This is a genomic window from Hymenobacter sedentarius (genome assembly GCF_001507645.1).
In the GTDB taxonomy this organism is placed as follows: Bacteria; Bacteroidota; Bacteroidia; order Cytophagales; family Hymenobacteraceae; genus Hymenobacter; species Hymenobacter sedentarius.
The window spans coordinates 1,778,707-1,835,552 of sequence record NZ_CP013909.1 but is presented as its reverse complement, the minus strand read 5'-3'; the positions used below and the strand labels follow the sequence as shown (position 1 = coordinate 1,835,552).

Annotated in this window: 50 protein-coding genes and 1 tRNA gene (1 of these 51 running past the window's edge); 24 read left to right on the top strand and 27 right to left on the bottom strand. The window is 60.9% G+C overall.

Annotation, left to right across the window (positions count from 1 at the left end):
- A protein-coding gene (locus AUC43_RS07535) for a hypothetical protein (RefSeq protein ID WP_068191567.1) crosses the window boundary here: on the bottom strand, positions 1-135 show its 5' end (the start). The gene continues 591 nt to the left of window position 1, outside the view; 135 of the gene's 726 nt are visible here — the first part of the coding sequence; its start codon is at positions 133-135; its stop codon lies off the left edge, out of view.
- Positions 136-337: 202 nt separating this feature from the next.
- Complete coding sequence (locus AUC43_RS07530) at positions 338-802, bottom strand: GNAT family N-acetyltransferase (protein ID WP_068191564.1); 465 nt, start codon at positions 800-802, stop codon at positions 338-340.
- Between the two features lie 404 nt (positions 803-1,206).
- Between AUC43_RS07530 and AUC43_RS07525 the strand changes: the two genes are divergently transcribed.
- Positions 1,207-1,527, top strand: coding sequence for a hypothetical protein (locus tag AUC43_RS07525; RefSeq protein ID WP_068191562.1), 321 nt, complete (start codon positions 1,207-1,209; stop codon positions 1,525-1,527).
- A gap of 668 nt (positions 1,528-2,195) precedes the next feature.
- Here AUC43_RS07525 and AUC43_RS21235 read toward each other — a convergent pair.
- From AUC43_RS21235 to AUC43_RS07505, 3 genes are all read right to left on the bottom strand, one after another.
- Complete coding sequence (locus AUC43_RS21235; protein ID WP_068191557.1) at positions 2,196-2,936, bottom strand: hypothetical protein; 741 nt, start codon at positions 2,934-2,936, stop codon at positions 2,196-2,198.
- 102 nt (positions 2,937-3,038) lie between these two features.
- The gene (locus tag AUC43_RS07510; RefSeq protein ID WP_068191555.1) at positions 3,039-3,785 is read right to left on the bottom strand and encodes a hypothetical protein; all 747 of its coding nucleotides are present in this window, start codon (positions 3,783-3,785) and stop codon (positions 3,039-3,041) included.
- A gap of 58 nt (positions 3,786-3,843) precedes the next feature.
- On the bottom strand, positions 3,844-4,368 hold the full coding sequence (locus tag AUC43_RS07505; RefSeq protein WP_082684971.1) for a thermonuclease family protein: 525 nt from the start codon (positions 4,366-4,368) through the stop codon (positions 3,844-3,846).
- A 130-nt stretch (positions 4,369-4,498) separates the two neighbouring features.
- Here AUC43_RS07505 and AUC43_RS07500 point away from each other — a divergent pair, with 130 nt between their 5' ends.
- Both AUC43_RS07500 and AUC43_RS07495 read left to right on the top strand, forming a co-directional pair.
- The gene (locus tag AUC43_RS07500) at positions 4,499-4,693 is read left to right on the top strand and encodes a hypothetical protein (protein WP_068191551.1); all 195 of its coding nucleotides are present in this window, start codon (positions 4,499-4,501) and stop codon (positions 4,691-4,693) included.
- A gap of 720 nt (positions 4,694-5,413) precedes the next feature.
- The gene (locus AUC43_RS07495) at positions 5,414-5,821 is read left to right on the top strand and encodes a hypothetical protein (RefSeq protein ID WP_157780978.1); all 408 of its coding nucleotides are present in this window, start codon (positions 5,414-5,416) and stop codon (positions 5,819-5,821) included.
- Positions 5,822-5,903: 82 nt separating this feature from the next.
- On the opposite strand, the gene AUC43_RS07490 is transcribed toward AUC43_RS07495, so the two are convergent.
- From AUC43_RS07490 to AUC43_RS07450, 10 genes are all read right to left on the bottom strand, one after another.
- Positions 5,904-6,959, bottom strand: a complete 1,056-nt coding sequence (locus tag AUC43_RS07490) for a site-specific integrase (RefSeq protein ID WP_068191547.1) — start codon at positions 6,957-6,959, stop codon at positions 5,904-5,906.
- Between the two features lie 460 nt (positions 6,960-7,419).
- Positions 7,420-7,493, bottom strand: a tRNA-Asn gene (locus AUC43_RS07485).
- A gap of 110 nt (positions 7,494-7,603) precedes the next feature.
- Positions 7,604-8,077 (bottom strand): Rieske (2Fe-2S) protein, encoded by a 474-nt coding sequence (locus tag AUC43_RS07480; RefSeq protein WP_233254127.1) that lies wholly within the window; start codon positions 8,075-8,077, stop codon positions 7,604-7,606.
- Between the two features lie 10 nt (positions 8,078-8,087).
- Entirely contained in the window at positions 8,088-8,939 is an 852-nt protein-coding gene (locus tag AUC43_RS07475) for a 3-hydroxyacyl-CoA dehydrogenase NAD-binding domain-containing protein (protein WP_068191543.1), read from the bottom strand.
- A 79-nt stretch (positions 8,940-9,018) separates the two neighbouring features.
- Positions 9,019-9,990, bottom strand: coding sequence for a signal recognition particle-docking protein FtsY (gene ftsY / locus AUC43_RS07470; RefSeq protein WP_068191541.1), 972 nt, complete (start codon positions 9,988-9,990; stop codon positions 9,019-9,021).
- A 188-nt stretch (positions 9,991-10,178) separates the two neighbouring features.
- Positions 10,179-10,343 (bottom strand): DUF4295 domain-containing protein, encoded by a 165-nt coding sequence (locus tag AUC43_RS20020; RefSeq protein ID WP_071885836.1) that lies wholly within the window; start codon positions 10,341-10,343, stop codon positions 10,179-10,181.
- Positions 10,344-10,351: 8 nt separating this feature from the next.
- Positions 10,352-10,534 carry a 50S ribosomal protein L33 gene (rpmG, locus tag AUC43_RS07465; protein ID WP_046245291.1) on the bottom strand — a complete coding sequence of 61 codons (183 nt, stop codon included), beginning with the start codon at positions 10,532-10,534 and terminating at the stop codon, positions 10,352-10,354.
- Between the two features lie 347 nt (positions 10,535-10,881).
- Entirely contained in the window at positions 10,882-12,582 is a 1,701-nt protein-coding gene (locus AUC43_RS07460; protein WP_082684970.1) for an aminopeptidase P N-terminal domain-containing protein, read from the bottom strand.
- A gap of 206 nt (positions 12,583-12,788) precedes the next feature.
- Positions 12,789-13,028 (bottom strand): 50S ribosomal protein L28, encoded by a 240-nt coding sequence (rpmB, locus tag AUC43_RS07455; protein ID WP_044003635.1) that lies wholly within the window; start codon positions 13,026-13,028, stop codon positions 12,789-12,791.
- Between the two features lie 85 nt (positions 13,029-13,113).
- The gene (locus AUC43_RS07450) at positions 13,114-13,296 is read right to left on the bottom strand and encodes a DUF5522 domain-containing protein (RefSeq protein WP_068191539.1); all 183 of its coding nucleotides are present in this window, start codon (positions 13,294-13,296) and stop codon (positions 13,114-13,116) included.
- A gap of 205 nt (positions 13,297-13,501) precedes the next feature.
- Here AUC43_RS07450 and rocD point away from each other — a divergent pair, with 205 nt between their 5' ends.
- The 4 genes from rocD to AUC43_RS07430 all read left to right on the top strand — a co-directional run bounded on the left by rocD (position 13,502) and on the right by AUC43_RS07430 (position 17,565).
- Positions 13,502-14,752, top strand: a complete 1,251-nt coding sequence (rocD, locus tag AUC43_RS07445; RefSeq protein ID WP_068191537.1) for an ornithine--oxo-acid transaminase — start codon at positions 13,502-13,504, stop codon at positions 14,750-14,752.
- An 88-nt stretch (positions 14,753-14,840) separates the two neighbouring features.
- On the top strand, positions 14,841-15,983 hold the full coding sequence (locus AUC43_RS07440; protein WP_068191535.1) for an NAD(P)/FAD-dependent oxidoreductase: 1,143 nt from the start codon (positions 14,841-14,843) through the stop codon (positions 15,981-15,983).
- A gap of 76 nt (positions 15,984-16,059) precedes the next feature.
- Positions 16,060-17,046 carry a porphobilinogen synthase gene (hemB, locus tag AUC43_RS07435; protein WP_068191533.1) on the top strand — a complete coding sequence of 329 codons (987 nt, stop codon included), beginning with the start codon at positions 16,060-16,062 and terminating at the stop codon, positions 17,044-17,046.
- A gap of 12 nt (positions 17,047-17,058) precedes the next feature.
- Positions 17,059-17,565, top strand: a complete 507-nt coding sequence (locus tag AUC43_RS07430) for a GNAT family N-acetyltransferase (RefSeq protein WP_068191531.1) — start codon at positions 17,059-17,061, stop codon at positions 17,563-17,565.
- 39 nt (positions 17,566-17,604) lie between these two features.
- On the opposite strand, the gene AUC43_RS07425 is transcribed toward AUC43_RS07430, so the two are convergent.
- Together AUC43_RS07425 and AUC43_RS07420 are read right to left on the bottom strand one after the other, a co-directional pair.
- Complete coding sequence (locus tag AUC43_RS07425; RefSeq protein WP_068191529.1) at positions 17,605-18,312, bottom strand: phosphatase PAP2 family protein; 708 nt, start codon at positions 18,310-18,312, stop codon at positions 17,605-17,607.
- Positions 18,313-18,419: 107 nt separating this feature from the next.
- Entirely contained in the window at positions 18,420-19,775 is a 1,356-nt protein-coding gene (locus AUC43_RS07420; RefSeq protein ID WP_068191527.1) for an APC family permease, read from the bottom strand.
- Between the two features lie 121 nt (positions 19,776-19,896).
- On the opposite strand from AUC43_RS07420, the gene AUC43_RS07415 reads away from it, so the two are divergent.
- From AUC43_RS07415 to AUC43_RS07400, 4 genes are all read left to right on the top strand, one after another.
- Positions 19,897-20,844 (top strand): cation diffusion facilitator family transporter, encoded by a 948-nt coding sequence (locus tag AUC43_RS07415; protein ID WP_068191525.1) that lies wholly within the window; start codon positions 19,897-19,899, stop codon positions 20,842-20,844.
- A gap of 30 nt (positions 20,845-20,874) precedes the next feature.
- A complete protein-coding gene (locus tag AUC43_RS07410; RefSeq protein WP_068191523.1) occupies positions 20,875-21,825 on the top strand; it encodes a cation diffusion facilitator family transporter in 951 nt (316 codons plus the stop codon).
- A 94-nt stretch (positions 21,826-21,919) separates the two neighbouring features.
- Positions 21,920-23,131, top strand: coding sequence for an amine oxidase (locus tag AUC43_RS07405; RefSeq protein WP_068191521.1), 1,212 nt, complete (start codon positions 21,920-21,922; stop codon positions 23,129-23,131).
- Between the two features lie 28 nt (positions 23,132-23,159).
- A complete protein-coding gene (locus AUC43_RS07400; protein WP_068191519.1) occupies positions 23,160-23,651 on the top strand; it encodes a methylated-DNA--[protein]-cysteine S-methyltransferase in 492 nt (163 codons plus the stop codon).
- A gap of 259 nt (positions 23,652-23,910) precedes the next feature.
- On the opposite strand, the gene AUC43_RS07395 is transcribed toward AUC43_RS07400, so the two are convergent.
- Positions 23,911-24,795 carry an alpha/beta hydrolase gene (locus AUC43_RS07395; protein WP_068191517.1) on the bottom strand — a complete coding sequence of 295 codons (885 nt, stop codon included), beginning with the start codon at positions 24,793-24,795 and terminating at the stop codon, positions 23,911-23,913.
- A gap of 197 nt (positions 24,796-24,992) precedes the next feature.
- Here AUC43_RS07395 and AUC43_RS07390 point away from each other — a divergent pair, with 197 nt between their 5' ends.
- Complete coding sequence (locus AUC43_RS07390) at positions 24,993-25,763, top strand: tetratricopeptide repeat protein (RefSeq protein WP_157780977.1); 771 nt, start codon at positions 24,993-24,995, stop codon at positions 25,761-25,763.
- An 80-nt stretch (positions 25,764-25,843) separates the two neighbouring features.
- Positions 25,844-26,581 carry a hypothetical protein gene (locus AUC43_RS07385; protein ID WP_068191513.1) on the top strand — a complete coding sequence of 246 codons (738 nt, stop codon included), beginning with the start codon at positions 25,844-25,846 and terminating at the stop codon, positions 26,579-26,581.
- 92 nt (positions 26,582-26,673) lie between these two features.
- Here AUC43_RS07385 and AUC43_RS07380 read toward each other — a convergent pair whose 3' ends face one another.
- The 3 genes from AUC43_RS07380 to AUC43_RS07370 all read right to left on the bottom strand — a co-directional run bounded on the left by AUC43_RS07380 (position 26,674) and on the right by AUC43_RS07370 (position 33,034).
- Positions 26,674-28,689 (bottom strand): M4 family metallopeptidase, encoded by a 2,016-nt coding sequence (locus AUC43_RS07380; protein WP_157780976.1) that lies wholly within the window; start codon positions 28,687-28,689, stop codon positions 26,674-26,676.
- Positions 28,690-28,874: 185 nt separating this feature from the next.
- Positions 28,875-31,271 carry a M4 family metallopeptidase gene (locus AUC43_RS07375; RefSeq protein ID WP_199243511.1) on the bottom strand — a complete coding sequence of 799 codons (2,397 nt, stop codon included), beginning with the start codon at positions 31,269-31,271 and terminating at the stop codon, positions 28,875-28,877.
- Between the two features lie 446 nt (positions 31,272-31,717).
- A complete protein-coding gene (locus AUC43_RS07370) occupies positions 31,718-33,034 on the bottom strand; it encodes an amidohydrolase (protein ID WP_068191507.1) in 1,317 nt (438 codons plus the stop codon).
- A 153-nt stretch (positions 33,035-33,187) separates the two neighbouring features.
- Here AUC43_RS07370 and AUC43_RS07365 point away from each other — a divergent pair, with 153 nt between their 5' ends.
- Complete coding sequence (locus AUC43_RS07365; protein WP_157780975.1) at positions 33,188-33,895, top strand: phosphatase PAP2-related protein; 708 nt, start codon at positions 33,188-33,190, stop codon at positions 33,893-33,895.
- Here the strand turns inward: AUC43_RS07365 and AUC43_RS07360 are convergent.
- Both AUC43_RS07360 and AUC43_RS07355 read right to left on the bottom strand, forming a co-directional pair.
- A complete protein-coding gene (locus AUC43_RS07360; RefSeq protein WP_068191503.1) occupies positions 33,877-34,659 on the bottom strand; it encodes an SDR family NAD(P)-dependent oxidoreductase in 783 nt (260 codons plus the stop codon). The genes AUC43_RS07365 and AUC43_RS07360 overlap by 19 nt on opposite strands.
- A gap of 112 nt (positions 34,660-34,771) precedes the next feature.
- Positions 34,772-35,587 carry a phytanoyl-CoA dioxygenase family protein gene (locus AUC43_RS07355; protein WP_068198373.1) on the bottom strand — a complete coding sequence of 272 codons (816 nt, stop codon included), beginning with the start codon at positions 35,585-35,587 and terminating at the stop codon, positions 34,772-34,774.
- A gap of 492 nt (positions 35,588-36,079) precedes the next feature.
- Between AUC43_RS07355 and AUC43_RS07350 the strand changes: the two genes are divergently transcribed.
- Together AUC43_RS07350 and AUC43_RS07345 are read left to right on the top strand one after the other, a co-directional pair.
- Complete coding sequence (locus tag AUC43_RS07350) at positions 36,080-37,618, top strand: hydroxymethylglutaryl-CoA reductase (protein WP_335340914.1); 1,539 nt, start codon at positions 36,080-36,082, stop codon at positions 37,616-37,618.
- A 472-nt stretch (positions 37,619-38,090) separates the two neighbouring features.
- Positions 38,091-38,819: a hypothetical protein gene (locus AUC43_RS07345; RefSeq protein ID WP_068191498.1), complete on the top strand. Its 729-nt coding sequence runs from the start codon at positions 38,091-38,093 to the stop codon at positions 38,817-38,819.
- A gap of 77 nt (positions 38,820-38,896) precedes the next feature.
- Here AUC43_RS07345 and AUC43_RS07340 read toward each other — a convergent pair whose 3' ends face one another.
- Complete coding sequence (locus tag AUC43_RS07340) at positions 38,897-39,418, bottom strand: hypothetical protein (RefSeq protein ID WP_068191496.1); 522 nt, start codon at positions 39,416-39,418, stop codon at positions 38,897-38,899.
- A 147-nt stretch (positions 39,419-39,565) separates the two neighbouring features.
- Here AUC43_RS07340 and AUC43_RS07335 point away from each other — a divergent pair, with 147 nt between their 5' ends.
- Entirely contained in the window at positions 39,566-42,907 is a 3,342-nt protein-coding gene (locus AUC43_RS07335) for a S41 family peptidase (RefSeq protein WP_071885834.1), read from the top strand.
- Positions 42,908-43,217: 310 nt separating this feature from the next.
- Here AUC43_RS07335 and AUC43_RS07330 read toward each other — a convergent pair whose 3' ends face one another.
- Both AUC43_RS07330 and AUC43_RS07325 read right to left on the bottom strand, forming a co-directional pair.
- Positions 43,218-44,423 (bottom strand): homogentisate 1,2-dioxygenase, encoded by a 1,206-nt coding sequence (locus AUC43_RS07330; protein WP_068191494.1) that lies wholly within the window; start codon positions 44,421-44,423, stop codon positions 43,218-43,220.
- Positions 44,424-44,709: 286 nt separating this feature from the next.
- Positions 44,710-46,386 (bottom strand): S41 family peptidase, encoded by a 1,677-nt coding sequence (locus AUC43_RS07325; protein WP_068191492.1) that lies wholly within the window; start codon positions 46,384-46,386, stop codon positions 44,710-44,712.
- A gap of 433 nt (positions 46,387-46,819) precedes the next feature.
- On the opposite strand from AUC43_RS07325, the gene ruvX reads away from it, so the two are divergent.
- The 6 genes from ruvX (at position 46,820) to AUC43_RS07295 (ending at position 55,131) form a co-directional block, all read left to right on the top strand.
- Complete coding sequence (gene ruvX, locus AUC43_RS07320) at positions 46,820-47,245, top strand: Holliday junction resolvase RuvX (RefSeq protein ID WP_068191489.1); 426 nt, start codon at positions 46,820-46,822, stop codon at positions 47,243-47,245.
- A 153-nt stretch (positions 47,246-47,398) separates the two neighbouring features.
- Entirely contained in the window at positions 47,399-48,007 is a 609-nt protein-coding gene (gene def / locus AUC43_RS07315; protein ID WP_068191487.1) for a peptide deformylase, read from the top strand.
- Positions 48,008-48,577: 570 nt separating this feature from the next.
- Positions 48,578-51,787 carry a SusC/RagA family TonB-linked outer membrane protein gene (locus AUC43_RS07310; RefSeq protein WP_068191485.1) on the top strand — a complete coding sequence of 1,070 codons (3,210 nt, stop codon included), beginning with the start codon at positions 48,578-48,580 and terminating at the stop codon, positions 51,785-51,787.
- Between the two features lie 19 nt (positions 51,788-51,806).
- Positions 51,807-53,384: a SusD/RagB family nutrient-binding outer membrane lipoprotein gene (locus AUC43_RS07305; RefSeq protein WP_068191483.1), complete on the top strand. Its 1,578-nt coding sequence runs from the start codon at positions 51,807-51,809 to the stop codon at positions 53,382-53,384.
- Between the two features lie 37 nt (positions 53,385-53,421).
- A complete protein-coding gene (locus AUC43_RS07300; protein ID WP_068191481.1) occupies positions 53,422-53,985 on the top strand; it encodes a hypothetical protein in 564 nt (187 codons plus the stop codon).
- A 168-nt stretch (positions 53,986-54,153) separates the two neighbouring features.
- Positions 54,154-55,131 carry a zinc dependent phospholipase C family protein gene (locus tag AUC43_RS07295; RefSeq protein ID WP_068191478.1) on the top strand — a complete coding sequence of 326 codons (978 nt, stop codon included), beginning with the start codon at positions 54,154-54,156 and terminating at the stop codon, positions 55,129-55,131.
- A 205-nt stretch (positions 55,132-55,336) separates the two neighbouring features.
- Here AUC43_RS07295 and AUC43_RS07290 read toward each other — a convergent pair whose 3' ends face one another.
- Entirely contained in the window at positions 55,337-56,251 is a 915-nt protein-coding gene (locus AUC43_RS07290) for an ion channel (protein ID WP_068191476.1), read from the bottom strand.
- Positions 56,252-56,436: 185 nt separating this feature from the next.
- Here AUC43_RS07290 and AUC43_RS07285 point away from each other — a divergent pair, with 185 nt between their 5' ends.
- Positions 56,437-56,811: a DMT family protein gene (locus tag AUC43_RS07285; RefSeq protein WP_068191474.1), complete on the top strand. Its 375-nt coding sequence runs from the start codon at positions 56,437-56,439 to the stop codon at positions 56,809-56,811.
- The last annotated feature ends 35 nt before the right edge of the window (positions 56,812-56,846 follow it).

Genomic DNA, 56,846 nt, shown 5'->3' with positions numbered 1-56,846 from the left:
CGGCGCCAGCGGCGGCTTTTCGGCCGGGGAGGCCGCCGGTTTCTCCGCCAGGGGCGTGGGGGTGGCGAGGTGTTGCGCCGGGAGCGGAAACACCTGCAGTGAACAGAACAGCGAAACCAGTATTAAAAACCGCATGGGGAAGTAGAGGGGAAAAGGTAGCGCATTTTATCTGAACCCTCGTCTCTCGCTACTTTGACCGTTTTCTTAGACGTGCTTTCCATCGTGATGTGGTAAAAGGCACGAAGTTTTTATTCGACAATCAGCCCACTAGTTCCTGGCAATCATAGCCCAGTATATTCGGTGACGGCCAGCATCAGTTCGCGAACTAATTGCCAGGTTATCTGACCCAATGGATTCGAATGGCCGACAGGTGAGCGGAACCCAGCGGCTGGTCGTGAAGGATAGCGAACCCATTTTTCTCGTAGAACGCCACGGGCGAGCGGTACACGTCCCCGTTCGGTTTTCGGTAGTCCTCGTGGGGTACCACCCAACCGTTTAATTCGGTTTCCTGGGCTTTGGCCCGGTCCAGCAAAATCGTGCCGTGTCCCCGGCCATGCACCGCTGAATCGACGAGGAGCACAAACCACGGCGCTTTTTCGCGTTGGAACACGGTCAACCACCCCCGAACGCCCCCCGTTTCCCGCACGAGCAACAAGTGGCGGGCGTTGGTTAGCTTCGCCAGCCAGTCTTCGAAGTCATTCGACTCTGCGAAAGACAATTGGCAGGGGTATTCCTGGTTCCACAGCTGCCGTACTTGCTCCTGCTGGGCCAGGGTAAGTGTGGTCGTTTGCAGCAGGTTCATGAGCGAGGGGGACTGTGAGTAGAGGTTCGTTTACCAGCACGCCCGGCCTCAATTCAGTATGGCCCGGGTATGGAGTATCATGGAGGAAAGATAACGACCGCTAAAAATACCCTCCTTTGCTTGAATCACCGTTTCGCTAAACGAAGCAAACGCCTGCAGCCAGCTGGCTGCCGATTATTTTTACCTGACAACTAAAACGCTGTTTTTTACACCACCAATGCTGCTTGCAATTTGAAATTTTCCTTACTCCTGCTCCTGCTTCCGCTCCAGTCATTTGCACAGGCTGGTGGCACCTATACGGGCCCCACGATGCAGCAAAACCATTCTTTTCACGCATGCCCCTGCCAAGGCACGGGTGGCAAACCTCCGCGTTATCTTTCCGGCGCGGCGGCCGTATTGCCTCCATGGTCCCAGAAGGCGTAACTCCGGCGGAAAAAGTCGCCGCCACCGTGCTGGCGTATTATCGGCAACTCGACGCCCTCCGGGTCACGGCGCGCGAGTTCGCCTGCTGGTTCGACGCGCGTTCCCCCGCCGACAAGGTGTCCCTGGTGCGGGTGGGGCTCGCGCAAAGCCAGCAGCTGCCGGCCTTCCGGCGCTTTCTGCTGGAAAAGCGGGGCCACTCCATGCCCGCGTACATGCGCGCCCACCTGACGCCACAGGAATTGAGCCTCTGGGCCGACGACGCCGGCGTTGACGCGCCTTCACCGGGCCCGGATCCGGCCTGATGCGCGGCGCTTCGGGAGCGCTTTAACTGCGGGAGCGGAGCTCCTCGAACTGCAAGACCCGGTACACATCGTCGACGGCGCAACAGTCATAAGGGTCCCGGGGAATCGCCTGCAAGGACTCCACCTGCGCCCGCGTGAGGGGAATCACGGCCACGCACCGCCGCCCCCGAAACACGACCAGCCCATTCGCTTCCTTGCCCCGGAGCACCATCGCGCGATGGGGCGGGACCAAAAAGGGGAGCAGGTGGCGCAGGGTGGGGTTCATCCTCGTAAGGTACCTCCGGCCAACGCGCCCCGAAAGCAGAAGGATACGGGCGAAGACTTGGGCGGTTCCCCTCCGCTTAGGCGCCTGGGCCCGTCCTTCCTGGCTCCCCAAGCAACCAGCGGGAGCCGTCCGGTTAAGAGCACGCCATCCCCAATAGTTTACTATAACGGTCGTGGCTATTGCAGAACTCGGCGCCGTGAGTTCCAGGCGTGGGGCCGCCGCGCGGCAAGGCAATAAAACGCGCTTATCGCGGACTTTCTGCTCAATGGGCCACTCGTTTAACTGGTTTTGGAAATGAAGTGAGACTTCTGCAACAGCCACGGTCCTTTCGCTTTTACTACCATAAAAAAGGCCAGCCCCAAACGGGAGCTGGCCTTCTTCATTCTACCGGTAGGAGCCGCGGCTACACGTCAATGCCATACGAGCCTTTGGTGAAGAGGCCCGTGGCGGTGCGGCCATCGGCCAGGTGCACGGTGAAGGGCTGGCCGGCGTACCGGTCGGCAAAGGTCACCTTCGCGGTCATCGGGTCTTCCACGTACACGAACAGGTACATGTCAACGGGCGTCGAACTGCCGCTGTAGAGCGGGGCAAAGTCCAAGCTCACACCCGGCGCCGATTCAATCGTCACGCCCGCTATTGTCCCGTTGGGGCCGGCCAGCGTCACCTGCCCCGCCACCGCCCCGTCAACCACGGGGACGGGTCCCTCCGGGGTAGGGGCCGGGGACTGCTCGATTACCACGGGCGGCGTCAGCACAACCGGGGGCGCGTCCGCTACCGGCGCGGCGGGGTCCACCACTTCCCCGAACAGGGTCTCCGTAGCCAAGGCCACGCCGCCGTTGCCATCCACGATGGCGTTAAAGAACTGCACTTCCTCGCCCGGCGTGCTGGCGGCCATGCTCGTGCTGAGCAGGCCGGGCAGGCCCGCAGCGCGCAGGTCGTGCACCAGCAGCGTTTCGGTCGAGACGTCTACGCCGTAGAGCAGGTTAATGCGGTCCACGCGCGCTTTGGCATCGGCCGCGCCGGCCAGGGCCGCGCCGAGGGCCGTGGCGTATTTGCGCACCCGGCCGTCGTAGCGGGCGCGCAGCTTGAGCGCCGTTTTCAGGCGCTTGTCCGCTTGTTTTTGATAGGCGGTTCTTGAAAGCATTAGAAATATAGAGTTAGAAGTAAAACCAAGAGCAACCGGGCCGTAACCCCACCCAAACGGCCGGCGCCGTCAGGCGCCGGCCGCGTTACCATGCTGCGTGGCTTATGCCACGTAGGCGATGGCTAGCGGGTTGGTGGCGTTGTTGTTGAGCGGGTAGAGCTTGCCGTTCAACTGCTGGTAGAAGTTCACGCCCAGCACGGCCATCACCACGTCGTCGGCGGTCGGGGCCGTGGGCAGCGTGGCCACCAGCGCCTGGTCGGCCACGGGGGCCGCGCTGAGCGACTGCGTGCCAAACGGGGCCGCCACCGTTCCGGCCTCGTAGGTGCCGGTTTCGAAGTTCATCGTCGCCACCCCGTAGAGCAGTTCGAAGTGCGTCGCGCCCTGCGGGGCCACCAGGTCGGTGGCCGGGTTCAGGCGGGGCACCGTCAGGGTCACGTCCGCGCCGGCCACGGCTACCGCGAACGGGAAAAACAGGCTTTGGCCCAGGCCCGCGCCGGCGTTGAAGTCGAAGCCAAGCAGACCGCCGACGTTGTCCTTGTCCACCACCCGCTCGCCGCGGTCGTTGGCTTCGTCCAGGCCCACGATTTGACGCACCCGCTGCGTGAGCCGGCTCACCATCCGCGCGTCCGAGGCCGTGGCGATGAGCGAGCGGAAGGCCGAGCGGATGAGCTTGCCGCCGGTGGCCGCGCGGCCGAATTCCGACGCGTTTTCGCGGGTGCGCGCCAGCGAGGCCGCCGAGGCGAAGGCGGCTTTGTTGGAGGCCGGTTTCTGACGGACCGTGCCGTTTTTGGCGAAGACAAGGCCGCCCACCGTGCCTTGCAACCCCAGGATGCCATTTTGAGAGGCCATGAGAAGAGGGAATAAAAGTTAGAGATAAGTCGCGGCTGCTTGCATTTGTGCGACGTTGCTACCAGGTGCAACCAACCCGGTAGCGCCGCTTGATTTCTGAATGGAAGGTCCGCCACAGCTTGGGCGGCACGGCCTGGCTCACCCCGCATTTCCAGAGCCCGCGCCCGGCCCGCTGTGCCTCTACTTGCTGCGCGGCTCGCCCGGCTATCCGATGATTTGGGTCCCAGGCCCACGCCCAGCCGCGCACCACCAGCAGCGAATCCAGCGCCAGCGCGGGCTGGCCCGCCACCGGCAGGCACACGGCGCCCAGGGTCCGCCCGTAGATGTCCACCCCGTGCCGCGTCAGCAGCACCAGCTGCGCCGGCCGCAGCAGCCGCGTCACCGAGTCTGCTGCTTGCTTTCCGTAGGGCTGGTCCCGTTCCGGCGCATCCACGCCCAGCAGCCGCACGCGGCGCACCACGCCGCCGGCCAGCACGTCGTAGGTGTCGCCGTCTACTACCCGCACCATACGCCCCGTTTCCATCACGAGCGGCACCTTACCCGCACCACTGCCATCAACGCCAAGGAAAGGGAGATAGCTCATCCCTAAACCAGCCGCAACCGACCGTAACCACCCACTGAAATACAGCGCTTTATGATTCATGAAACGAACCTACGGACGGGTTTTAACCGTTGTATATTCGTCCGCCCCATTAGCCCCAACCCGTCCCAAGATGCCCCAGGTTTGCCTTTACCCTAAAGACGTTGCCCAGCTCACCGGCACCGGCTACGACGCCGGCAAGCGCCTCCTCCAACGCATCCGCATCAGGTTGCACAAGCCCGCCCGCGCCTACGTTTCGGTAGCCGAGTTCTGCGCATACACGAGCCTGCCAGAAGCCGAAGTAACAGCAGCCCTCAACCGTAGTTAAAGGCAGGATAGAGGCAGTCTGCAGGCACTTTGTAGCCAACCAGGTGGGCTGGAATTCAGCCTCGGCATTACCTGCTCCAAACTTAGGGTTGCGCTACTATCGTGCAGTTCCGCCGCAGCGCGCTTTCTCTTACCGCAAGCACTGCAATACGACTCCCTTGTCAAAAACCCGATTCATGCCTTACCTACCCTCAGACGGAGCCCCAGGTCCATGAGGGTGCTTGGTGCTACCGCGGTGCTTACCTTATTTCCTGCATCCACCGGCGCAGCAGCGGGCTCAGGAACAACGCCACAACCACGATAAGGCCGCAGCAGCCAGCGACGTTTAGAAACACGTGGCTGTAGTAGAATCCCTTGGTTATTCCCTGTAATCTTAAAGTTGTTCCGCGTACTGGCAAGTGCCATTCGGAAGGGAATACAATGCATTTGGGTAGTGAGCCCAAGGAGAGGCATTCCGTTTTCAAAAGCTCCTTTTTTCTGAAAAAGTGACCGAATCCCAATGGTTTAGGGAAGCCTTATTATTTTTTCTGACGTGGTTTTATTACCCTCTGGCCTTGTCTATATTTAATAGTCGCACAAATAAATGAATTGAACGTTGGCCCAATCAGGTGACGGACCTTTCGTTGAACGCTGCAAAGAGCTTTCCAATTTCTAACCCATTTCTTTCTTTGGTATGAAAATCAGGAATTACTGTTTGGTGTTGGGCATCCTCCTGTTCAGCATGGCCTCCTCGCTGAGGGCCGCCGGACAAGCCGCGGCTGGGCGACGCACGCTAGCTCAGGCCGGTGACACGGTATGGGTGGTTATTAACCACGTAAAAGCGGACAAGCGGGCCCAGTTTGAGCGGTTTGTAACGGAAATATTCTGGCCCATGGCGGCCAAACTTGGCCCTGCAGACCAGCGCACCTTTCGCCAAACCCGGGTGCTTAACCCGGTGCGACCCGAAGCAGATGGCACGTACTCCTATTTCTTTGTCATGGACCCCGTGATTACAGGAGCTAACTACGACATCTTAACGTTGCTGAAAAAAATGTATGGCAACGAAAAAGCCGCGGCTTATTTCAAGCAGTTTACGGAAAGTCTTTCCGGAAAGCATCAAATGTTTGTCACCGTGCAGTCGCGCTATTAAGTAAGCCGGGCCTTTACCATTAGCTTTTTTTTAAATACAGCCAGGTTACGGGTTGTTACCGGTTATTCGTCGCCCCTAGCAATTACGGCAGTGGCTCGCCGTCGTACAGCTCGCCTAGCACCTCCCGCCAAGCTTCCAATACCGCCGGGGCCAGCAGCCGCGCCTTATCCTTCGCATACCGGTCCGTCACGTCCTCATCGGCGTGCCCGAGCACCAGCTTGGCCAGGGCCTTGTTTCCGTTGCTCACTTGCTTGAGCAGGGTGCCGGCCGTGTGCCGTGCCGTGTGCGTGCTGATGATCTGCCAGATGGGGCGCCAGTTGTGCACCACCTTGCCACCCGTTATCAGCCGGTCATCCCACTCGCGCGTCAGGCCGGCGCCCTGTGATATTTCCTTAATCCAGTCCCCGCGTTGCTGCCAGTTGCGGGCCGGAAACTGCCAGCCCCACCGCTCGCCAATCTTCATAGCTATGGGAGGTAGCGGTACAGCCGCGTCATTACCCGTTTTCCCCTGCGCATGGAGCAGCGCGGGCACCTGGCTACCATCGGCTAGCGTCAGCATGATTCGCTCGCGCTTATCAAATTTTTCCAGGTCCTCGTACCGTCGCCCACTGAATAACTGAAACAGCCACCGGTCCCGCTCTTCGGCCAGATGCTCAGAAGTGGGCCGCCACCGAATCAGCTTGCGCACTTCCTCAATTTCCAAATCCAGCTGCGGCGCATTCTTGGCCGTGTACTGCAGCCACGCCATATCCGTCGGCAGCCCCAGCTGCTCCAGGCACTTGCGAATGCCCCCGAAATGCACCTTGATGGTCGCGTCCGACTTCTGCAGGTCCAACAGGTGCTGCTGGTACTCCTTGGCCACCTTCTGCGTCACCTGGTCAGGCCGCAGGTCCGGCCGCCAGCTTTCCATCATCGTAGCCAGCTGGTCATACTTGCGCAACGAGTCTTTGGCCAGGTTGCGGTTTTCCGCCTTCCATTCTTCCAGCACTTGCCGGAAGGTGCGGTTCATGGCTACCGGAGCCACTGCCATGGTCGGAGCCACCGGGAACAGCTCAGCTAGCAGCGCAGCCTTACTCACCTTTTCAAACGGGGCCTTTTCAAATAGGTGGTTGAAGGTATCGGTCACGTCCTTCTCCAATCCCGCCAGTCAGGCATTGATGTTGGTGGCCGTATCCGGGTGCGTGGGCACGCCCGCTTCTTCCTCCTTTGGCGTCAGGCGCCGCCCGCTCAAGGCTCGCTGGCTTGTCAGGTCCTACAGGTATTCCACCTCGCCGCCTTTGCCTGGCCGTTCCGGCAACACGATTTCCCCGCTATCCACTTGCAATTCCTCGCCGTGCCACCGAGCAGTGAGTCGTACCGGGCAGCATCCATCCCGATTTTTGGCCGTCAGCCGCAAGTAAAACTTGACGCTAATGGTCTTCTTGTAAGCGGTTGGGCGTATCATCGGATTAGGCTATGTCCCGGTTTGTGTCCCGGTCTCTGTCCCGGTTCATACCGAAAGTTAACCGACGACAGCCGAACGACCAAACCCAAATGTGCCCTGAATAGCTTAAAAACAAAGAAGCCCCCCGGTTATCGGCGGGCTTCTTGTGTTGTAGCGCTCCCTCCTGGGCTCGAACCAGGGACCCTCTGATTAACAGTCAGATGCTCTAACCGGCTGAGCTAAGGAAGCAATTTCTTGCCCGAAACCCGGTTGTTGTTGTTTCGGACTGCAAACTTACGACCTTCTCTAAAAAAGCACAAGCTGAAATCAGTTTTTTTTCTAAAAAGTTAAGGGTCGGCTTAGTTCGTGATGTTGAGCAAGGTGCCCTGTAGGCTCGTACTGTACTGTTTTAGAGGCCTTGGGGCCGGACCGCCGGTCACTTGACCGCGCAGATCGAATTGAGAATTGCAGCAGGAATCGCGCATAAAAAGCCGCGAGTTGCGGTCCAGGCTCACTAGAGCGCAGGCATCATAGGGCCGATATGGGCAGTTGCGCTCGAAAGCCAAGTACGTGCCCGCGCTTTGCCGAACCACAATTACGCCTTTCACGCCACCGTCGCCCGCGGGCCCTTTCACCGGCAAGGTTACCGCGCCATTATCGTAGCGCAGCGCCGTGTAGGCCTGGTTGGTGATGTTGATGCTGAGGTTCACTGGCGCGTACGGTATCAGCGGCTGGTCATCGACTTTGTCACCGCAGGCTGCCACAAACAGCAACGAGCACAGGGGCATGAACCGGGAAATACGGCGTAGTAAGGCCTCAACGGAAATGCTCATTGCAGATGAGTTACTGGTAATCGTAAAACCCCCGGCCCGTTTTGCGGCCGTGGTGCCCGGCATCTACTTTCTGCTGCTGGATGCGGCTGGGCCGGAACTTGGCATCTTGGTAAAACGAAGCATACATGGCGCTGGTCACCGAGAAGTTGGTATCAACTCCAATCAGGTCCATTAACCGAAAAGGGCCCATTTTGAATCCGCTGGCTTCCAGCAATTCATCCACTACCTGGAACGAAGCCACGTTCTCCTCCACAATCTTTAGGCTCTCGACGTAGTAATGGCGGGCCACGCGGTTCACGATAAAGCCGGGGGCATCGGCGGCGCGCACGGGCGTTTTGCCCAAGCGCCGGGCCAGGGCTTCCACGGCATCGGCCACGGCAGGAGCGGTGGCCACGCCGCTTATTACCTCCACTAGCGGCATCAGCGGCGCCGGGTTGAAGAAGTGCATGCCCACAACCCGCTCCGGGTGCGGTACCGGCGCGGCCAGCTGCGTGATGGGCAGCGACGATGTATTGGAAGCCAGAATGGTGCCGGGGCCGTTGAGCACGGCCAACTCCCGAAACAGCTGGTGCTTCACGTCGAGCTGCTCTACTACGGCTTCAATCACGAGGTCGGCCTGAGCCAGCCCCATATCGGTGGCCACGGTGAGGCGGGCCAGGGCGGCGTCGCGAGCCTCGGCAGTGAGCTTATTTTTCTCCACCAGCTTGCCCAGGCCGGCGGCGATGGCCGTTTGGGCTTTCTCCAGCGCGGTGGGGCTGAGGTCGAATAAAACGGTGGGCAGGCCGTGCTGAATACCGAGCTGCGCAATGCCCAGCCCCATGGTGCCGGCTCCCACCACGGCGAGCGTTTGAATGTCCTTCATGGTGCGAAGGTAAACGGCCCGCACCGCCAAGTATTGCTTGGCAGTGCGGGCCGCTGGTAGGTTGGGCTAAGCCGGGCGCTTATTTTTTAAACAACGAGTTGACAAACGTGTGCCGGTCGAAGAGCTGCAAATCGGTCATCTTCTCCCCTACCCCGATGTAGCGCACCGGAATGCTGAACTGGTCGGAGATGCCAATAACTACGCCGCCGCGGGCCGTGCCGTCGAGCTTGGTAATGGCGAGGGCTGTTACTTCGGTGGCTTTGGTAAATTCTTTGGCTTGCAAAAAGGCATTCTGGCCGGTGCTGCCGTCGAGCACCAGCAGCACCTCGTGCGGCGCATCCGGAATTACCTTCTGCATCACGCGCTTGATTTTGCTCAACTCGTTCATCAGGTTCACCTTGTTGTGCAGGCGGCCGGCCGTGTCGATGATGACCACATCGGCCCCCATCTCCACGCCTTTTTGCACGGCGTCGTAGGCCACAGAAGCCGGGTCGGTATTCATGCCATGGCTCACCACGGGCACGCCCACGCGCTGCCCCCAAATGATGAGCTGGTCCACGGCCGCGGCCCGGAAGGTATCGGCCGCACCCAGCACCACCTTCTTGCCGGCAGCATGAAAGCGGTGAGCCAGCTTGCCGATGGTAGTGGTCTTGCCCACCCCGTTCACACCGACTACCATGATGACGTAGGGCTGCCCGGTGGTGCCGGCGCTGTCCAGCAGGGCCGAGGAGCCAGAATTATTGTCTTCCAGCAAGCCGGCGATTTCCTCGCGCAGGATGCGGTCCAGCTCGCCGGTGCTCACGTACTTATCGCGGGCCACGCGGGCCTCGATGCGGTCAATGACTTTGACCGTGGTTTCGATGCCTACGTCGGCGTGCACAAGCAGGCCTTCCAAGTCGTCGAGCACCGCTTCGTCCACGGTGCTTTTGCCCACCACGGCCTTGCTCAGCTGCTCAAAGAAATTGGTTTTGGTCTTTTCCAGGCCCGCATCGAGCGAGGCTTGCTGGGTGGTGCTTTCCTTGTCTTTCTTAAAAAAATCGAAGAGGCCCATAAGCGGGAGCGCAAAGCCAGAGCCCTGCGTATCGGTAAACGATTGGTGGTAATAATTGCTAACAGCTAACAGCAATGCCGCAGCGCGAGCCCAGGCCGGCCCTGCGGGTTGCCCTACAGCATACGGCAAACACGAAAAAAGTCCCACGAAGGTGGGACTTTTTCAGCGTTAACTACAGCGCCAGTGGCTTACTTGTTGCCGGTGGCCAAGTACTCTTGTACTTTGTCGAGGAGCACCATTTCCTCACGGAAGGTGTAAGCACCGGTTTTCTCCGATTTCACGGCACGAATAACCTTTGCCCAGTTCTTGGCATTCTCTGTGCTTTTCAGAGTTGCTACTACTTTCTTAGCCATTGTTCAGGTTATTTAATTTCCTTGTGAACAGTCATTTTCTTGAGGATGGGGTTGAATTTCTTCAACTCGATGCGCTCAGGGGTGTTTTTGCGGTTCTTGGTGGTGATGTAGCGCGAGGTGCCCGGCATCCCCGAGTTTTTATGCTCGGTGCATTCCATGATAACCTGCACCCGGTTTCCTTTCTTGGCCATCTCGACGGGGGTGTGTTTTTAAATTTAGGACTGCAAAGGTACGGGTCTTTTTGGAAATGACAAAGGAAAAGTAACGTCAACTTTCAGTTGGCGAAGCAGAAGCAGGATTTCAGCAGCTAAAGCGAATGAAAGAGCACGTCATGCTGACCTTGTCGAAGCATCTCGCTCGCGCCTCTTGTCATGCTGACGCAGGAAGCATCTTATCACCGCTCAACGAATCGCGCTAACCTGATAAGATGCTTCCTGCGTCAGCATGACAGACGATTATTGACAGGCGATTGAATTAGTACTGAGGTAAAGATGCTTCGCTGCGCTCTGCATGACGGCCCTTTAGTTCCAATCACCAGCTACTTAAGCTCCGGCAGCTTCCAGCCTTCCAGCGCGCTGGGCTCGGCCATGAGCTTCTCAATATCGGCCACGGTGCGCGGGGCCTCAGCCGAAAGGTTTTCGTAGCCAGTGGCCGTAATCAGGGCATCGTCTTCGATGCGCACGCCGATATTCCACCACTTGGGGTCGCAGGGCGAACCCGCCGGGATGTAGATGCCGGGCTCCACCGTGATGACGTTGCCAGGCCGCAACGGGCCGTAGGTGCCGCGGTCGTGCACGTCGAGGCCCAGGTAGTGGCTGGCGCCGTGGGGGTAATACCGGCGGAATTCTTCCTTCTTTTTGATGATGCCGAGCTTGAGCAGGCCATTGGCCACCACATCCTGGGTGGCTTTGTTGGGCGCATTAAAATCGGCGCCGGGGCGGCAGGCCGCAAAGCCGGCTTCCTGCGCGGCCAGCACCAGCTCGTAAATCTGCCGCTGGGTTGGGCTAAACTTACCGCGGGGCGGGGCCGTGCGGGTCACGTCGGCGGAGTAGCCGTGGTATTCGGCGCCGCAGTCCATCAGTACCAGGTCGTTGTCGAGGCGCTGGCGGTCGTTGGTTTCGTAGTGCAGAATGCAGCCATTGGCCCCACCGCCCACAATGCTGGGGTAGCCTTGAAACTCGGCGCCGTAGCGGCGGTACACGTACTCATGCAGGCCCTGCACGTCCATCTCGCCCATGTCGGGCCGCAGCAGCTTCATCACCTCGCGCTGGCCTTGGGCGCTGATGCGGATGGCGCGGCGCAGCAAGGCCAGCTCTTCCTCGGTTTTCACGGCCCGCAGCTCATCAAGCTGCTCGCCGAGCGTGGTGCCGTCGTAGCGGCTGGTGGCATTCGGGTTGATGGCGCGCTGGCGCTCGGCGTCGGTGGTCGCCGCCAGGTAGGCTTTCACCGACGGCTCGTTGGCCATGGCCGGGCGCTCCTGCACTAGGGTGGTGAGGTAGGCCTTCATTTCTTTGGGGTTGCTGGCGCCGTAGCGCTTCAGCAGCTTGGCCACCACCGTACGGCTGGGGTCATAGTCGGCGGGCAGACCGGCTTGCTGGCGGAACGTGGCCACCAGGCTGGCCAGGTCGGCAGGCGCTTTGGGGTCGTCGCGGGCATCGGTGGGCAGGTCGGTGAACAGAATCTGGTCGAAATCAGCCCAAGCGATGCCGGCCTTGGCAAATTCCTTGTTGTCGGTGGCAAACTGCAGGCCCAGTAGGCCTTTGGCGCCGGCGGCTCCCAGTCGGCGGCCGGTCCACTGCTCGCGGGCGGGGTCGCGGGGCTGAGTAAACAGCGCCTCCGTGATGCCCGGCTGCCCGCCTACGGTGCGCGGCTCCTTGAACAGCAGCAGCACCGCATCGGGCTCTTCGTAGCCGGTTAGGTAGTGAAAATCGGGGTTTTGGTGGTACACGTAGTCCACGTCGTTGGCCCGGTTGCGGACGGGCGCGGCAAATACTACGGCCACGCCGTGCGGCGGCAGTTGGGCACGCAACAACTCCCGCCGCTGCTTGTGGAAAGCCGGCGATAGAAAGTCGGTGGGCCGCGCGGGTGATGGGGCCGCGCTCAGCGGCTCGGGAATGGACGTTGGTTTTTGGGCGGCCGCCGCGAAGGCCGCCAGGGCCAGCCAGCCGCTTAAAACCACTTTGGCACTACGCCGCCAGCGCGAAGCTAAAATCAAACGAACAAAGAATGGGAGCAGCATAGAAGACCGAAGAAGTGAAAGAACTGGCACTGAATGGCAAGGTACCGACAACAGACAAAGCCAGCGCCGATACAGTTGCCGCGAGGGCAAGCGTATCGGCGCTGGCTTTGTCTAGTATCAGGCAAATAGTATTCAGTAGAAAGACTGGCAGCAGCTATACCGGCTGCGCTACTTCTTACTGGCTACTAAGCACTTGTTACCGCAGTCTAGTAAACGATGAAGCCCTGCTCCTTGGCCTTCTTCAATACCGACATGATGCCGTTCTTGTTGATGGTGCGGATGGTGGACGTAGCTACTTTCAAAGTAACCCAAGCGTCTTGCTCGGGAATGTAGAAGCGCTTTTTCTGCAGGTTCGGATAGAACTTGCGCTTGGTCTTGTTGTTAGCGTGCGAAACGTTGTTGCCAACGCGGGTACGCTTGCCGGTCAAATCACAAACACGGGCCATGATATCGGTGGGTTAAGAATTACTAAAGCAGGGAAACGGGCCGCAAATATCGGCAAAAGTCTGGCATTCACCAAGCACCCTACGCTTATTTCTGGTCGGATGCGCCCTGAGAGCCTGCTTTGGCCCGAAATTTCCAGGGGCAGTGCCGGCAGCCGCTCTGGCAGCAGCTGCCCCGGCGCCGGTGGTACTGCTCAGTGAAGACGAGGTAGCCCTCGGGCGTGTAGTAAAAATCGCCGGTCTGGAGCGGCTGGGGAGCAGGGGCAGGCATGGGGCACCAAAGTTACGGCGGCCTGCGCCGGAAGCAGCCTCGGCGGCACCTTGGGGCACTCATTTCCAGCGCCGCAACCAAGCTGGGCTGGCTCCGAAGAACCCAAAGCCAGCTCAATCGGCTGCCGACTCACGAGGCTATAGTTCGACTCCTTGGGCCGAAAAACCGTAATTTGGTGCGCTCACTTAAACCTCCCACCCATCTTATGCAAACCTCCTCCCCTACCGTCACCAGCAGCCGCGCCGAGCAGCTGATGCAGCTCGAAGACCAGTACGGCGCGCACAACTACCACCCGCTGCCCGTGGTGCTGAACCGCGGCGAAGGCGTGCACCTGTGGGACGTGGACGGCAAGCATTACTACGATTTCCTGTCGGCCTACTCGGCCGTGAACCAGGGCCACTGCCACCCGCGCATTATTGGGGCGCTCACGCGGCAGGCCCAGCAGCTCACGCTCACGTCGCGGGCTTTCTTCAACGACCAGCTGGGCGCGGCCGAAAAGCAGCTGTGCGAGTTGTTTGGCTACGACAAAGCCCTGCTGATGAACTCCGGCGCCGAGGCCGTGGAAACTGCCCTCAAGCTGGCTCGCAAGTGGGGCTACCAGGAGAAGGGTATCGCTCCCAACCAAGCCCGCATCATCGTGGCCGAGCATAACTTCCACGGGCGCACCACCGGCATCATCTCCTTCAGCACCGACCCCGATAGTACCGGCGGCTTCGGTCCCTACATGCCAGGCTACCAGGTAGTGCCCTACGACGACCTAGTGGCGCTGGAAGAAGCCGTGAAAGAGCCCCACGTGTGTGCATTTATGGTAGAGCCCATTCAGGGCGAAGCGGGCGTGATGGTGCCTTCGGCCGGCTATCTGGCTCAGGCCGCGGCCATCTGCCGGGCACACAACGTGCTCTTTATTGCCGATGAGATTCAAACCGGGTTGGGCCGCACCGGGCGCCTGCTGGCGTGCGACTACGAAGACGTGCACGCCGACATCCTGATTCTGGGCAAGGCCTTGAGCGGCGGCGTGCTGCCGGTGTCGGCGGTACTGGCCAACGACGTCATCATGCTCACCATTCAGCCGGGGCAGCACGGCTCCACGTTTGGCGGCAACCCCCTGGCGTGCGCCGTGATGCGGGCGGCGCTCGACGTGCTGGTGGATGAAGGTCTGACCCAAAACGCCGCCGCGCTGGGCGAGATTTTCCGCGAACGGATGCGCCAGGTGCAGTCCAAGCGCCCCGAAGTGGTGGAGCTAGTGCGCGGCAAAGGCCTGCTCAACGCCGTGGTAATCCGGCCCCACGCCGACGGCCGCACCGCCTGGGACGTGTGCGTGACCCTGATGGAGCGCGGCGTACTGGCCAAGCCCACGCACGGCGACATCATCCGCTTTGCCCCACCGCTGATGATAACAGCGGAGCAGCTGCACGAGGCCTGCGATATAATTGAGCAGGTGATTCTGGCCTTCTAAGCGCGAAGTCCCGCAAAGTTTTAACGTTAAGTCTCGCGAAGTTTGTCGGAATTGAAACTCGCCTTGGCGAAACTTACTATTTAAAACTTTGCGGGACTTCGCGCTATCGTATTGGGAATATCAGTCCTTCTTCGGCCCGGCCGAGGTAGCGATTATTGGCGCGGGGCTGGTGGGGCTGACGGCCGCGTTGTACCTGAAGCAGCGCCGGCCCACCTGGCGCGTGGTGGTGCTGGAGCGCGGCTCCCTACCCAGCGGAGCCTCTACCAAGAACGCGGGCTTTGCTTGTTTTGGCTCAATTTCTGAGCTGATTGAGCAGGAAAAGCGCGGCGATTTGCAGGCGGTGGTGGCCGCGCGGTACACTGGCCTGGCACGGCTGCGCGAATTGCTGGGCGACGCCGAGTTGAGCTACCAGCCCGTGGGCGGCTACGAGCTTTTCCGCCACGAAGAAGCGGCCCTGGCGGTGGAATGCCTTAGCAAAATTGACTACTTCAATGAGCTGCTGGCTCCGGTGGTAGGCCATGCCTGCACCTTCCACGACGCCAGTGACGAGGCTAGCCGCTTCGGCTTTCGGGGGGTGGGCACGCTGCTCAAGAACGAGTGCGAAGGCAGCCTCGATGCCGGCCGTATGATGCGCGCCCTGCTGGCCCGCGCCTGGGCCGCCGATGTGCCCGTGCTTACCAATTGCGCGGTGGAGGCCATCGAAACATCGGCGAGCGGGCAGGTGCAAGTACGCCTGGGCAACGGCGCTTCTATTTCGGCGGGCCAGGCCCTGGTCGCTACCAATGCCTTCGCTTCGGAGTTACTGCCGGATTTGGCTGTGGTGCCCGGTCGCGGGCAGGTGCTGGTAACCGAGCCGCTGCCCCACGTAACCTTGCCGGGCACTTTTCACTACGACCACGGCTATGCGTACTTCCGCCAGCTGCCCGACCACCGGGTACTGCTGGGCGGAGGCCGCAACCTGAATTTTGCCGCCGAGGAAACCACCGCGCCGGGCCTCACCGAGCAGGTGCAAGGCTACCTGGAAAACCTGCTGCACGACGTCATTGTGCCCGGCCAGCGGCCCCGAATCGACTACCGGTGGAGCGGCGTAATGGGCTTTGGGCCCGCCCTGGCTCCTATTCTGGACTGGGTGCGGCCAGGCGTGCTGGCCGCCGTGCGCTGCAACGGTATGGGCGTGGCTATGGGGGCGGGCACGGGCTGGCAGGCCGCCGAAAAGCTAGCCAATATCTGAGCCATGGGCGACCTTTGCCGGGCTTTATTTGTTTAGCCCGAATATTGGCTTCTATTCACTTCGTTTTCAACAAAGAATGCTCCCTACCCACCGCCCTCGCCGCAACCGTAAATCCGAAGTTATCCGGGATATGGTGCAGGAAACCCGCCTCACCACCCACGATTTTATATTTCCCCTCTTTCTTATTGAAGGCCAGAACCAGGCGCTGGAAGTGAAATCCATGCCGGGCATTCACCGCTTCACGGCCGATAGAATCGTGGAGGAAGTGGGCCAATGCGTGGAGCTGGGCATCCGAACCTTTGCGCCATTTCCGAGCATCAACGACAGCCTGAAGGACCGGCTGGCCAAGGAGTCGGCCAACCCCGAAGGCCTGTACCTGAAAACGGTGGCCGACCTCAAGCGGCAATTTCCCGGCATCGTCATCATGACCGATGTGGCCATGGACCCCTACAGCAGCGACGGCCACGACGGCGTGGTGGACGCCGAATCCGGCGAAATCCTCAACGACGCCACCCTGGAAGTGCTCGGCCAGATGGCCCTGGCCCAGGCCCGCGCCGGCGCCGACATCATCGGGCCCAGCGACATGATGGACGGCCGCGTGGCCTGGATTCGGCGGGTGCTTGATGAGAACGCCTTCCAGCACGTGAGCATCATGAGCTACACGGCCAAGTACGCGTCGGCGTTCTACGGCCCCTTCCGCGATGCCCTGGATTCGGCTCCCAAGAAAGGCGACAAGAAAAGCTACCAGATGAACCCCGCCAACAAGCGCGAGGCCCTGCGCGAACTGGCCCTCGACGAAGCCGAAGGCGCCGACATGGTGATGATAAAGCCCGCCCTGAGCTACCTGGACGTGATTCATGCCGTGAAGGAAAACACCCACCTGCCCGTGACGGCCTACAACGTGAGCGGCGAGTACGCCATGGTGAAAGCGGCCGCGCAAAACGGCTGGCTCGACGGCGAGAAAACGATGATGGAAGTCCTCACCAGCATAAAGCGCGCCGGCGCCGATGCCATTTTGACTTACTTTGCCAAGGAAGCCGCCGCCGTGCTGCGCCGCGGTTAATTCGATTCTCTCATGCTCGTAACCCGCCGCGCTGCGCTGGCCGATGTGCCGGCCATTCTCGCCCTTATCCGGCGGGTGGTGCCGGTGATGAATGCCAGCGGCAACTTTCAATGGTCGGCCGACTACCCTAATGAGGCCGTGTTCACCGAAGACGTCAGGCAAAACCACCTTTGGGTGGCGGAGCTTGACGGCGCGGTGGCCGGCGTGGCCGCCCTCACCATGGACCAGGACGAGGAATACGCCCAGGCCGACTGGGACGCGGCCGAACCTGCCTTGGTAACCCACCGCTTGGCGGTAGACCCCGCGGCCCAAGGCCGGGGCGTGGCGCTGGCCCTGATGGCGCAAGCCGAAAAGCAGGCCGTGGCCCAGGGCCTGCGCACGTTGCGCGTCGATACCAACTCGGAAAATGCGGCCACGCAGCGGCTATTTCCGAAGTTGGGCTACCGGTTTGCGGGCGAAATCACGCTGGGGTTCCGGCCGGGGCTGCGGTTCTTTTGCTACGAGAAGCGGCTGGGGTAACGCTGGGCGCAGGGAGCATTTTTTGGGTACGGGCTAGCGCTAGTGCGTTAGCAGGAAGAACGACAAAAACTCCCGCACATCATCAAACATGGAGCTGACCTGGGAAGTAAAAAAGAACAGACTAGCATAGAATAAGCCAGGGTAGCGTTTGCCAAATACAAGCACGGGCACTGCCAAGCGTTGCAGCAAGCGGGGGCGCGTAGCTAGCAATACGCAACTGGTGCCCAGCACTGCCCCAGCCAGTAAATCGGTGGGATTGTGCACGCCTCCGTACACACGCGGCAGGCAGACGAAAACTACGGCGTAGACCAAAGCAGGCAAGCCGATACGCCAAGAAACCAACAGCATGCCCGTCACCAAGGCAAAGACCAGCGTGGCCGTGTCGCTGGGCATGGAATTGAGGTCGGTGAAGGAGGCAATCTCATTGGTGCGCCAGTCGGCAATGGGGGCCACAAAATGTAATTCTTTGTTATAAAGCGGTCTGGGGCGAAATGGCAGCTCATGCACCAACACCCGTGAAATGAGCATGGCCAGGAGCGCGCCCATTAGCGTGGCTACCAACACCTGCCGCACCCGAGTCCGGTCGGGTACCGGTGCTGAAAACCAGAGAAACCAAAGCAGCGCCGACAGGATACCCCCTTTTAAGATATTATTGGTAACAAACTCCGAGGCCACTGAATCGAAAAAGCCCGACTTGCGTGCGAACTGATTGATAAAGGTGATAAAGTGGTAGTCGAAAGGGTTCATAGCGGGGTATCGGAAAGGGCACTGCTATTACATAATTATACTGATAATATTTAAGAAATTAAAGGCAAAAGGGTGGTTTTTAAGGAAATTTGCTGCAAGCGCCACCCTTATAGCGGTAATTCCTTTTTCTCAAACGGCCAGCGGCCCAGCCGGCGGCTCCAGAGTAGAAACACGCCTACGCCCAGCACAATTACGGTGAGGCCGGAGAGCATAAACTTCGGCCCGGTGCTCCAGAACACCAGCAGCCACACCGCAATGGCAATGAGCACCGGCAGCGGGTAGAGCGGCATTTTGAACGGCAGCGCCGCCGTGCCGCGCCGGCGCCGGAGCAGCATCAGCCCCACGGCCTGCCCCACAAACTGCACCAGGATGCGCATGGCTAGAATGGCCGTAATGACCTCGCCTAGCCGGAACAGCAGGCTGAACACGAAGCCCACGCCGCCGAGAATCAGCAGCGACACGTAGGGGAACTGCTTGGTGGGGTGCAGCTTGGCGAAGATGGGCAGAAACTCGCCATCGGCGGCAGCCGCGTAGGGAATGCGCGAGTAGCCCAGCAGCACCGCAAACAGCGACGCAAACGCCACCAGCAACACCAACGCCGTGGCCGCCTGCGCCGCGCCCGCGCCGTAAATCTTGGCCACGAAGGTGCTCACGATAAACTCCGATTTGCTGGCTTCCTGCCAGGGAATGACCGTGCCCACGCTCCAGTTGAGCAGCAGGTACAGGGCCATGATGCCCAGAATGCTGAGGAAGATGCTGCGCGGAATCACGCGCTGTGGGTTCACGATTTCGCCGCCCAGGTGGCACACGTTGTAGTAGCCCAGGTAGGAGTAGATGGTTTTGATGGCCGCCTGGCCCATGGCCGCCGACAGCAGCACACCGGGCAGGGCGCTGAACCCGCCTTCCGGCAGCCAGGCCACGGGATGGTTGGGGTGGGTGAGGCCGCCAAAAATCAGCCAGCCCATCAGCCCCAGCACGCCCACCCAGAGCATCACGCCCAGCTTGCCAATGTCCTCAATGCGCCGGTAGAGCAGCACGATAAGCAGCAGTACCACCGCGCCCGATACCAGCTTGGGCTGCCACCACTCGGTGAGCGGCACGAGGTAGCCGAAGTATTGGGCAAAGCCGATGGCGCCGGAGGCCAGCACCAGCGGGGCCTGCACCAGCGTTTGCCACACGTAGAGAAACGACATTAGCCGGCCCCACTTCTGCTCGCCGTAGGCCAGCTTGAGAAAGCGGTAGGAGCCGCCAGCCTCGGGGTGGGCGGCGCCCAGCTCGCTCCAGATAAGGCCATCGATGAGCGCCAACCCGGCTCCCACCAGCCAGGCCAGCAGGAAATTGGGCCCCATAAACCCCATGACGAGCGGCAGCGTGACAAACGGGCCGATACCGACCATGTCAATCATATTGAGCGCAGTAGCCTGGACGAGGCCTAAGCGGCGCTGGAGAGTAGGTTGGGACATGGGGCGAAAGTAGTGCCGGGCTTGTCATTGGCAAGGCCGGCGGCGGCTGTGGTTAGCTCAACCGCGCCCCGGCCGCCTGCTTTCGGCCAACGCCCGCCGCGCTTGCTGCGTAAGGCTAGGCATGAGTTCAACCGCGTCCTCCTCCAAATTTGCCATTTACGGAGCCATCGGGGCCAACATTGCCATCGCCGTCAGCAAGTTTGTGGCGGCGTACTTCACTGGTTCCTCGGCCATGCTTTCCGAGGGCATTCACTCGCTGGTGGACAGCGGCAACGGCTTTCTCATTCTGCTGGGGGTGTACCAGAGCGGTAAGGCGCCCGACCGGCGCCACCCATTCGGGCGCAGCAAGGAGCTGTACTTCTGGGCGCTTATTGTGGCCATTCTGGTGTTTTCGGTGGGCGGCGGCATGTCGTTTTACGAAGGCATCGAGCACCTCAAGCACCCGGCGCCCCTCTCCGACCCCACCTGGAACTACTGGGTGCTGGGCATCTCGCTGGTGTTCGAAGGCATTTCCTGCTTTCTGGCTTTCAAAGCCTTCAATGCCGACCGCGGCGACGAAGGCTTCTGGCAAACGCTGCGCCGCAGCAAGGACCCGGCGGTGTTTGCCATTCTGCTCGAAGACCTGGCGGCTTTGGTTGGGCTGGTCATCGCGCTGGCCGGTGTGTACCTGGGGCACTTGCTGGGCAATCCCTACCTCGACGGCGTGGCCTCCATTGGCATTGGCACGCTGCTGGTAGGCGTAGCCATGTTCCTCATTTACAAAACCAAGGCCCTGCTGGTGGGCATCGGGGCCGACGACGAAACCCTGCGGGACCTCGAGCGCATTGTGCACGCCCAGCCCGCGGTGCAGCACATGCGGGTGCCACTCACCATGTACCTTGGGCCGGCCGATGTCATCCTGGCGCTGGACATCGAATTCGAAAACCGCCTGTCGGCCGATGAAGTCGAGCACGCGGTGCATGCCCTGCAAAACGCCATCCGGGCCGAGCACCCGGAATTCAAACGCATTTTTATCGAAGCCAAAGCCATTGGCGAAAAGGAGCGTGTGGGCAGCGCGACCATGGATTAACCCCGCCCAATTACCTACGAAATCTGCTTTATGGCTTCCGCTAACGCTTCTAAAATTTCCCTCTACGGCGGCATCGCCGCCAACGTCGCCATCGCCGTCAGTAAATTTGTGGCGGCGTACTTCACGGGTTCGTCGGCCATGCTTTCCGAAGGCATCCACTCCCTGGTGGATACCGGCAACAGCGGCCTGCTGCTCTACGGCGTAAACCGCAGCCAGCGCCCGCCCGATGCCGAGCACCCGTTTGGGCACAGCAAGGAGCTGTATTTCTGGGGCTTGATTGTGGCGGTGCTCATCTTTGCCATCGGCGGCGGCATGTCGTTCTACGAGGGCATCAAGCACATTCAGGACCCGGTGCCGCTTGAAGATGCCAAGTGGAACTACATCGTGCTGGGGGTTTCGCTGCTCTTCGAAGGCGTGGCCATGTACTTGTCGGTGAAGGCACTGCTGGCGCAGTCGGAGGCAAACGTGGGCTTCGTGAAGATGCTGCGCACGAGCAAAGACCCGGCAGTTTTCGCTTCCGTAATGGAAAACCTGGCGGCGCTAGTGGGCCTGCTGCTGGCTTTGGTCGGGGTGTTTCTGGGCCATCTGCTCAACAATCCGTACTTCGACGGGGCCGCATCCATCGCCATTGGGCTGCTGCTGATGCTGGTGGCCGTGTTTCTGGTGGCCCGCACCAAGGGCCTGCTGGTGGGCACGGGCGTCGATGCCGAGACCCTGGCCAACCTGGAGCGCATTGCCCGCGCCCAGCCTCAGGTGTGCGAGATTCGCTCGCCCCTCACCATGTACCTGGGCCCCAACGACGTGGTGCTGGCCCTCGACGTAGAGTTTGCCGACGACCTGAGCTCCGGCCAGGTAGCCAGCGCCGTTGAGCTGCTGCAGGACGCCATCCGGGCCGAGCACCCCGAGGTGCAGCGCATTTTTATTGAAGCCAAAAACCTGGCGCATCGGCCGGAAAGCCTCAATAGCGAAGCTCCACATTAACCCAATCGGCTATTTTTGGGTAAAGGAAGCCGGCCGCCCGCGGCAGCTACCCAGCTGCCGCGGGCGGCTGCGTATTCTACACAGCTACTCTCCTATGGCGCTTACTTTTCCCGACACCAACCCTTTCCGCTCCTTTTGGTGGGGCGGCTACGAATGCACCGACCAGCTCAACGCCTTCGGCAACCGCGTTGACTTTCTGCCCCTGACCGGGCATCTGCCGCTCATCGACGAAGATTACGCGGCGCTGGCCCAATTCCAGGTGCGCACCGTGCGGGAGGGCATCCGCTGGGCCCAGATTGAGAAACGGGCCTATCATTACGATTTCAGCACGGTGCAAACCATGCTCGAGGCCGGCCAGCGCCACGGCATCCAGCAGGTGTGGGACCTGTGCCACTTTGGCTACCCCGACGACCTCACGCCGCTGCATCCCATGTTTGCCCGGCGCTTTGCGGCCTTGTGCCGGGCCTTCGTGGACTTCTACCGCTCGCAGCGGCCCGACGATACGCTCATCGTGACGCCCATCAACGAGGTCAGCTTTATTTCCTGGCTGGGCGGCGAGGTCCGGGGCACTTCGCCCTACTGCCACCACCAGGGCTGGGACGTGAAGTACGGCCTGATGCGTGCCTACATCGAGGGCAGCTACGCCCTGCGCGAAGCCGACCCCAGCATCCGGCTGCTCACTACCGAGCCGCTCATCAACATTGTGGCGCCGGCCAACGCCGGGCCTCAGCAGCGCCGCGACGTGCGCACGGCCCACCTCAACCAGTTTCAGGCCACCGACATGCTGTGCGGCAAGATGTGCCCGGAGCTGGGCGGCGCGCCCGAGCTGCTCGACGTTGTGGGGTTCAACTACTACTACGACAACCAGTGGCAGCTGCACCCCTACCATAAACTGGGCTGGAACGACCCCGTGCCCGACCCGCGCTGGCGCCCCCTGCGCGAGCTGCTGCGCGAGGCATACAAGCGCTACCGCCGCCCCTTCGCCATCACCGAAACCAGCCACCCGGGCGTCGACCGGCCGCTGTGGTGGCGCATGATTGGGCAGGAATGCGCCGCCGTGGTCAGCGCCGGCCTGCCGCTGTGGGGCACCTGCATTTACCCCATCATCGACCGGCCCGACTGGGACCACCTCCAGGAGTGGCACCGCTCCGGCCTCTGGGACGCCGACCTGGGCCACCCCGGCCCCGCCCGTCGGCTGCACCTGCCCAGCGCCGAAGCCCTGCTAACGGCCCAGGCCCGCGTAGCCGCCGCGGTGCCCGCCCGGCGCCCGCAAGGGGCCAAAACCGCCATTGGGCAGCCAGGCTAGCCCAAGTGGCGTCTACCTTTGGCTTCCTATGACGGCCACGGCTTACCTCAACTCGCCCCTGGGCTTGCTTTCCCTCACCGGCACCGATGCAGGGCTGAGCGCCGTGAGCTTCCTCGAAACACCCGGACCCGTGGCCACCCCATTTGGCGCCGTGCCAGCGTGCCTGCAGGAGGGCCACCGCCAGCTGCAAGCCTATTTTGGCCGCGAGCTGCGCGATTTCAACCTCACCTACACACCCACGTTTGGCACCGATTTTCAGCGGCAGGTCTGGCAAGCGCTGGTGGGCATCGGCTACGGCCGAACGGCTTCTTACCTAGACGTAGCCAAACGGCTGAACAACCCCAAATCGGTGCGCGCCGTGGGCGCCGCCAATGGCCAAAACCCACTGGCCATCGTGTGGCCCTGCCACCGCGTTATCGGGGCCGATGGCAGCCTCACCGGCTACGCCGGCGGCATGCACCGCAAGAAGTGGCTGCTGAATTTTGAGCAGCCCACAAGGCAAATTGGGCTGTTTGGTTGAGGTGGTTGCAGTAGTGCAGTCGTGTAGCGCGGAGCCGGGTGACCTCACCCCCGGCCCCTCTCCCGCGGAGAGGGGAGCCACGGCATAATTTTTAGCTCAATTCCTGACAACAGAAAGCCCCGGCTCAATATTGAGCTGGGGCTTTCTGTTGAGTGAACTGACGTCTGGCTCCCCTCTCCGCGGGAGAGGGGCCGGGGGTGAGGTTCCTCGGCTCCGCGCTGCAGGACGGACTGTTTGGCTCAATAAGGCGCTCAAACCTTTAGGCCCCAACCATCTTCAGCAGTTCCTGGTAAATGATATTATGCTGCCAATACAGCTGCAGCACCATGGGAATGTGGTGCTTGCCGGGCAGCACGGTGTACTGGGCGGGCTGCCCAATAACCTTGAGCCGGTCGCGGAAGCGGCCCGCGCTGCCACTGATGCTGGGGTAGGTTTCGCCGCCGATGAAGAACATAAAGGGCGGCATGCCCGGCTTAATCTTGTAGATGGCCGACTGTTCTTTCCACACCGCGGGGTCTTTGCCAAAGGGCACGAGGTACTGCTGGTCGCCCTCGTACTTCATTTCCTTGAGGTAGCTGTACATGTCGAGGCCGGCCGGGTCGTCCATGATGGCGCCACGTACGGGATTTTGAGGTAAGCCGTTGCGGGCGAGCAGGGCGTCGTCGGTGGCGAGCAGGGCCGCTAGCCCACCGCCGGCCGAGTGCCCCATCACGAAGATGCGGGCCGGGTCGCCGCCGTAGCGCCCGATGTTGGTCACGGTCCAGGCCAGGGCGTGGGCGCAATCGGCGGCCTGCTCGGGCACGTGCACCGGCGGGGCCAGGCGGTAATTGATAACCACGGCCACCACGCCCTGCTTGGCCAGCCGCCGCCCAATGAAGGTGTAGATGTTCTTGCTGCCGCTCGTCCAGCTGCCGCCGTGGATGAACAGCACCACCGGGTAGCCGGCGGTCTTGGCCGCGGCGCCGTTGGGCGAGTACACGTCCAGAATGTGGCGCTCTTTATCAAAATCGGGCGCGGAGGCCGGCACGTAGGCCACGTCTTTGGTGCGGTGGCCGGGGCGGGCCACCACGTATTCGGTGGCCAGCACTACCACTACGGCGGCTAGCAGCACGGCCAGGGGCATCAACAAAAAGAAACGACGCATAAAGTCAACGAAACCGGAAAGGGCCGCGGCCAACTGCGGGCGCGGTGGCCCACTTACGCCCTGGCAGGCGCCGCAGTTTGCGCTGAGCTCCATGCCAGGGCGGGCCATGTCCTTGCCGCTACTGGGTTTATCTTTGCCAGATAGCCTGCCGGGCCCTTTTTATAGCGGCCGGGTTTATTCATTATTCATTCAATCCCGTGTTGTTTTCCGCTTCGCTCAAAACCATTTCGCAGCCCTGGGCTGCTTTGCTGCTGCTTGGGCTGCTCGCGGCGGCCCCCGCGCACGCCCAGCGCAAAGGCCGCGCCGCCAGCGTGGCCAACGCCGATGGCAGCCTTGCCGCTGGCACCGCATCGCCGCGCGCCGCGCGCCTGCAGCCGCTATTTGGCGGCCTCACGCCGGCCCAAGCCACCCAGGTCATTGGCGAAGCCCAGCTCAAGGCCATTGCTGCCAGCTTCGGCTCAACGGCCGAGGCCAGCGCCTTTTTCACCACCAAAGGCTACGAGTACCTGCGCGAAAACCTGCCCGACACCGCCGCCTACCGCTTTAACCTGGCCTGGCTGCTCAACCCGCAAAATGCCGAAGCCTACCGCGGCCTGGGCATTGTGGCCAGCGCCCAGCCCAACCCCGACGCCGCCATCGGCCTTCTCGCCAAGGGCCTGGCCCTGGCGCCCAGCAGCACCCTGCTCATGAGCGACCTGGGCGCCAGCTACCTCATCCGCTACAGCAAGACCAAGAAAAAGAAGGACCTGACCGCCGGCATGGAACTGCTCCAGCGCGCCACCACCCTAGACCCCGCCAACGCCGATGCCTGGCAGCAGCTGGCGCGCGGCCTGTACTACCAGGAGAAGTACCCCGAGGCCTGGGCCGCCGTCCACAAAGGCCAGTCGCTGAGCGTCCCCAGCCTCGACTTTCAACTTATCACGGACCTGCTGGCCAAGCAGCCCGACCCGCAAGGCACCTTCAAGTAAGCGCCACCAAACAGACGGATTTCGGCGGTTTGCCCGTTAAGCTCCGTATAAGCGGTTTCCTTCACTTTTATATCGATAGCATGCGGATTAAGGCCTTGGTTTTAGGAGTAGTAACAACAGCAGGAATCATTAGCAGTCAAACAGTCCAAGCCCAGCATTACGGGCAAAAGCGGCATTACAATAGCCAAGGCCGCCCCTACTACCGGGGCCCGGCACACATCACGTTTGGGGCCGGCACCGGGCTCTACAACGGCGACCTGGGCAACAGCCCCAGCGACAATTTCTTCGGCCCCGCCTTTAGCGCGGGCGGGCTGTACCGCCTCACCCCCCACCTGAAAATCGGCGGCGAGTTTTCCTACGTGAAGCTGGGGGCCCGGGACAAGGCCGTGGAGCGCGGCCTGGCCTTCACCGGCTCCAACGGGCTGGGCACGGTCTTTCTGCGCTTCGATTTCCTGCACGACGAATCCATTTTTGCGGCCTCGCAGGCCGATGCGCCCACGCTGCAGATTTATGCGCAGGCCGGCGCTGGGCTGCTGCTCTTCAACCCGCGCTCCTACTTCGGCACGGAGCGGCCCGATAAGACGACCACCTACCTGCAGCCCGAGCGCAACGACTACCCGGCGCTGGCCGGCGTGGTGCCAGTAGGCGGCGGCTTCAGTGTGCTCATGACCGACCGGCTGCGGGCCGGCTTGGAAGCCAACTACTACATCACTTCCACCGACCAGCTCGACGATATCAACGTTCGCCTGGGCGGCGCCGGGCTCAACAAAGACGGCTTCGCCACGGTGATGCTGAAACTTGATTATGCCCTGCGCTAATACCACCGGAGATTAGCAAGTAAGTGAGTTAGCCAAACACAAAAAAGGCCCGTCAGCAAAACTGACGGGCCTTTTGCAATTCCAAAGAGCGGTTACTCCTTCACGAAGCGCTGGCGGAAGGTGTCCTGTCCGTCGCTTACACTAATTAGGTACATGCCTTTGGCCAAGTTGCTGATGTCAAGCGTGCCGCTGCCATCGTAGCGAGCCGTATGCACGGCAGCACCGCGCAGGTCGGATATGCGCACACTGGTGATTTCGGCGTTGCCGGCCAGCATCAGGTGCAGCTCGTTGGTAGCGGGCACCGGGTAGAGGCTGAGCGAACGAGCTGACGCATCGAGGCCGGTGAGGGAGGCATTAGCAGCGGGGCTGGTGGTGCCGGTAGCGGCGGCGAAGGCCGCACCGGTAGTCACGCCTACGGCATCCCAGGCCGCTGTTACGGCCGTTACCTGAGTTGAGCCGGAACCGTAGAGGTCCGTAGCGGCCTGAATGGAGTAAGTGCGGGCCTGTGCATAGGTAGAAGAAGCCACCATGTACACGCTTTCCATGCGGAAGGTGATTTTAGCTGCAGCATCCAGCCCAATAGCGGGCACGGTGTAAGCAACGCCCTTCTCGTTGGTGCCAGACTTGCCATTAGCAATCAGGTAATACCAGTAGTTGATTACGCCCGAATTGGTGTGCACACCGCCATTGTCGCTGGTGCCAACGTACCAGTTAATGCCCTTGTAATAATCGGGCTGCCCTTGCGACTTGGGGTCGCTCATCGAGCGCAGCGCGGCTTGCTGCTTGTCGATTTCCTCGCCAATAAGCCAAGTCGACTTGGCTTTTGGGCCGCTTGAGGTGAAGCCCAGCGAAGCCACAGCATAGGCCTCGATGCTGGCGCCCCAGATGTCGGAGAGGCCTTCGTTCATGGCACCCGACTCGTTGGAGTAGGTCAGGTTGGCCGTTTTTTCGCACACGGCGTGGCCGATTTCGTGGCCGCACACGTCCAGCGAAGTCAGCGGGCGGAAGCGCGTGGCCCCGTCGCCGTAGGTCATCACCGACCCGTTCCAGTACGCGTTTTCGTAGCTGCGGCTGTAGTGCACGTAGCTCTTGATTTTGGCACCGGCATTGTCGTAGCTATTGCGGCCGTGCACGTTCTTCCAGTAGTCGTAGGTGGCCTGGGCGCCCACGTGGGCATCGCCGGCCACGTTGTCGAAGTTGGCGTTGTTGTACTCGGCTGCCGTCCAGTTGTTATCGGCGTCGATGAAGTCAACGGCCCGGCTGTACTGGGTGCCTTTCTTCATGTTATAGGTTTCGATGCCCTGGCCGCGGGTGAGGCCTTCGCGCAGGAAGTAGCCGCCCGTGGTGGTGCCGTCGTTGGTGGAGCGGGTGCCGCTATAGGCCGTGGCAAACGAACCTGTAGCGTCCGTATGCTTGATGATATTGTCCTGCATCACGATTTCGCCCGTGCTGGCGTTCACGTAGATGTAGGCGCGGCTAACCGGCTCCTGGGCATACACGTTGAATTTCCAGGCCAGTACCGGCTGGCCTTTGGCGCTGGCTTTTTGGGTCAGCTCGTTGCGCACAATCACTAGCTCACCCTGCGGATAGTAAGTGGCAGAGGAGTTGTTGGTGTCCTTCTTCAGGCCGGCTTCTTCTTCTACGTCCTGCCACATGTACTTGGTGGCGCCCACGTGGGCCAGGGCACGGGTCAGCGCGGCCGAGGCACTCATGGAAGGCGTGGTGCTCAGCCCGGAAATCTTCTCGAAGTCGCCGCTGATGCTTTCCACCGTGCCGCCCTTGGCGTGCACCGTGTAGTCGGCGTGCTCCACGCGGATGCCCTGGTAGTACTGGGCAAACTTCTCGTGCGTGAAGCCGAGCTGGTCGGTTTCCACGTGGCGCTTCACCATCTGGTCGGCGTTGGTCAGGGCCAGTTGCTGGCGCAGCACCTGGGCGCCTTCCACGCCGCGGTAAGCGGCCTTGCCTTCGGCGCTGAACTGCACCAGCACCGGCTGGTTGTCTTCGCCCAACACTTTGTTTTGAATGCGGCGGGCGTCCTGGGCCTGGGCCGTGTTGGCGGCTAGTGCACCGAACATGAGCAATGCCGCTGCTGAGTATTTGTTGGTCATAAACTTGAAAATGGTGAGAATGGTGGAAAAATGGAAGGCAATTGCACCAAGGCGGTGCAGGTAATGATTGGGGTAGCAAATCAGGGGGTGCACCGCTAGCAGTTAAAATTCAGTGGCGCTACACAGCATAAAAAAAGGCCACCAGCACCGCCGGCGGCCTTTTTTAGCTATTGCAGAAATCCTGCTTATTCTTTTACGAAGCGCTGGTGGAACACCTTCTCGCCGTTGCTCACGGAGATGGTGTACATGCCCTTGGCCAGGCGGCTGATGTCAACCTGCCCATCGGCCAAGCTCACATTGGTCATGCGCGCACCGCGCACGTCCGTGATTTGCACGCTGGTGGCCTGCCCGGGCAGGGTGAGGCGGAGCTGGTTGGTGGCGGGGTTAGGATATACTTCCAGCACGCGGGCCTGCTCGTTGCCCAGCACGGTGCTGCCCCCGGTGAGGCTCGTGATGGCGGGCGGAGCCAGCGTACCACCGGTGATGTTGATGGTATAGTCCTCGGTTTCGCCGTAGCTGTAGCTGTTGCAGCTCGTCGTGGCCGAGTTGTCGCTCATGATGAAGCGCACGCGGGTGCTACCGCTCTTGGCCGTGGTGGGCACCGTGATGGTGCTGCTCAGGGTGCCGCTGCTGCTGCTGCTGCCGCTTACTACCAACTCGCCCGCGTCGGTGAATACGCCGTTCTGGTTGTAGTCGATGTAGATTTTCCAGTATTCGGTATATGCCGTACCAGTCGGGAAGCCAGCGCTGAAATAGATGGTTTGCGAGGTGCCGGCGCCCACGCTCGTGCTCAGGGCCGTGCCGTTGTAGTAGCCCGCATCGGAACCCGACGAACGGTTGATGCTGCCCCAGTTTACCAGGTCGATGTACTCATACGACTGCGAAGTGCCCTTACTCGTGCAATAGGTGGGCGTGGTGGTCCCGCCCGAAGCAGCGCCCACACCCACAGCAAACCACGCGTCCGTCACGGCCTTTACCTGGGCCGAAGTAGAACCATACAGGTCGGTAGCGGCCTGGATGGCATAAGTGCGGGCCTGCGAGTAGGTAGACGAAGCCACCATGTACACGCTTTCCATGCGGAAGGTGATTTTAGCCGCAGCGTCGAGGCCCACGCCGGTTACGCTGTACACGCCACCGCCTTCGTTGGTGCCCGATTTGCCTACGGCCAGGATGTAGTACCAATGGTTGAGCACGCCCGAATTGGTGTGCACGCCGCCGTTGTCGCCGGTTCCGGTGTACCAGTTCACGCCCTTATAGTAGGCGGGCTGGCCCAACGACTTGGGGTCGCTCATCGAGCGCAAAGCCGCTTGCTGCTTGTCGATTTCCTCGCCAATGAGCCAGGTCGACTTGGCTTTTACACCGCCCGAGGTGAAGCCCAAGCTGGCCACGGCGTAGGCCTCGATGCTGGCGCCCCAGATGTCGGAGAGGCCCTCGTTCATGGCGCCCGACTCGTTGGAATAAGTCAGGTTGGCCGTTTTCTCGCACACGGCGTGGCCGATTTCGTGGCCGCACACGTCCAGCGACGTCAGCGGGCGGAAGCGCGTGGCCCCGTCGCCGTAGGTCATCACCGACCCGTTCCAGTACGCGTTTTCGTAACCCACGCCGTCGCCGGGGGTGTCGTCGAAGTGCACGTAGCTCTTGATTTTGGCACCGGCGTTGTCGTAGCTGTTGCGGCCGTGGATGTTCTTCCAGTAGTCGTAGGTGGCCTGGGCGCCCACGTGGGCGTCGCCGGCCACGTTGTCAAAGTTGGCGTTGTTGTATTCCGTCCAGCTGTTATCAGCGTCGACGAAGTCGGTAGCGGCCGTGTAGCTGTTGCCCTTCTTGCAGTTATAGGTTTCGATGCCCAGGCCGCGGGTGGTGCCTTCGCGCAGGAAGTAGCCGCCGGTAGTGGTGCCGTCGTTGAACGTGCGGGTGCCGCTATAAGCGGTGGCAAACGTGCCAGTGGCCGCCGTGTGCTTGATGATGTTGTCCTGCAGCACCACTTCGCCCGTGCGGGCATCTACGTAGATGTAGGCGCGGCTGATGGGAGCGGCGGCGTACACGTTAAACTTCCAGGCCAATACTATTGGGCTCTTGGCGTTGCTTACGCGGGCATCGCGCACAAACACCAGCTCCCCCTCGGGGCGGAACGAGGCGGCATCGGCCTCGCCAGTCTGCCACATGTACTTGGTGGCGCCCACGTGGGCTAGGGCGCGGGTCAGCGCGGCCGAGGCACTCATGGAAGGCGTGGTGCTCAGCCCGGAAATCTTCTCGAAGTCGCCGCTGATGCTTTCCACCGTGCCGCCCTTGGCGTGCACCGTGTAGTCGGCGTGCTCCACGCGGATGCCCTGGTAGTACTGGGCAAACTTCTCGTGCGTGAAGCCGAGCTGGTCGGTTTCCACGTGGCGCTTCACCATCTGGTCGGCGTTGGTCAGGGCCAGTTGCTGGCGCAGCACCTGGGCGCCTTCCACGCCGCGGTAAGCGGCCTTGCCTTCGGCGCTGAACTGCACCAGCACCGGCTGGTTGTCTTCGCCCAACACTTTGTTTTGAATGCGCGCGGCATCCTGGGCCTGGGCCGTGGTAGCAGCCAGGGAGCCGAGCATCAATAATGCAACAGCTGAGTATTGTTTTCTCATGTAAGAAATTGGGTTGATGGTGGGAAAGGGAATTGCGCGAATTCTAATAATTCTCGCTTAATCTGACGCAACGTAATCAAATTTGTGATGGTCCTTACTATATATTGAGAATTTGTTTATAAATGCCCGAATTTTACACTTGAATATTTTAAGTAATTGCACTCTGCCGAATTGAAACATTCCTTTAACACTATAATTAATTTGGGCCGATTTTTGCTAGAACCAAGCCGTTCCGCCCACCTGAAATTGTCGACATAGAGGAGCTACGTTCCGCTTGGCAGCGGCTCTATTTTGGCACCCTTGGCCCTGCCAAAAACGGCCGAGGCCCTGCGCCAGCAGCCGGGGCCTGAGCCCACCAGCCGCCCGCGCAGGGCCTCGGTTTTGGTTGTATCGGTGGCGGCTATGCCGGCCGGCTAGAGCTTCTTGGCGTTCAGGTAATCGGCAGCCAAAGTGGCCAGGGTTTTCACGCCCAGCGTCAGCCCGCTTTCGTCGATGCGGAAGCCGGCCGTGTGGTGGTCGGCGGCGGTGGCGGGGTCCTGGCCTTTGGCCATACCGCCCACAAAGAGGAACAGGCCGGGTACCTTTTCCTGGTAGAAGGAAAAGTCCTCGGCGCCGGTCACGGCCTTGATTTCGTGCACGCGCCCCGGTCCGGCCGCGGCTTGCAGGGTCGGCAGCATTTGGGCCGTCAGCGCCGGGTCGTTGATGGTCACGGGCACGTAGGGCTCGATGGTGACATCGGCGGTGGCGCCGGCGCTCTCGGCGATGTTGGTGGCAATGCGCTTGATGGAGGCCCAGATTTGCTTTTGCACCGCCGGGCTGAGGGCCCGGACGGTGCCGCTCATTTCCACATCGGGCGGGATGACGTTGTAGCGCACGCCGGCGTTGATGGTGCCCACGGTTACCACGGCAGCATCATCGGTGAGTTTCACCTCACGGCTCACGATGGTTTGCAGGCCCAGGATAATCTGGGCGGCCGTCACCACGGGGTCCACGCTGTTCCAGGGGTAGGCGCCGTGCGCGCCCTTGCCGTGCACCTTGATGGTGAAGCGGTCAGAAGACGCCATTTCGCCGCCGGGGCGGTAGTTCAGGTTGCCCACTTCGGTGCCGGCGCTGATGTGCACCCCGAACACGGCATCCACCTTGGGCTTGTCGAGCACGCCTTCTTTTACCATGAGCTTGGCGCCGCCTTCCACGCCCGGCAAGGAGCCTTCCTCGGCGGGCTGAAAGATGAACTTCACGGTGCCGGGCAGGTCCTTTTTCACTTGGCTCAACACCTCGGCCGCCCCCATGAGCATGGCCACGTGGGTGTCGTGGCCGCAGGCGTGCATCACGCCCACGGGCTGGCCCAGGTAGGTAGTTTTTACTTTGGAGGCAAAGGGCAGGTCGTTGCTTTCGGTGAGGGGCAGCGCGTCCATGTCGGCGCGCAGGGCCACCACGGGGCCGGGCTTGCCGCCTTTCAGTATGCCCACCACGCCGGTGCGGCCCACGCCGGTCTGCACCTCAAAGCCTAATTTCTTGAGATGCGCGGCAATAATGCCGGCAGTGCGGGTTTCCTGGTTGCCCAGCTCGGGGTGCTCGTGAATGTCGCGCCGCCAGGCGATGACCTTGCTTTCTTCCTGGGTAGCCAGCTGGCCAATTCGGGCATTGAGGGCACTGTTTTGGGCCTGGGCCGGCAGGTTGGCCAGCGCCATCACAACGCCTGTGGAGAATAGGGGAAAAGAAATGCGCATAAAGATTGTAAGCAACGGATGAAGGGCGCCCGGCACAATTGAGCCGGCTGGTAATGTTACGCACAAGAAGGCTACCAATCCGCTAGTGTTGAGTCAGAGGCGTATTTTTGCACCCCATTCTGCTGCTGCTACCTACCCGACTGCCCAATTCCTGTGGCTACGCTTTTAAAACCCCGCCGTTTGCCCAAAGCCGCTACCTCGGCTCCGGCAACACTTTCCCCTGAGCAATCTTGGCCGGGGGCCTGGGCCAGCCCGGAGTTCCGCGGGCGGCTGGGGTTGGTGGGGCTGGGGCTGCTGGGCCTGCTGGAGGCGGCCCCGCGCTACTTCCACTTCATCCAGTCGCGCCCCGGCCGGCTGCTGGACGACCCGCTGCTGAGCTTGCTGCCGGTGCACGACGAGTCGACCCTCACCTTTGCGCTGATTTACGGGAGCATCGGGGCCACGCTGGCCTTCTTGCTGCCGCGCCCCCAGCTGCTGCTCCGGGCTTTTTGGGCGTATTTTATTTTGCAGCTGCTGCGCATGCTCACGCTGTGGCTGCTGCCGCTGGACCCGCCCGTGGCGCTGGTGGCGCTGCACGACCCCGTGGTGGACCACCTCTTTGCCGCGACCACGCAGCCCGTGGTGCGCGACTTGTTCTTCTCGGGGCACACGGCCACCATGGCGCTGCTGGCCCTGGCCGTGCGGGGCCGCCGCTGGCGCTGGCCGCTGGTGGTGCTCACCGGGGCGGTGGGCATGCTAGTGCTGGTGCAGCGGGTGCACTACTCTTACGACGTGCTGGCCGCCCCGCTGTTTGCCTGGCTGGCCTACTGGCTGGCCGAGCGAGTGGCCTGGCAGCGGCCGCCCTACAAGTACTTCTCGTAAATCCCGGCGGCGATTTTCTCCACAATGCCCTTGGGCACCACGCTGGTCAGGCCCGCCGATACCTTGTTGAGTATGCCGGGGATGATTTCGGCTTCGCCGGCCAGCAGGCCCGCCACGGCGGCTTCGGCCACGGCCTCGGCCGTCATCGATACTTTGTTGGCGGTGGCTTGCAGCTCGGCGCCCATGCCGGCGCGGTCGGCAAAGCTGGTGGTGGTGGCGCCGGGACACAGGCAGGTCACGGAGATGTTGCTGCTCTTGAGCTCGTAGCGCAGGCCCCGGCTGAAGCTTAGCAAAAACGCCTTGCTGGCCGCGTAGAGCGAAAGCGACGGCACTGCCTGGTAGGCCGCGGTGCTGGCCACGTTCAATACGTAGGCCTTGGGGGCCTGGTGCAGTGCCGGGAGCAGCGCGTGCGTGAGCGCCACCGGCAAGGTCATGTTGAGCTGAAGCATGTTTTGCTGCTCGGCCAAATTGAGCTGCTCAAAACGGCCCCAGAGGCCGTAGCCGGCATTGTTGGCCAGGATGGCCAGCTGGTCGGTTTGCTGGGTGGCCCAGGCCGCCACGGTTTCGGCCGCGCCGGGGGCAGCCAGGTCCAGGGCCAGCACGCGGGCTTGGCGCTGGTGCTTCTCCCCTATTTCCCGGGCCAGGTCCTGCAATTGGGCTTCGGAGCGCGCCACCAGCAGCAGGTCGTAGCCGCGCTGGGCCAGCAAAAGGGAAAGGGCGCGGCCAATGCCGCGCGAAGCGCCGGTAACGAGTGCGTAGCTCATTTAACAATTATCATTTGACATTTAACAGTCCGTTCAACAGCATCATACACATAGCCAAATGCCCGGCCCGGCACTAGCTGATAAATGTTAAATGATAATTGCTAAATGAAATTTATTTTACCAGGTGCAGGAAGCGCAGGTAAAACGGCGTGGGGCTGGTTTCACTCTTGGGCTGGTACTTGCCGGCGATGATGGGCACGTACATCACGCGGCGGCGGCTGGCTTCGCCGGTGAGCGGCGACTGGGCCACGCGGTGCCACATGCGGCCGTCGTGCACGGTGAGGTCGCCGGCTTCGGTCTCGATGGCCAGTTCGTTGGGGTCGTAGAAAACGTCTTTGTAGTACTTCTTCCGAAACAGCATCTTGTGCAGGCCCTGGCGGTGGGTGCCGGGAATCACGCGCAAGCCGCCGTTGGTGGCCTTGGTGCCGTCCAGGTGCAGGCCTACGTTGAGCATGGGGCCGATGCGCTTGCCATAGAACACATCGCGCAAGGAGTCGGTGTGCCAGCCCATCTGCGAGAATTCCGAGCCCTCGATGTTCACGTAGTGGTTCACCACGAGCCCGTCTTTCTCGTTTTCGCCCACCCGGCCGCCATCGGCTTCGAGCAGCGGAAACAGGGCCTTGAACCGGGGGTCCTGCACCAGCTCGTGCAGCAGGGGGCTGTGCTGCGAGGCAAAAGCGAAGCGCTGCACAATGCGGGAGCCATCCACGTCGTGGCCGTATTTGATGGGCACGCCGTTTACTTTTTCTACGCCCTGGGCCAGCCATTTGGCTTGCACTTCTTCGGTGGCTTTCAGGAGTTGCTGAACGTACTCGGGCGAGGCAAAGGGGCGAAAGTGAAGAAAGCCGTGTTTAGAGAAAAAAGCTCGCTGTTCGGCAGTAAGCGTACTGCCGAGCGTGAAGCGTGGATAGTCTGAGGGGGAGGCCATAGCAGAAAAGAGGCGGCCATCGGGCATTCCCGACGTCGCGCAAAGGTAATAATTAGGGCATAGCCACTGCCCTATCTGAGGCAGCATTGGAGACATATGGCGCCTACTAACCGCGCCGATGCACGGAGGGTTTAATAAGTAAAATACGCAACAGGAGGATGAATGGAGAGTGAACAGGCTAACTAACCTAAACACTAAAGTCCGATATACTTGCTAAATGCTTTATCTACATCAATATACCTCCAGCCCCACAATTTTGCAACTTACCCCCGCCGGTGCTATTACTTTTCCGCCCCCGGCCTATAGCAGATGGGCGGTGGCCGGGAGGGGAGCTGAAGTATTCCCGTATCCGGGCGCCCCGGGCTTGCATTCATCGTTCCGACGGCGGCACTTTTCTCCTTAAAATTTCCCACCTTCACCCCTCCGCACTCCCGCACCCGTTTCGACCTCCTCACATTCGCGCAAAAATTAATGGTCTTCACCCCCAGCCCCATGCTCCTGAAGCTGCTGTACACCCGCGGCAGCCTCCACAACCTGCCGCATTCAGGCGTGGCGTTCAGCATCAAAAACCGGCTCGACAACGTGAACCTGACGGGCTTTAAGCAGGTGCAAATCGGCGAGGTGGTGATTCCGGCCGAGAAAATCCACGTCGACTTGGGCAACGGCGAGCGGCGGGCGGCTACTGACATCAACGCCGACGGCCGGGCCATTGAGCTGCCCGTGGGCCGCTCGCTCGAGGTGTTCCTCGACACGCCGCGCCTCGCCGAGGGCATGCACCCGGTGCAGATTTGGTTTTCAACCGATGCCTTCGGCGACCTGCACGTGGAGGTCGAAGACGCCATTGTGGGCCTGGCCAGCTTCAAGCCCCACATTCCGCGCTCCCAGGAAGACGACTATTCCGAGGCCGCCATTGCAGCCCGGCAGCGCTTTGCCGAGGAGTTTTCGGGCAAGCAGTTTCAGCACCTCAAGCGCTACTCTTTTGACCCCCACGTGCTCAAGGGCAACTGCGAGCATTTCACGGGCGTGGCCCAGATTCCGGTGGGGCTGGCCGGGCCGCTGCTCGTGAACGGCGAGCACGCCCAAGGCGAGTTTCTAATACCCATGGCCACCACCGAGGGCACGCTGGTGGCGAGCTACAACCGTGGCATGCAGGTGCTCAACCTGTGCGGCGGGGTAAAGTGCACCGTCATCGGCGACGCCATGCAGCGGGCGCCGGTGTTCGTGTTCAGCGACGCCCGCGGCGCCCGCGACTTTGGCAAGTGGGTGGAGGAGTCCATTGAGCAGATTCGGCCCCAGGCCGAAAGCACGTCGAGCGTGGCCAAGCTGCAGTACATCGACACCTACCTGAGCAACAAATTCGCGTACCTGCGCTTCAATTTCAGCACCGGCGACGCGGCCGGGCAGAACATGGTGGGCCGGGCCACCTTCGCGGCCTGCTCCTGGATTCTGGAGAACTACCGGGGCGCCAAAGTGGAGCACTTCTACCTCGAGTCGAACTTCGCCACCGACAAAAAGGCCTCGCAAATCAACGTGATGCGCACCCGCGGCAAGCGCGTGGTGGCCGAAGCCGTGGTGAAGCGCGACGTGCTGCAGCAGCGCATGCGCGTGACGCCCGAGCAGCTGGCCTACCACGGGCAGGTGAGCAACGTGGGCGCCTTCCTGTCGGGGGCCAACAACAACGGCGCGCACTCGGCCAACGGCATTACGGCCATGTTCATCGCCACCGGCCAGGACGTGGCCAACGTGAGCGAGTCGTCGGCCGGCGTACTGTATTCGGAAGTGACGGCCGAGGGCGACCTGTACATCAGCATCACCATTCCCTCGCTCATCGTGGCCACCCACGGCGGCGGCACCGGCCTGGCCACCCAAAACGAATGCCTGGAAATGCTGGGCTGCGTGGGCCGCGGCACGGTGCGCAAATTTGCCGAAATCGTGGCCGGCGTGGTCCTGGCCGGCGAATTGAGTTTGGGCGCCGCCATCAGCAGCTCCGACTGGGTGAGCAGCCACGAGCAGTACGGCCGCAACCGGTAAGTCTGCCACAAGCAAAGCAGCGTCACCCTTTCAGCTCAACTTACGGGCGGCAGGGTGGCGTTTTTGCTTTGCAGCACTTGCGTGGCTTTCTACCGGCTATTCGCAACCCATGCTGGGCAACGCGGCCACTTCTATTCGTTATGTTCGCAACTCCGGCCGCGCCCTAATGGCGGCAGATAAAACGACCTCCCAATGGTGGAATATTACAACCCGCACCTTATAACTTGAGCCAATTAAAGCAGGCGGATAAATTTATTGTGCACGAGCCTAAACGCCTATTCTCTACTATTATTTCTCTTGAATATCAGCTACTTACTCAACAAGTATAACAAATCCAAATTTCTGCGCTTTGGGCTGACAAGGTGCTTGGAAGCCCGAAACAATTCAGCACAACAATCAGAATTGTGATAGATGCCGATGTTATTGTAGTTTTGGTGCAATTTTTATTCCATCTTCCTTTAATAATAAGTTAGTGAAGCACTCCTACTACTTATTTGCGGTGTTCTTAGTGGCCTGCTGGCAACCCGCCCGGGCCCAGATGGCACGGGACCAAGCGGAAGCCCAAAGGATTTACCAGCAGGCTAATAACGCTGCGGCGGCACACACCCTGCGCGCCTCGCTCAGGCAGGCAACGGGCTTCTTGGGCGATGGCACCTTCCAGTTTGGCACTGTGCGCACCTACGATGGCCGCTGCCGCCCCGTGCCGGGCCTGCGCTTCCATGCCGGCCTGCAGCTGCTCGAAACCCAGGACTCGGTAGAAATTGACTCCACCCACCTGTGGCCGGCCGGCAGCCTGCGGGGCTTCGACCTGGGCGAAGCCGGCGACGCGGAAATGCCCCTGCGCCGCTTTCGCTCCCGGACAGTGAAGGAGGGCAGCGCCGGTACGCGCCGCGAGTTTGTGGAAGTGCTCACTACCATCGATGCCGGGCCTATGCTGTTGGGCTGGCTGTACACGGTGGCGCCGGTGCCCACACCCAACGGGCGCCGCCCCCTGGTGGCGACCCTGCTGGCCGGCCCAGGCATGAACGGCAGTGAGCCCCTGCGCCCGCTCGAGCCGACCCAGGCCGGCGTGCTGCGCCTGTTTGGCACCCGCACCGAGGAGGTGCGCACCTTCGCCACCACGCAGCACCTCGACTACACCCGCCCCGCCGACATTGCCCGCATGATGGACTACTACAACCGCATTGCGGTGGTGAAATAACCAGCTAGGCAGCCCCAAAAACGACCGCGCCGGCTCCAATGGGGCCGGCGCGGTCGTTTTCAGTAAATCGGCTGGCGCTACAGCGGGTCTGCCGTAACCTTAAAGGTGGCGTCGGACCGAACGGTGAAGTCGTTGGCGCTGAAGCCGGTGAGCTTGGCGTCTACCGTCAGCTCGTACGTGTCGGACTTCAGGTACTCGTCAAGCTTGTCGGTGGTGGGTATCAGGGTGATGGTGTTGGTGCCCTGGGGCACGGAGTAGAGGTAGGCCAGCTTGATTTTGTTGTTGGCGTTGGGCGTATTGATGTAGATATCAATCTTATCCAGGAAGTCAAACGTGGCCCCGGAAGGGCTGGTCACCGTAAGCACCATCTTGTTGAGGTACACGTTTTTGACGTTGTCGCGCGTGGTTTTGTTGTTGCGGAAGGATTCTTCCGACTTCGTGACCACCTTCACCGGAGCCAGCTGGGCGCCCACGAAATAGCCCGGTATGGTCACGCTCTGCGAAACGTCGACGTTGAAAGTAAGCAGCTGGTCGAGCTTTTTGCAGCCAACCACGGCCAGAAAAAGCACCAGGGGAGCTAATAGGAAAATCTTTTTCATATAGATTAAAGAATGACTGGACTGCAAATACGGCAAAAGCTAAGCCAATGGTTCACCGCGAGCAGGTAGCTCCCCGCCTAAGCGAAAATAATTGTTTATCAGTTTCGGAGCTAACTTGGACGCCTCTTCATATCCTTCAATTAAAACATGGTGAAACCTTACTCTTTGCTGGCCTTGGCGTCGGCGTTTGCGCTGACCTCCCGGGCACAAACCGCTAGCCCCGAAACCCTGCTACTGCGCGAGCCGGCGCTGAGCCGCGACAAGCTGGCCTTCAGCTACGCCGGCGACATCTGGACGGCCAACCGCGACGGCTCCAACCCGCAGCGCCTCACCGTGGGCCCCGGCGTGGAAACCAGCCCCCACTTCTCGCCCGACGGCCAGTGGATAGCCTTCACCGGCGACTACGACCGCAACCCCGACGTGTACGTGGTGCCCATCGGCGGCGGGCAGCCGCGCCGCCTCACCTGGCATCCCTCGGCCGACGTAGTGCGCGACTGGACGCCCGACGGCAAGAGCATTCTCTTCAGCAGCTCGCAGGAAGCGTATGCGCGGTCGTTGCAGCTGTTTACGGTGGCGGTGGCCGGCGGCCTGCCCACACGCCTGCCCCTGCTGATGGGCGAGAAAGGCAGCTACTCGGCCGATGGCAAAACCCTGGCCCATACGCACATAACCAACGCCACCACCACCTGGAAGCACTACCGCGGTGGCCAAACCGGCCCCATCTGGCTCACCAACCTGCAAACCCTGGCTACCGAAGAAATTCCGCACGAAAACGCCACCGATACCAGCCCGCGCTGGCTGGGCGGCAAGGTGTATTTCCTCAGCGACCGGCAGCGCACCAACAACGTGTTTGTGTACGACGTGGCCTCCAAGAAGGTAGAGCAGCTCACCCGGCATACCGACTACGACGTGAAGGCCCTGGCCGGCTACGGCACCGAGCTGGTGTACGAGCAGGCCGGGCGCCTGCACGTGCTCAATACTGAATCGGGCAAGGCCACTGCCCTGAAAATCAGCATCACGCCCGAGGTACTGGCCCTGCGCCCGCAGTACCGCAACGTGGCTACTATGCTGCGCTCGGCCGCCATTTCGCCCACCGGCATGCGGGCCGTGGTGGAAGCCCGCGGCGACATTTTCACCGTCCCCGCCAAGAAAGGCGAGAGCCGCAACCTCACCCATTCCGACGGCGCCCACGAGCGCTACCCGGCGTGGTCGCCGGATGGCACGCGCATCGCCTACGTGTCGGATGTATCGGGCGAGTACCAGCTGCACGTGCAAGACCAGCGCGGCATCAAGCCCGCCGAGGCCTACTCACTGGGCGCGCCGTCCTTTTACTTCCATCCGCTGTGGTCGCCCGATAGCAAGAAAATAGCCTACACCGACAAAAAGCTCAACCTTTGGTACCTGAACCTGGCCACCAAAAAGCCGGTGCGGGTAGCCACTGATGCCTTCGGCCCCGTCCGGGGCGAGCCGGTGATGGCCCCAGCCTGGTCGCCGGATGCACAGTGGCTAGCGTACTCGGCGCTGATGCCCAACCACCTGCGCACGGTGTACGTGTACCACGTGCCCACGGGGCGGCGCTTTGCCATCAGCGACGGGCGCAGCGACGCTACGTCGCCGGCATTTAGCCGCGATGGCAAGTACCTCTTCTTTGCGGCCAGCACCGATGTGGGCCTGCGCACCACCTGGCTCGACATGACGGCCTACGACCGGATGAGCAAGCGCACCCTCTACGTGGCCGTGCTGAACCAGAAAGATGCGTCGCCTTTCGCCCCGCAAAGCGACGAAGAAAAAGACGCCGCCACCAAGCCGGACTCGGTGGTAGTGGGCAAGCCCGTGGGCAACCGCCCCGCGCCCAAAGTGGCGATAAAGGACCTGAAAGGGAAAAAGCCGGCCAGCGTGAAAGTGGTTATCGATACACTCGGAATGAGCCAGCGCGTGCTGGTGGTGCCCGGCTCCGCCGTGGGCGCCCTCGCGGACGTCGAAGTAGCCGATGGCGACAAGCTGTTCTATCTGGAAGACATGCCCGCAGCAACCCCGGCCGGCCCCACCGCAACCGTCCCCGAGCCCACGCAGCGCCTGCACCGCTTCGACCTGAAAGAGCGCAAAGACGACGTGTTTATGGCCGAGGTGAACGGCTATGCCCTCAGCGCCGATGGCAAGAAGCTGCTCTACATGGCGCCCAATAATGCCTTCGGGATTGTGGAAGCAGCGGGCAAACCCGCCGCGGCCGACGGCAAGCTCACCCTCACCGGCATGGACGCATACATCGACCCGCGCCACGAGTGGACGCAGATGTTCAACGAAGTGTGGCGCCTGGAGCGCGACTATTTCTACGACGCCAACATGCACGGCCTGGACTGGGCGACTACCAAGAAAAAGTACGCCTCCTTCCTACCTTACGTGGCGCACCGGGCCGACCTCAACTACCTGTTTGGGGAGATGATGGGCGAAATGGTGGTGGGCCACAACTACGTGAGCGGCGGCGACATGCCCACGATGCAAGCTGGCCCGGTGGGGTTGCTCGGCGCCGACTACGAGGTAGCCAACGACCATTACCGCTTCAAGCGGGTATTCAACGGCGAAAGCTTCAACCCTAGCCTGCGCGCCCCGCTCACGGGCCCCGGCGTGAACGTGAAGGCAGGCGAATACCTGCTGGCAGTGAACAACCGCCCGGTGCGCGGCACCGACAACGTGTACAGCTTCTTTGAGAACACCGTGGGCAAGCAAATCACGCTTACGGTAAACACCAAGCCTACCATGAGCGGCGCCCGCGAGGTAACCGTGGTGCCCGTGGCCAGCGAGGCCACCCTGCGCCGCATTGCCTGGGTGGAGGGCAACCGCCGCAAAGTGGACGAGCTCACCGGCGGGCGCGTGGCCTACGTGTACCTGCCCAACACCGGCGCCGAAGGCTACGAGTTTTTCAACCGCTACTACTTCAGTCAGCTTGATAAACAAGCCGTCATCGTTGACGAGCGGTTCAACGGCGGCGGCTTCGTGGCCGACTACATTCTCGACCTGCTCAACCGGCCTTTGCTCAGCTACTGGGCCACCCGTGAGGGCCCGGCGTTTACGTCGCCGGGCGCGTCCATCTACGGACCCAAGGTGATGCTGGTGAATGAGTTTGCCGGCTCGGGCGGCGATGCACTGCCGGCCTTTTTCCGGCGGCGCGGGTTGGGCACCATCGTAGGCAAGCGCACCTGGGGCGGCCTGGTGGGCATTTCGGGCTACCCGCCGCTCCTGGACGGCGGCAGCGTGACGTCGCCCAGCTTCGGCATCTACAGCCCCGACGGAAAATGGGAAATCGAGAACATCGGCGTCTCGCCCGACATCGAAGTGGACGTGCTGCCCAACGCCACCCAAAACGGCGACGACCCGCAGCTGGCCAAAGCCGTGGAGGTCATCATGGCCGACTTGAAAAAGCAGCCCTTCAAGCTACAAACCATCCCCGCGCAGCACCCCGAGCGGGCCGGTGGGAAAATGGAGCAATAAGGCTGCAGGCCGAGAATGAGTAGAGCGTCCGGCTGAGCGAAGCATCTCACGTGAGAACCTCACCCCCGGCCCCTCTCCAAAAGAGAGGGGAGCCACGGCACAATTTTTAGCTCAATTCCTAAAAACAGAAAAGCCCCGGCTCACTTGAGTCGGGGCTTTTTGTTTGTTTAACGTCAGGCTCCCCTCTCTTTTGGAGAGGGGCCGGGGGTGAGGTTCCCCGTTGCGGCTCAACGAAGCAGTAGAGATGCTGCGAGAAGCTCAGCATGACGTTCTGTTTTGGCTTTAGCTAGCAGTTAGCCCACGGTTCAGCTCAATCCATCATATCCGCCGATTTGGGTGGGTCGGGCACGAAGCCGGGGTTCCAGCTCATGGGGTAGCGGGCGTCGACGTAGGGCAGCGCCGCTTCGGTGAGGTAGAGCGGGCGGAAGGTATCGAGCATGAGGGCCAGCTCGTGGGTTTCTTTCTTGCCGATGCTGGCCTCTACGGTGCCGGGGTGCGGGCCGTGCGGCAGGCCCGTGGGGTGCCAGGTGAAGGAGGCCAAATCGACGCCTTTACGCGACATGAAATTGCCGGCCACGTAGTACAGCACCTCGTCGGAGTCCACGTTGGAGTGGTTGTAGGGCGCCGGAATGCTGAGCGGGTGATAGTCAAACAGGCGCGGCACAAAGGAGCAGATGACGTAGTTGTGGCCCTCGAAGGTTTGGTGCACGGGCGGCGGCTGGTGCAGGCGCCCGGTGATGGGCTCAAAATCGTGAATGCTGAAGGCGTAGGGGTAGAAATAGCCGTCCCAGCCCACCACGTCGAAGGGCGAATGGGCGTAGGTGAGCTGGTGCAGCATGCCTTCTTTTTTGACCTGCACCACGTAGTCGCCCTCCGGCAAGTCGTCGAGAATCAGCTCGGTGGGCGGACGCATGTCGCGCTCGCAGTAGGGCGAGTGCTCCAGCAGCTGGCCGAAGTGGTTGCGGTAGCGCCGCACCGTTTCCACGGGGCTGAAGGACTCGATAATCATGAGCCGGACGGGGCCTTCTTCGAAGTGGAGCTGGTGAATGACCGTGCGCGGCACCACCACGTAGTCGCCGGGCTCGAAAGCTACCTTGCCCATCTGGCTCCAGAGCTCGCCGCGGCCTTCGTGCACAAAAATCACCTCGTCGGCTTGGGCGTTTTTGTAATAATAGTCCATCCGCTTGTCCGTGGGGTTGCAGATACTCATCGTTACGTCGGCGTTGCCAAGCAGGGTCTGGCGGGCGGCGAGGTAGTCGCCGCCGGTGCTGGTTTGGGCCAGCGTGCGCAGGTGCTCGGGCTGCAGCGGCCGGTCCTTGAGCAGCTTAGGCGCGTAGGGCCGGGGCTCGCCCACGTGCTTAATCTGGGTGGGCGGGTGCACGTGGTAGAGTAGCGACGACACGCCGTGGAAACCCAGCGTGCCCACCAGCTGCTCCGAATACAGGGTGCCATCGGGCTGGCGAAACTGGGTATGGCGCTTGCGCGGAATCTGGCCGAGGCGGTGGTAGTGCGACATGAGAACAAGGGTGGGATTTGGGCAGTGAAGTTACGGGGCCGGCTTGTTTTGGCGTTGCCCACTGGTCACTATGGGCGGCGCCTGTCATTGCGAGGCAGAGCCGAAGCAATCCGTCCTCTCTCCGCGACCAGCCCAATAAAGTGTTACGCCAATTATAAAGTAACCAGCCCCGACACTGCGCAGTACCGGGGCTTGTCGCTTTAGAAAATGTCTGGTGTTGACAGGACGGATTGCCGCGCTGCGCTCGCAATGACAGAAAAGGCGCAATGACAGATGCCGCCCGCGCTTACTTGCCCAGCAGGGCCAGTTGGGCGGTGCTGTCGCTCACCACGTGCAGGGCACGCTGCAGCTCGGGGTCCTGCTCGCGGAGCACGGTGTAGTACGCCACGGGCCCGTAGGCACTGCGGGCAATGTAGGCCTTGAGCTGGTTGCGCAGCAGCGGCGCGCACCGGCGAATGGAGGCCACATCCGTGGTCACGCCAACTTGAGCCGCCTGGGCGGCCAGGCTCACCAGTTGCGCATCGGAAATGCGGAAGGTGGCATGAAACTGCTCGAAGCGCAGGCCTTCCAGCTCCGCTTTGTGCGCCTGATAGAAGGATAAGGCAAAGGCGCGGGCCACGCCGTGGCTCAGCAGCTTGGTGACGTAGGCAGAATGCGCCAGCGTATCGCGGGGCACAAAAACATCGGGCATGATGCCCCCGCCGCCGTATACCGTGCGGCCGTGGTCGGTGCGGAATCGCAGCTCTTTGGCGAAGCGGATGCTGTCGGCCGATTGCAGCTCGCCGTGGGCGGCGCGGTTGGCCACGTCGGCGCGGTATTCGGCGTAGTTGGCGCCGTAGGGCTTCTGGATGGAGCGGCCGGACGGGGTGTAGTAGCGCGCAATGGTCAGGCGCAGCTCGCTGCCGTCGCTCAGGGCTATGGGCTGCTGCACCAAGCCTTTGCCAAAGGTGCGGCGGCCCACGATGGTGGCGCGGTCGTGGTCCTGCAGGGCGCCGGCGACTACTTCGGCGGCCGAGGCGCTGCCTTCGTCCACGAGTATCACCAGGGCACCTTCTTCAAACTCGCCGGCCACCCGGGCGTAGGTCTGCGAGTCGTACTGCTCGCCCTTGCCGTCGGTATACACGATTTTGCGCGAGCCCCCGATAAACTCGTCGGCCAGCTGAGTGGCGCGGTCGAGGTAGCCGCCGGGGTTGCCGCGCAAATCCAGCACGAGGCGCGTGAGGCCCTGGCGGCGCAGGTCGGCCAGGGCGGCCTTGAACTCGTCGTAGGTATTCGAAGCAAACCGGCTCACCTTGATGTAGCCGGTCTGGCCATCCACCAGGTACGCGGCATCCACCGAGGCATTAGGCACGCGGCTGCGGGGAATGGTCAGGTTGAGCAAGTGCGCCTGCCCACGACGGCGCAGCTCCATGCTCACGCTGCTGCCGCGGGGCCCGCGCAAAAGCTCGCTGAGCCGAATGGTGCTCAGGTGCCCACCCGAAACACGCTTGTTGGCAATGCTCAAAATCTGGTCGCCGGCTTGCACGCCGGCTTGCTCGGCTGGTCCGCCGCTGAGCGGGGCCACCACGGTCATGGTATCGCGAAACAGGTTGAACTCGATGCCGATGCCGTCGAAGTCGCTTTGCAGGAAGGAATCCGTCTTTTCACGGTCGCGGGCCGGGATGTAGACGGAGTGCGGGTCGAGCTTTTCGAGCATCTGCCCCACAGCGTAATCGGCCAAGGCCTCCGTATCGACAGAGTCGGCGTAGTCGCGGTCCACGTAGCTCAATATTTCCTTGAAACGCAGGTAGCCGCGGGCCGTAGCGTCGGGATTTTCCGACGATGGCCGGAAGGGATTGTTGGCCACCAGCACCCCGCAGCCCATGGCCAGCATCAGGAGCACCCCCTGCCGCAGCCACCCGCGCCGCCCCCGAGAGGGAGCAGACCGAGCCTTTTCGGAAGCCGCCGAAGACGTGGAAGACATAAGAAAGGTATAAGTGCTAGCGAATAGAAAACCGTATTGTACAGACCAAAACTATTGAAATTTTCTTAGAACGGAATTCGCTAAGACTACAATACTTGTATTTCAATGAAAATTGCAATATTTTACGCTAATAAAGATAAATTATGGCCTATTTAATGGCAAATTACAATTGTAAACACCAGTAAATAACAAGAGCGTAGCGTGCATTATTTATCACTTTGTTTATACAGGCTTGCTATTTTTCCAAATGTCACACCATTCTTGCCCGTCAAAAACGTCCTATTTATTCGACTATCAAACCGGCCCTTTTTATTTCAAAACCAGCTCAACTACGGGCTGGAGCAACCCTTTGGATTGAGGCCCTTGCCCCTGCCGTATCTTTGCGGCGGCAATACTTGCCAACACCTCACTTCGCTACTCCACCTCCAGGCACATGGGCCGCATTCTCGCCATCGATTACGGAAACAAGCGCGTTGGCCTGGCCGTGACCGACCCCTTGTGCATGATTGCCTCGCCCCTGGAAACCATTCACAGCCAGGATTTGGTGAAGTACGTGCTGGCCTACCACCAGCGCGAGCCATTGCGGGCCGTGGTGGTGGGCATGCCGCGCACGCTGCTCAACGAGCCCACCGACGTGACCAGCGCCGTGGTGGGCCTGCTGCGCCGCCTGCGCCGCGAGTTGCCCGAAGTGCCCGTGCACGAGCTCGACGAGCGGTTTACCTCCCGCATGGCGCACGCCACCATGCTGGCCGGGGGCCTCGGCCAGAAGGCCCGCCGCGACAAAGCCACCGTAGACCGCATCAGTGCCACCATCATTCTCCAATCGTTTCTGGAATCGCCATTGATGAGGGAGGTTTAGTTGTTTTGTTAAACATCCTGCTCATCTGGCGTCCGCGCAGCCGAAGCAGCTCGCGCATCGTTGGGCTGCTTTAATTGCTAACCCACGCGAGCTGCTTCGGCTACGCGGACGCCAGATGAGCAGAACGTTCTATTTTAAATTGACCACTACAATATGATTTACTCCATCGTCGCCATTGGCGACCCCGTGCTGAAGACCAAAGCCAAAAACCTGGCGGCCGACCTGGCCGCTGCCGACCTGCATCAACTCATTGCCGACATGTACGAGACCATGTACTACGCTCACGGCGTGGGCCTGGCCGCGCCCCAGATTGGTAAGGGCGTGCGCCTGTTTGTGATGGATTCGGGGCCGATGGTGGAGCTGGACGAAGAGGACCTGGCCGAGCTAGAAGAAGGCGAAACACCCGAGCCGCCCATCAAGCGGGCGTTTATCAACCCGGTGATGGTGAGCGAAACCGGCGAGATGTGGGGCTTTGAGGAAGGCTGCCTGAGCATCCCCGGCGTGCGCGAGCTGGTGAACCGCCACGCCGACATCGTGCTGCGCTACGAAGACGAAAACCGCCAGGTGCACGAAGAAGCCTTTTCCGGCATGGCCGCCCGCATCATTCAGCACGAATACGACCACCTGGAAGGCGTGCTGTTTACCGACAAGCTGTCGGCGTTTAAGAAGCAGCTGCTGAAAGGCAAGCTCGCCCGCATCAGCAAGGGCGACGTGAAGCACGACTACCGCATGAAGTTTGCCGGCGACGGCAAGCGGCGCTAAGCCGCCAGCTTCGGGCCTATATTCTTATGCTGTCTTTTGCGCTGCCATTAATACAGCGCTAGGCCATGCCTTGCCAATGCTTTAGGAAGAAGCCCACTTGTGGTAAGTTTAGTCGAGGCACAGCAGTTGCCCCAAGCCGTTCATTGTACCCGTACGTTTCGCCCATACCAGACGAAGCTGCGCCCCGGCATGAGGGCAGGAAAGATTAAGACCCAAAGCTAGTCGTTGGCGGAATGCGCTGGAACAGGGTTGCAGCCGGGCCTGCCCGGTAGTAGCTGCCTTGTTTAGCCAAACGAAAGCCCGTTTACTACGAATAAAAGAGAAGGCACATTCCTACAGGTAATAAAGGATTGGCTGGATACGCTGCCCGACAAGACGCTGATTTTACTATGATAAGCCCGTCAGATAGGCAATGAAGAGGTTTTATACTGCCTCAGCCGCACTATTATTTTTTCCACTTAGCAGCTAATTCTGGTTAAGAGCATGGCGCCGTGCTCCCGCAGGCTATGCATTTTGGGGATTTTGGCACTACTTTGCCATTGATAATTTCTAACCAAAGTTTAGTGCGGCATGAAGAATTTACTACTATTGAGCTTATTCATTTTGCTCAATGCGCTCCAGGTTGCCTGGGCGCAGAATCGACAGATTACCGGGCGGGTCACGGACAGGCAATCGGGCGAAGGGCTGCCCGGCGTGACGGTGCTGGTGAAGGGCACCACCGTGGGCACTTCCACTGGGGCCGATGGCAACTTTACCCTAAGCGCACCGCCAACCGCCGCCACCCTGACGTTCAGCTCCATTGGGTATGCCACCATCGAGCAGCCCATTGGAGCCGGCAACACTTACAACGTTACGCTGGCCACCGACACCAAGCAGCTGAACGAGGTGGTGGTGACGGCCCTGGGCATTGAGAAGGACACGCGCTCGCTGGGCTATTCCACGCAGCAAATCAAAGCGGAGCAGATTTCGCAGAAATCGGAGCCCAACGTGCTGAACTCGCTGCAGGGCAAAGTGTCCGGCGTTAACATCAGCTCAGCCAGCGGCCTGCCAGGCTCGTCGACCAACATCAACATCCGGGGCATTACTTCGTTGCAGGGCAGCAACCAGCCCCTGTTTGTGGTCGACGGTATTCCGATCAGCAACGACCTGGAGCGCGGCTTCGGTGGCGGTGGCCAGGGCAGCCTGGGCGCTGCGCAGGTTTCAAACCGCGCGTTGGACATCGACCCCGAGTCGATTGCCAGCATCAACATCCTGAAAGGGCCAGCCGCGGCGGCTCTCTACGGTTCGCGGGCTTCTTCGGGCGCCATCATCATCACCACCAAAAATGGCGGAAGCGCCAACAAAAAGCTGGAAGTAACCGCTACCTCGAGTTTCAACGTGCAAAACGTGTACGGCACCGCCCGTTTACAAAACGAATACGGACAGGGCAACAACGGTGTGGTGACGACGACCGGCGGCCTAGGCGACATTTACACGGCCAACTCCAACTCGTTTGGGCCGCGCTTCGGCACCGCGCCTACGCTCGCCAACGGCCTGCTGCTGACCAACGGCAGCCTGCTCCCCTACCAGAACTACCCGAACAACATCCGGGACTTCTACCGCCAAGGCACCATCCTGACCAATGGAGCGAACATCGCGGGCGGCAACGCCGATCAGAACGTGTCGCTGAACGTGAGCAACACCACCCAGAAGGGCATTGTGCAGAATTCGGAGCTTAACCGCACCAACGTGCTGCTGGGGGGCAACGTCAAATTGGTGAACAAGCTGAAAGCCGGTGGTTCGGTGAGCTTCATCCAGACCAATCAAAGCGGGGTAGGCCAAGGCAACTTCAACTCGCCCTTCTCGGCCCTCTCCTTTGCGGTGCCCCGCAGCCTCAACCTACAGGGCAACCCGTATGTGGACCCGTTGACGGGAGCCAATGTGTTCTTCCCCGGTGTTGAAAGCCCTTATTTTGGCGTTAACCAAAACACCACCAAGTCGGCGGTAACCCGTTTCATTAACGTGGCCAACCTGAGCTACGACGTGACTCCCTGGCTAAACGTGCTGTACCGGGCGGGCCTAGACACCTATACCGACCGCCGCAAGACGGTATACGTTGCCGGTTCGGGCCGCAACCCATTGGGCTTGATTCAGGACCAGGCGTTGTACCGCAGCGAGTTTAACAGCGACATCATCGTGACGGCCAAAAAAGATAACCTCTTTTCCGAAGGCCTTAACGCCAGCTTGCTCGTGGGCCAGAACGTCAACCAGCGCCGTACCCAGTCCATCACCTCGCAGTCGGAAAACCTGGCCGTACCGGGCTTTTTCAATTCGCAAGTCGGCAGCGTGTTTCAGAATGGCACGGGTGAAAACACCAGCTTGCGGCGCATCCTGGGCGTCTACAGTCAGCTGACGCTCGGCTACAATAACTACCTGTTCCTGGAATTGACGGGCCGCGTAGACCAGTCCTCGACCCTGCCGAAAGCCAATAACACCTTCTTCTACCCTTCGGCCACCGCCAGCTTCGTGTTCACCGACGCCCTGAAGATTTCGAACAACATCTTCTCTTATGGCAAGCTGCGGGCGAACATCTCCAAAGTAGGTAAAGACGCCGACCCGTATTCGTTGGCCACTGTTTACCGCTCGGGTAGCGTGGGCAACAACGTGTCAAGCATCAATTTTCCTTTCTCGAACGCGAACGGCAACTTCCCCGGTTTCGTCATCAACAACACCATTGGCGGCGGCGATATCCTCAAGCCGGAATCCACGAAGTCGTACGAAGTGGGTACCAACCTGGGCTTTTTCAACAACCGCCTGAGCTTTGAACTGACGGGCTTCTACACCCGCAGCGTGGACCAGATTATTCCCGTCAGCATCGCCAGCTCCTCCGGATTCGGCACCCTTTTCGCCAACGTGGGCCGCGTGGACAACACCGGTTTTGAGGGCATTATGCTCGTCAACCCCGTCAAGACGTCCGCATTCCGCTGGGATATCAGCGCGAACTTCACCCGCATCAAGAACGAGGTTATTAGCATCGCTCCGGGCATCACTACCTCGACCATTGCGGGCGGTGGCTTCATCGGTTCGCAGCCCAGCTTCCGAGAACACCAGCCTTATGGGGTAATCATCGGCAACGCCCTGCCACGGGTGCCAGCCAAAGACCCGGTTACGGGCAAGGATAACGACCCCTCGATTGTGGGCAAGTACATCATCAACCCCACCAGCGGCACCTTCGCCCCTGGGGTAGCCAACTCGATTATTGCCAATCCGAACCCGCTGTGGCAGGGCGGCATCACCAACACCTTCAACTACCGGGGTGTGGAGTTCTCCTTCTTGGTTGATGCCAAATACGGCGGCGAAGTGCTTTCCTTCACCAACGCTTCGCTGAAAGCCAGCGGCAACCTGTACGAGACGGGCATCAACCGCGACGCGCCCCGCATCATCCCGGGCGTTATCCGCAATGCCGATGGCACCTACCGCCCCAACAACATTGAGATTGATGCCCAGGCGTACTGGGGGGCTTCCGGTGGCCTGCAAAGCCAGCTGAACGTGTACGACGCCTCGATATACCGCCTGCGGGAAGTTTCGTTGGGCTACTCCTTGCCGAAAGACCTGCTCGAGCGCACGCCGTTCGGTCAGGTGCGCTTTTCGGTGTCGGGCCGCAACTTGCTCTACTACGCGCCGAACGCCAACTTCGACCCGGAGCTGAACACGCAAGGCGCCGGCAACATCCGCGGGCTTGACCTGCAAGGCTCGCCCAACACGCGCAACTACGGGGTGAACCTGCGTTTTACCCTCTAATCCAGCTATTTAATTTCTCATGAAAAATCAGAAAATAGTAGGTATCACGCTGGCAGCGGCGGTGGCCTTGTCCACCTTCAGCTGCAACCGGGACAAGTTCTTGGACGTGAACACCTCTCCTAACAGTCCGGCAGTAGTAACCATGCCGCTGCTGTTCACCAGCACAGTCGTTTACTCGGGCTTTGTGGCCACCAACGACCTGGGCCGGGCGGCGGCACTCTTCGTTCAGCATAAAGCCGGCACTGGCAACCAGATGGCAGACTACGACCGCTACAACATCCGCGGCTCGTTCGATAACCAATGGAACTTGGAGCTCTACGGCGGCACCCTGATTAATTCGCAAACGCTGATTGACCTGGCCGCTACCAAAAGCAGCCCGGCCTACGGTGGCATTGCTAAACTGCTGAAAGCGTATAATTTCTCCATCGCCACGGACCTGTATGGCGACGTGCCGTATTCACAGGCCCTAAAAGGCAGGGAGAATCAGCACCCGCGCTACGACAAGCAGGAAGACATTTACAAGGGCAACTCTGCGCTAGGCATTCAGAGCCTGATTGACCTGGTGAAGGAGGGGCTGGCGGATTTGGATAAGCCCAGCACCCTGAAGCCCGGTACCACCGACGACCCGGTGTACGGCAAAACGGCCAACAACATTGCGCAGTGGAAGAAAATGGGCAATATGCTGTTGCTAAAATTTGCCAACACCATCAGCAAGAAGGAGCCGGCCCTGGCCACTTCGCTGATCAATCAGGCTGCTGCGGGCGCCTTCACTTCGAACGCTGACGACTTCGAAGTGCCGTTTGGCTCGGCCAGCGGCAACCAGAATCCGCTGTATTCCTTTAACTACGTTAACCGCCCGCTCGACCAAATGCTCAGCCAGCGCCTGCTCGACAGCATGAGGGTGGTGAATGACCCACGCCTGCCAATTTATTTCACGCCGACGCCCACGCCGACCGCGACGGTGAACCCCACCGGCACCGTGACAACGTTGCCCGGACCTTTGGTAAACGGGGTGCCAACACCGACCTTTCTGACGTTCACCGGCTACCAGAACGGTGGTACGGCGAGCGGCCTGACCATTCCCGCAATAGGTAACCGGTCGCGCTACAACATTTACATCCGGGGCAACTCGGGGGAAGCCCCGGCCCGGTTGCTGACCAACTTTCAGCGACTTTTCATCCTGGCCGAATCGGCCTTGACGCTGCCTGGCGTTACCGTGGCGGGCACGGCCCAATCGCTATATCAGGACGCCATCCGGGCATCCATGACTAAAACAGGCATTACCGACGCGGCCGTTACGGCTTATTTCGCCGCCAATCCCAACGTGGCTACCTTACGGGGTACCACCGAACAGAAGCGCAATCAGATTATCACCCAAAAGTGGATTGCCTGGGTTGGCAACGGCATCGAAGCCTACAACGACTATCGCCGGACGGGCTATCCTAAACTGGCTCCCGTGCTAAACCCAGCAGGCGACGACGGCATCCTGCCCCAGCGCTTCGCGCTTCCGCTTTCGGAGCTTACCGCCAACGCCGGAGCCGAAGGCCAGGACGTCAACATTCGCACGAGCGTGCCGGTGTGGTGGGCCACCAAATAGGTCCATCCCCTTCCCTCACAGCAAAACCGCATTCCCCATGAAAAAACATTTCTTAATTGTGTGCTGCCTCGCGGGTCTGGCCCTGGCCTCCTCCTCGTGCAAGAAGGTGTACGATGACAAGAGCTTGGCCCCGCTCGACCAGGCTTACGCCCCCATCCCGGTGACGGTGACCAACGCCGATTTCTTTGAGCGTTTTTACATCGTGGTGGCCAAAGCACCCACGGCCACCGAACAGGGCAAGTTCACCATCAATTTCTCGATTCCAGCCGACAAGGGCAAAATCAAGGAAATTACCCGGGTGGCGGTTGGCGGCAGCGGCCTGGCCAATGTGCAGACCGGCGCTCCGGCACTGCTCTACAACTACAACGGGACAAGTGGTTCTACCCCCATTCCTGGCAACGGTAGCAATACCATCACATTTTCGTCGAGCCTGACGGACTACAAAACGTTTCAAACCCGTGTCGGCACCGGAGTCGCGCCGACTTCAGCCACGGTGTCGACCAACCCACAGTCACCCAATCAGATTGATTTTTATTTTCTGATTACGCTAGAAGACGGCACGACCATCATCCCTCCCCGCGTCCAGGTGCGCGTGGTTTAACGTTGTTTGCGTTTCAAAAGAAAGCCCTGGTCGCCTTGACCGGGGCTTTTTTGTGGGCCGCTTGCGGTAGGTCACAAGCTATATCGGCTCGAAGACCGGCTCTTTGCCACTCCGCTGAACAGGCTCTTTAGCGCTTCGTTATGGCTGTAGTGCCCGTACCTTTTACCCGTGAAAAAACCTGTTCTACTCCTCCTGCTTTGTCTGCCGCTGCTGTTCTGCTACCACCGGGCGCAGGCCTGGGGATTTTTCGGCCACCGGCTGCTCAACCGCCTGGCCGTGTACACGCTGCCGCCGGCCATGGTGGGCTTCTACAAAGCCAACATTGACTACCTGACCACCAACGCCACCCGGCCCGACTCGCGCCGCATGGTGGTGCCGACCGAAGCGCCCAAGCATTTCCTCGACGTGGACCGCTACGGGGATAGCGCTGCCTACAAAATGCCCCGCCGCTACGCCGATGCCGTAGCCCGCTACGGCGAAGACTCGCTGCTGCGCCACGGCATTGTGCCGTGGAACGTGGTGACGATGAAAAACCAGCTCACCGCCGCCTTTCAGGCCCGCGACACCGACCGCATCCTGCACCTCTCCGCCGACCTGGGCCACTACATTGCCGATGCCTGCGTGCCGCTGCACACCACCAAAAACTACAACGGCCAGCTCACCAACCAGCGCGGCATCCACGGCCTGTGGGAGTCGCGCCTGCCCGAACTGCTGAGCCCCGACTACGACCTGTTCAGCGGCAAAGCGCAGTACCTGGAAAAGCCCACCGACGCAATCTGGGCCGCCATCATCCGCTCGCACGCCGCCGTGGATTCGGTCTTTCGCTTTGAAAAAGAATTGACCGCTCAATTTCCCGAAGACCGCAAATACGGCTACGAGCAGCGCGGTACCCAAACCGTGCGCACGTATTCGCGTGAGTTCAGCAAAGCTTACCACACCCGGCTCAACGGCCAGGTAGAGCGCCAGATGCGCTACGCCGCGGCCCTCATCGGCAACTTCTGGTACACCTGCTGGGTCAATGCCGGCTCGCCGGATTTGGGCAAGCTGCCGCGCACCCCTTCCGAAAATGAGAAGCTACGCCTCGAGCGCGAGGCCAAGGCAGCGGCCGCCGCGCCGGTGGTGAGCGTGCCGGGGCACGACGAATAGGGAAGAACGAAAAAACCCCTCCTTACCAAGGAGGGGATGTTTCAGCGCCAGCTGAAACGGGGGTGGTTGTGGGCGTTGAACGATGGGCGAACGATTAAGGCGCGAGTCGTTCGGGCATCGTGCAACGATTCAACCACCCCAGATCAACTTGGCAGTTGAGCGTCCCCTCCTTGGCAAGGAGGGGAGTGATGTTCTTCCAGTTCAATTAATCCTCCAGCGGCTCGGTGCGGTGCAGCTGGTCCAGGTCGATAACGGCGATGCCGTCATCGTCCACTTCGTAGGCACGGATGAAGCGGCGGTGCCACTCGATTTCCTCGTGGGTGTAGGAGTTGCGGGCGTGCACGTCCTGGGCGAAAGTGTCGTCGTAGCCCTTCAGCTGGATGATAATCTCCACGTCCTGGGCTTGATAATCTTCCGGCCCATAGCCGTAAAGCGGGCTTTCCGGCGTGATGTCGTGCACGATGGTCCAGCTGAGCGGGAAGAAACTCACGGCGTCGCGCTCTAGCGGCAGAAACGCGTACTTCTGGTTGCTAGTGCCCGGCTCAATGGTTTTGACCAGCACGCGGGCCTGCAAGTCAATCAGGATGTTGGAGCGCTGGTTGGCGATGCGGAACTGCAGGCTGGGCGTGCCGTCGGGGCGGCGGCTGATGATGGCGGTGTTGCTAAAATGAATGCGCGCTGTGGGCCGCGAAAACCGCCCGTACAGCAGGCCCGTGGCCAGGGCAAAGGTGAGCACGCCCACCAGCGCCTCCAGGCTGGACACCAGCCCGGCGCCGTTGCTGCCCGGGTACACGTGGCCGTAGCCCACCGATGTGAAGGTTTGGATAGAGAAAAACAAGGCGCTGAGAAAATCCTGCCACGCGCCGCGGGGCGTCGTCACCCCGGGCAGGTTTTCCAGCCCCAGCAGCAGGTAGATGGCGGCAAAAACGGCGTTGAGCACGCCAAAAAACAGCACCACCACGCCGATAAACGGCCCCCAGTCCATCTGCACGAGCCACTGGTAGGCGTCGAAGCGGTGGGGGCCGCCACGCCGCCGCACGTTAAACGAACCGTCGTGGTTGATGGCCCGCTTGGTGCGGCGCGAGAATTTTTCGCCAATGCCGGGGTCGAGGGTTGCCATAGGGGTGCTGCTGAAAACTAAAAAAGAGCGGTTGAGCTGATTCCGGCCCAACTTGCAGGGCCCGGCTGCCGTTTGGCGTCGGCAGCACAGAGCCCGCGGCCGAAACTATAACAAGGATGGCCGAGTCCTGCTTTGTCTGTTTTAAACCACCCCTTCCAGCTCCGCAAATTGCCCGGCCTGCTCCCATGAAAGGTCTTTACTCCATCTTGCTCCTCAGCCTTTCCAACCTGTTCATGACATTTGCCTGGTACGGGCACTTGCACTTGTTCAAGAAAATGGCCTGGTTTGCCAAACTGGGACTGTTTGGCGTCATCATGATAAGCTGGGGCCTGGCGCTGTTCGAGTACATCTTTCAGGTGCCGGCTAACCGGCTGGGGTTTGTAGAAAATGGCGGACCGTTCAGCTTATTTCAGCTCAAGGTGATTCAGGAAGTTGTCACCCTCACGGTGTTTACGCTGTGCGCCGTGTTCATCTTCAAAACCGATAAATTGGGCTGGAACCACGTGGTGGGCTTTGCGCTGCTGGTGGCCGCTGTGTACGTCATCTTTAAGAAGTGGTAACGAGCAGCTACTGACCCCGACAGCCACGCTGGTCC

What these genes read in the sequence shown, in the direction of transcription:
- AUC43_RS07530 (WP_068191564.1), bottom strand. Translation starts at nt 802, where the DNA reads ATGAACCTGCTGCAAACGACCACACTTACCCTGGCCCAGCAGGAGCAA.
- AUC43_RS07525 (WP_068191562.1), top strand. Translation starts at nt 1,207, where the DNA reads ATGGTCCCAGAAGGCGTAACTCCGGCGGAAAAAGTCGCCGCCACCGTG.
- AUC43_RS21235 (WP_068191557.1), bottom strand. Translation starts at nt 2,936, where the DNA reads ATGCTTTCAAGAACCGCCTATCAAAAACAAGCGGACAAGCGCCTGAAA.
- AUC43_RS07510 (WP_068191555.1), bottom strand. Translation starts at nt 3,785, where the DNA reads ATGGCCTCTCAAAATGGCATCCTGGGGTTGCAAGGCACGGTGGGCGGC.
- AUC43_RS07505 (WP_082684971.1), bottom strand. Translation starts at nt 4,368, where the DNA reads ATGAGCTATCTCCCTTTCCTTGGCGTTGATGGCAGTGGTGCGGGTAAG.
- AUC43_RS07500 (WP_068191551.1), top strand. Translation starts at nt 4,499, where the DNA reads ATGCCCCAGGTTTGCCTTTACCCTAAAGACGTTGCCCAGCTCACCGGC.
- AUC43_RS07495 (WP_157780978.1), top strand. Translation starts at nt 5,414, where the DNA reads ATGGCCTCCTCGCTGAGGGCCGCCGGACAAGCCGCGGCTGGGCGACGC.
- AUC43_RS07480 (WP_233254127.1), bottom strand. Translation starts at nt 8,077, where the DNA reads ATGAGCATTTCCGTTGAGGCCTTACTACGCCGTATTTCCCGGTTCATG.
- AUC43_RS07475 (WP_068191543.1), bottom strand. Translation starts at nt 8,939, where the DNA reads ATGAAGGACATTCAAACGCTCGCCGTGGTGGGAGCCGGCACCATGGGG.
- ftsY (WP_068191541.1), bottom strand. Translation starts at nt 9,990, where the DNA reads ATGGGCCTCTTCGATTTTTTTAAGAAAGACAAGGAAAGCACCACCCAG.
- AUC43_RS20020 (WP_071885836.1), bottom strand. Translation starts at nt 10,343, where the DNA reads ATGGCTAAGAAAGTAGTAGCAACTCTGAAAAGCACAGAGAATGCCAAG.
- rpmG (WP_046245291.1), bottom strand. Translation starts at nt 10,534, where the DNA reads ATGGCCAAGAAAGGAAACCGGGTGCAGGTTATCATGGAATGCACCGAG.
- AUC43_RS07460 (WP_082684970.1), bottom strand. Translation starts at nt 12,582, where the DNA reads ATGCTGCTCCCATTCTTTGTTCGTTTGATTTTAGCTTCGCGCTGGCGG.
- rpmB (WP_044003635.1), bottom strand. Translation starts at nt 13,028, where the DNA reads ATGGCCCGTGTTTGTGATTTGACCGGCAAGCGTACCCGCGTTGGCAAC.
- AUC43_RS07450 (WP_068191539.1), bottom strand. Translation starts at nt 13,296, where the DNA reads ATGCCTGCCCCTGCTCCCCAGCCGCTCCAGACCGGCGATTTTTACTAC.
- rocD (WP_068191537.1), top strand. Translation starts at nt 13,502, where the DNA reads ATGCAAACCTCCTCCCCTACCGTCACCAGCAGCCGCGCCGAGCAGCTG.
- hemB (WP_068191533.1), top strand. Translation starts at nt 16,060, where the DNA reads ATGCTCCCTACCCACCGCCCTCGCCGCAACCGTAAATCCGAAGTTATC.
- AUC43_RS07430 (WP_068191531.1), top strand. Translation starts at nt 17,059, where the DNA reads ATGCTCGTAACCCGCCGCGCTGCGCTGGCCGATGTGCCGGCCATTCTC.
- AUC43_RS07425 (WP_068191529.1), bottom strand. Translation starts at nt 18,312, where the DNA reads ATGAACCCTTTCGACTACCACTTTATCACCTTTATCAATCAGTTCGCA.
- AUC43_RS07420 (WP_068191527.1), bottom strand. Translation starts at nt 19,775, where the DNA reads ATGTCCCAACCTACTCTCCAGCGCCGCTTAGGCCTCGTCCAGGCTACT.
- AUC43_RS07415 (WP_068191525.1), top strand. Translation starts at nt 19,897, where the DNA reads ATGAGTTCAACCGCGTCCTCCTCCAAATTTGCCATTTACGGAGCCATC.
- AUC43_RS07410 (WP_068191523.1), top strand. Translation starts at nt 20,875, where the DNA reads ATGGCTTCCGCTAACGCTTCTAAAATTTCCCTCTACGGCGGCATCGCC.
- AUC43_RS07405 (WP_068191521.1), top strand. Translation starts at nt 21,920, where the DNA reads ATGGCGCTTACTTTTCCCGACACCAACCCTTTCCGCTCCTTTTGGTGG.
- AUC43_RS07400 (WP_068191519.1), top strand. Translation starts at nt 23,160, where the DNA reads ATGACGGCCACGGCTTACCTCAACTCGCCCCTGGGCTTGCTTTCCCTC.
- AUC43_RS07395 (WP_068191517.1), bottom strand. Translation starts at nt 24,795, where the DNA reads ATGCGTCGTTTCTTTTTGTTGATGCCCCTGGCCGTGCTGCTAGCCGCC.
- AUC43_RS07385 (WP_068191513.1), top strand. Translation starts at nt 25,844, where the DNA reads ATGCGGATTAAGGCCTTGGTTTTAGGAGTAGTAACAACAGCAGGAATC.
- AUC43_RS07380 (WP_157780976.1), bottom strand. Translation starts at nt 28,689, where the DNA reads ATGACCAACAAATACTCAGCAGCGGCATTGCTCATGTTCGGTGCACTA.
- AUC43_RS07375 (WP_199243511.1), bottom strand. Translation starts at nt 31,271, where the DNA reads ATGCTCGGCTCCCTGGCTGCTACCACGGCCCAGGCCCAGGATGCCGCG.
- AUC43_RS07370 (WP_068191507.1), bottom strand. Translation starts at nt 33,034, where the DNA reads ATGCGCATTTCTTTTCCCCTATTCTCCACAGGCGTTGTGATGGCGCTG.
- AUC43_RS07360 (WP_068191503.1), bottom strand. Translation starts at nt 34,659, where the DNA reads ATGAGCTACGCACTCGTTACCGGCGCTTCGCGCGGCATTGGCCGCGCC.
- AUC43_RS07355 (WP_068198373.1), bottom strand. Translation starts at nt 35,587, where the DNA reads ATGGCCTCCCCCTCAGACTATCCACGCTTCACGCTCGGCAGTACGCTT.
- AUC43_RS07350 (WP_335340914.1), top strand. Translation starts at nt 36,080, where the DNA reads ATGCTCCTGAAGCTGCTGTACACCCGCGGCAGCCTCCACAACCTGCCG.
- AUC43_RS07340 (WP_068191496.1), bottom strand. Translation starts at nt 39,418, where the DNA reads ATGAAAAAGATTTTCCTATTAGCTCCCCTGGTGCTTTTTCTGGCCGTG.
- AUC43_RS07335 (WP_071885834.1), top strand. Translation starts at nt 39,566, where the DNA reads ATGGTGAAACCTTACTCTTTGCTGGCCTTGGCGTCGGCGTTTGCGCTG.
- AUC43_RS07330 (WP_068191494.1), bottom strand. Translation starts at nt 44,423, where the DNA reads ATGTCGCACTACCACCGCCTCGGCCAGATTCCGCGCAAGCGCCATACC.
- AUC43_RS07325 (WP_068191492.1), bottom strand. Translation starts at nt 46,386, where the DNA reads ATGTCTTCCACGTCTTCGGCGGCTTCCGAAAAGGCTCGGTCTGCTCCC.
- ruvX (WP_068191489.1), top strand. Translation starts at nt 46,820, where the DNA reads ATGGGCCGCATTCTCGCCATCGATTACGGAAACAAGCGCGTTGGCCTG.
- def (WP_068191487.1), top strand. Translation starts at nt 47,399, where the DNA reads ATGATTTACTCCATCGTCGCCATTGGCGACCCCGTGCTGAAGACCAAA.
- AUC43_RS07310 (WP_068191485.1), top strand. Translation starts at nt 48,578, where the DNA reads ATGAAGAATTTACTACTATTGAGCTTATTCATTTTGCTCAATGCGCTC.
- AUC43_RS07305 (WP_068191483.1), top strand. Translation starts at nt 51,807, where the DNA reads ATGAAAAATCAGAAAATAGTAGGTATCACGCTGGCAGCGGCGGTGGCC.
- AUC43_RS07300 (WP_068191481.1), top strand. Translation starts at nt 53,422, where the DNA reads ATGAAAAAACATTTCTTAATTGTGTGCTGCCTCGCGGGTCTGGCCCTG.
- AUC43_RS07290 (WP_068191476.1), bottom strand. Translation starts at nt 56,251, where the DNA reads ATGGCAACCCTCGACCCCGGCATTGGCGAAAAATTCTCGCGCCGCACC.
- AUC43_RS07285 (WP_068191474.1), top strand. Translation starts at nt 56,437, where the DNA reads ATGAAAGGTCTTTACTCCATCTTGCTCCTCAGCCTTTCCAACCTGTTC.